This window comes from Actinoplanes sp. NPDC051388, from assembly GCF_055586225.1.
Window position 1 is genome coordinate 338,886 of sequence record NZ_JBVJIP010000008.1, and the last position, 57,671, is coordinate 396,556.

Annotated in this window: 46 protein-coding genes; 23 read left to right on the plus strand and 23 right to left on the minus strand. The window is 71.3% G+C overall.

Annotated features, from left to right (window positions below; all coding sequences use genetic code 11):
* Positions 1 to 119 precede the first annotated feature (119 nt).
* Positions 120 to 4,481 (plus strand): S8 family serine peptidase, encoded by a 4,362-nt coding sequence (locus tag ACZ6TI_RS22280; protein WP_465347012.1) that lies wholly within the window; start codon positions 120 to 122, stop codon positions 4,479 to 4,481.
* Positions 4,482 to 4,591: 110 nt separating this feature from the next.
* On the opposite strand, the gene ACZ6TI_RS22285 is transcribed toward ACZ6TI_RS22280, so the two are convergent.
* The 5 genes from ACZ6TI_RS22285 to ACZ6TI_RS22305 form a co-directional block, all read right to left on the minus strand.
* Positions 4,592 to 5,197: a winged helix-turn-helix domain-containing protein gene (locus ACZ6TI_RS22285; RefSeq protein ID WP_465347013.1), complete on the minus strand. Its 606-nt coding sequence runs from the start codon at positions 5,195 to 5,197 to the stop codon at positions 4,592 to 4,594.
* 459 nt (positions 5,198 to 5,656) lie between these two features.
* On the minus strand, positions 5,657 to 5,974 hold the full coding sequence (locus ACZ6TI_RS22290; protein WP_465347014.1) for a DUF6176 family protein: 318 nt from the start codon (positions 5,972 to 5,974) through the stop codon (positions 5,657 to 5,659).
* A gap of 16 nt (positions 5,975 to 5,990) precedes the next feature.
* Positions 5,991 to 8,360 (minus strand): glycogen/starch/alpha-glucan phosphorylase, encoded by a 2,370-nt coding sequence (locus tag ACZ6TI_RS22295; RefSeq protein WP_465347015.1) that lies wholly within the window; start codon positions 8,358 to 8,360, stop codon positions 5,991 to 5,993.
* Between the two features lie 49 nt (positions 8,361 to 8,409).
* A complete protein-coding gene (gene murQ / locus ACZ6TI_RS22300) occupies positions 8,410 to 9,312 on the minus strand; it encodes an N-acetylmuramic acid 6-phosphate etherase (protein WP_465347016.1) in 903 nt (300 codons plus the stop codon).
* Entirely contained in the window at positions 9,309 to 10,190 is an 882-nt protein-coding gene (locus tag ACZ6TI_RS22305) for a MurR/RpiR family transcriptional regulator (RefSeq protein ID WP_465347017.1), read from the minus strand. Before ACZ6TI_RS22305 ends, murQ begins: the two co-directional genes overlap by 4 nt.
* 29 nt (positions 10,191 to 10,219) lie before the next feature.
* Between ACZ6TI_RS22305 and ACZ6TI_RS22310 the strand changes: the two genes are divergently transcribed.
* Positions 10,220 to 11,188: an N-acetylglucosamine kinase gene (locus ACZ6TI_RS22310; protein WP_465347018.1), complete on the plus strand. Its 969-nt coding sequence runs from the start codon at positions 10,220 to 10,222 to the stop codon at positions 11,186 to 11,188.
* Here ACZ6TI_RS22310 and ACZ6TI_RS22315 read toward each other — a convergent pair.
* Positions 11,167 to 12,459 (minus strand): exo-beta-N-acetylmuramidase NamZ family protein, encoded by a 1,293-nt coding sequence (locus tag ACZ6TI_RS22315; RefSeq protein WP_465347019.1) that lies wholly within the window; start codon positions 12,457 to 12,459, stop codon positions 11,167 to 11,169. The genes ACZ6TI_RS22310 and ACZ6TI_RS22315 overlap by 22 nt on opposite strands.
* A 108-nt stretch (positions 12,460 to 12,567) precedes the next feature.
* Between ACZ6TI_RS22315 and ACZ6TI_RS22320 the strand changes: the two genes are divergently transcribed.
* The 6 genes from ACZ6TI_RS22320 (at position 12,568) to ACZ6TI_RS22345 (ending at position 18,869) form a co-directional block, all read left to right on the plus strand.
* Positions 12,568 to 14,331, plus strand: coding sequence for a serine hydrolase domain-containing protein (locus ACZ6TI_RS22320; protein ID WP_465347020.1), 1,764 nt, complete (start codon positions 12,568 to 12,570; stop codon positions 14,329 to 14,331).
* Between the two features lie 17 nt (positions 14,332 to 14,348).
* Complete coding sequence (ngcE, locus tag ACZ6TI_RS22325; protein ID WP_465347021.1) at positions 14,349 to 15,761, plus strand: N-acetylglucosamine/diacetylchitobiose ABC transporter substrate-binding protein; 1,413 nt, start codon at positions 14,349 to 14,351, stop codon at positions 15,759 to 15,761.
* The gene (locus tag ACZ6TI_RS22330) at positions 15,754 to 16,659 is read left to right on the plus strand and encodes a carbohydrate ABC transporter permease (RefSeq protein ID WP_465347022.1); all 906 of its coding nucleotides are present in this window, start codon (positions 15,754 to 15,756) and stop codon (positions 16,657 to 16,659) included. The genes ngcE and ACZ6TI_RS22330 overlap by 8 nt, the downstream gene beginning before the upstream one ends.
* Positions 16,660 to 17,556, plus strand: a complete 897-nt coding sequence (locus tag ACZ6TI_RS22335) for a carbohydrate ABC transporter permease (protein ID WP_465347023.1) — start codon at positions 16,660 to 16,662, stop codon at positions 17,554 to 17,556.
* Between the two features lie 63 nt (positions 17,557 to 17,619).
* Complete coding sequence (locus ACZ6TI_RS22340; RefSeq protein WP_465347024.1) at positions 17,620 to 17,745, plus strand: hypothetical protein; 126 nt, start codon at positions 17,620 to 17,622, stop codon at positions 17,743 to 17,745.
* Between the two features lie 53 nt (positions 17,746 to 17,798).
* Positions 17,799 to 18,869 carry a DUF2855 family protein gene (locus ACZ6TI_RS22345; protein WP_465347025.1) on the plus strand — a complete coding sequence of 357 codons (1,071 nt, stop codon included), beginning with the start codon at positions 17,799 to 17,801 and terminating at the stop codon, positions 18,867 to 18,869.
* Here the strand turns inward: ACZ6TI_RS22345 and ACZ6TI_RS22350 are convergent.
* Complete coding sequence (locus tag ACZ6TI_RS22350) at positions 18,866 to 20,023, minus strand: FAD-dependent oxidoreductase (protein WP_465347026.1); 1,158 nt, start codon at positions 20,021 to 20,023, stop codon at positions 18,866 to 18,868. The two genes, ACZ6TI_RS22345 and ACZ6TI_RS22350, sit on opposite strands and share 4 nt — an antisense overlap.
* A 65-nt stretch (positions 20,024 to 20,088) precedes the next feature.
* Here ACZ6TI_RS22350 and ACZ6TI_RS22355 point away from each other — a divergent pair, with 65 nt between their 5' ends.
* Positions 20,089 to 20,700 (plus strand): TetR/AcrR family transcriptional regulator, encoded by a 612-nt coding sequence (locus tag ACZ6TI_RS22355; RefSeq protein ID WP_465347027.1) that lies wholly within the window; start codon positions 20,089 to 20,091, stop codon positions 20,698 to 20,700.
* Positions 20,697 to 21,902, plus strand: a complete 1,206-nt coding sequence (locus ACZ6TI_RS22360; protein WP_465347028.1) for a glycoside hydrolase family 27 protein — start codon at positions 20,697 to 20,699, stop codon at positions 21,900 to 21,902. Before ACZ6TI_RS22355 ends, ACZ6TI_RS22360 begins: the two co-directional genes overlap by 4 nt.
* On the opposite strand, the gene ACZ6TI_RS22365 is transcribed toward ACZ6TI_RS22360, so the two are convergent.
* Positions 21,877 to 22,218 carry a transcriptional regulator gene (locus tag ACZ6TI_RS22365; protein WP_465347029.1) on the minus strand — a complete coding sequence of 114 codons (342 nt, stop codon included), beginning with the start codon at positions 22,216 to 22,218 and terminating at the stop codon, positions 21,877 to 21,879. The two genes, ACZ6TI_RS22360 and ACZ6TI_RS22365, sit on opposite strands and share 26 nt — an antisense overlap.
* On the minus strand, positions 22,215 to 22,901 hold the full coding sequence (locus tag ACZ6TI_RS22370; protein ID WP_465347030.1) for a hypothetical protein: 687 nt from the start codon (positions 22,899 to 22,901) through the stop codon (positions 22,215 to 22,217). The genes ACZ6TI_RS22365 and ACZ6TI_RS22370 overlap by 4 nt, the downstream gene beginning before the upstream one ends.
* A 68-nt stretch (positions 22,902 to 22,969) precedes the next feature.
* Here ACZ6TI_RS22370 and ACZ6TI_RS22375 point away from each other — a divergent pair, with 68 nt between their 5' ends.
* Positions 22,970 to 23,950: a phosphotransferase gene (locus tag ACZ6TI_RS22375; RefSeq protein WP_465347031.1), complete on the plus strand. Its 981-nt coding sequence runs from the start codon at positions 22,970 to 22,972 to the stop codon at positions 23,948 to 23,950.
* 98 nt (positions 23,951 to 24,048) lie between these two features.
* On the opposite strand, the gene ACZ6TI_RS22380 is transcribed toward ACZ6TI_RS22375, so the two are convergent.
* Positions 24,049 to 24,672: a DUF998 domain-containing protein gene (locus ACZ6TI_RS22380; RefSeq protein ID WP_465347032.1), complete on the minus strand. Its 624-nt coding sequence runs from the start codon at positions 24,670 to 24,672 to the stop codon at positions 24,049 to 24,051.
* A gap of 131 nt (positions 24,673 to 24,803) precedes the next feature.
* On the opposite strand from ACZ6TI_RS22380, the gene ACZ6TI_RS22385 reads away from it, so the two are divergent.
* From ACZ6TI_RS22385 to ACZ6TI_RS22405, 5 genes are all read left to right on the plus strand, one after another.
* Positions 24,804 to 25,127, plus strand: a complete 324-nt coding sequence (locus ACZ6TI_RS22385; protein WP_465347033.1) for a YciI family protein — start codon at positions 24,804 to 24,806, stop codon at positions 25,125 to 25,127.
* Between the two features lie 7 nt (positions 25,128 to 25,134).
* Positions 25,135 to 27,027 (plus strand): DUF6596 domain-containing protein, encoded by a 1,893-nt coding sequence (locus ACZ6TI_RS22390; RefSeq protein WP_465347034.1) that lies wholly within the window; start codon positions 25,135 to 25,137, stop codon positions 27,025 to 27,027.
* An 11-nt stretch (positions 27,028 to 27,038) separates the two neighbouring features.
* A complete protein-coding gene (locus tag ACZ6TI_RS22395; RefSeq protein WP_465347035.1) occupies positions 27,039 to 27,782 on the plus strand; it encodes a Type 1 glutamine amidotransferase-like domain-containing protein in 744 nt (247 codons plus the stop codon).
* Between the two features lie 47 nt (positions 27,783 to 27,829).
* Positions 27,830 to 29,212, plus strand: coding sequence for a M36 family metallopeptidase (locus tag ACZ6TI_RS22400; RefSeq protein ID WP_465347133.1), 1,383 nt, complete (start codon positions 27,830 to 27,832; stop codon positions 29,210 to 29,212).
* A 150-nt stretch (positions 29,213 to 29,362) separates the two neighbouring features.
* Positions 29,363 to 31,312, plus strand: coding sequence for a caspase family protein (locus ACZ6TI_RS22405; RefSeq protein ID WP_465347036.1), 1,950 nt, complete (start codon positions 29,363 to 29,365; stop codon positions 31,310 to 31,312).
* A gap of 1 nt (position 31,313) precedes the next feature.
* On the opposite strand, the gene ACZ6TI_RS22410 is transcribed toward ACZ6TI_RS22405, so the two are convergent.
* Positions 31,314 to 32,330: a LacI family DNA-binding transcriptional regulator gene (locus tag ACZ6TI_RS22410; RefSeq protein WP_465347037.1), complete on the minus strand. Its 1,017-nt coding sequence runs from the start codon at positions 32,328 to 32,330 to the stop codon at positions 31,314 to 31,316.
* A 204-nt stretch (positions 32,331 to 32,534) separates the two neighbouring features.
* On the opposite strand from ACZ6TI_RS22410, the gene ACZ6TI_RS22415 reads away from it, so the two are divergent.
* The 4 genes from ACZ6TI_RS22415 to ACZ6TI_RS22430 all read left to right on the plus strand — a co-directional run bounded on the left by ACZ6TI_RS22415 (position 32,535) and on the right by ACZ6TI_RS22430 (position 37,621).
* Complete coding sequence (locus tag ACZ6TI_RS22415) at positions 32,535 to 34,427, plus strand: glycoside hydrolase family 127 protein (protein ID WP_465347038.1); 1,893 nt, start codon at positions 32,535 to 32,537, stop codon at positions 34,425 to 34,427.
* Between the two features lie 38 nt (positions 34,428 to 34,465).
* Positions 34,466 to 35,746 carry an ABC transporter substrate-binding protein gene (locus tag ACZ6TI_RS22420; protein ID WP_465347039.1) on the plus strand — a complete coding sequence of 427 codons (1,281 nt, stop codon included), beginning with the start codon at positions 34,466 to 34,468 and terminating at the stop codon, positions 35,744 to 35,746.
* 70 nt (positions 35,747 to 35,816) lie between these two features.
* Positions 35,817 to 36,767, plus strand: coding sequence for a carbohydrate ABC transporter permease (locus ACZ6TI_RS22425; RefSeq protein ID WP_465347040.1), 951 nt, complete (start codon positions 35,817 to 35,819; stop codon positions 36,765 to 36,767).
* Positions 36,767 to 37,621: a carbohydrate ABC transporter permease gene (locus tag ACZ6TI_RS22430; RefSeq protein ID WP_465347041.1), complete on the plus strand. Its 855-nt coding sequence runs from the start codon at positions 36,767 to 36,769 to the stop codon at positions 37,619 to 37,621. The genes ACZ6TI_RS22425 and ACZ6TI_RS22430 overlap by 1 nt, the downstream gene beginning before the upstream one ends.
* On the opposite strand, the gene ACZ6TI_RS22435 is transcribed toward ACZ6TI_RS22430, so the two are convergent.
* From ACZ6TI_RS22435 to ACZ6TI_RS22455, 5 genes are all read right to left on the minus strand, one after another.
* Positions 37,585 to 38,412 carry an alpha/beta fold hydrolase gene (locus tag ACZ6TI_RS22435; RefSeq protein WP_465347042.1) on the minus strand — a complete coding sequence of 276 codons (828 nt, stop codon included), beginning with the start codon at positions 38,410 to 38,412 and terminating at the stop codon, positions 37,585 to 37,587. The two genes, ACZ6TI_RS22430 and ACZ6TI_RS22435, sit on opposite strands and share 37 nt — an antisense overlap.
* 72 nt (positions 38,413 to 38,484) lie before the next feature.
* A complete protein-coding gene (locus tag ACZ6TI_RS22440; protein ID WP_465347043.1) occupies positions 38,485 to 39,072 on the minus strand; it encodes a TetR/AcrR family transcriptional regulator in 588 nt (195 codons plus the stop codon).
* Positions 39,073 to 39,114: 42 nt separating this feature from the next.
* Positions 39,115 to 40,065, minus strand: a complete 951-nt coding sequence (locus ACZ6TI_RS22445) for a lamin tail domain-containing protein (RefSeq protein WP_465347044.1) — start codon at positions 40,063 to 40,065, stop codon at positions 39,115 to 39,117.
* Between the two features lie 31 nt (positions 40,066 to 40,096).
* A complete protein-coding gene (locus ACZ6TI_RS22450) occupies positions 40,097 to 40,708 on the minus strand; it encodes a response regulator (protein WP_465347134.1) in 612 nt (203 codons plus the stop codon).
* Between the two features lie 50 nt (positions 40,709 to 40,758).
* Positions 40,759 to 41,928, minus strand: coding sequence for a sensor histidine kinase (locus ACZ6TI_RS22455; protein WP_465347045.1), 1,170 nt, complete (start codon positions 41,926 to 41,928; stop codon positions 40,759 to 40,761).
* 136 nt (positions 41,929 to 42,064) lie between these two features.
* On the opposite strand from ACZ6TI_RS22455, the gene ACZ6TI_RS22460 reads away from it, so the two are divergent.
* Complete coding sequence (locus ACZ6TI_RS22460; protein WP_465347046.1) at positions 42,065 to 44,227, plus strand: MMPL family transporter; 2,163 nt, start codon at positions 42,065 to 42,067, stop codon at positions 44,225 to 44,227.
* Here ACZ6TI_RS22460 and ACZ6TI_RS22465 read toward each other — a convergent pair.
* The 7 genes from ACZ6TI_RS22465 to ACZ6TI_RS22495 form a co-directional block, all read right to left on the minus strand.
* Positions 44,209 to 46,689 (minus strand): hypothetical protein, encoded by a 2,481-nt coding sequence (locus tag ACZ6TI_RS22465; RefSeq protein WP_465347047.1) that lies wholly within the window; start codon positions 46,687 to 46,689, stop codon positions 44,209 to 44,211. The two genes, ACZ6TI_RS22460 and ACZ6TI_RS22465, sit on opposite strands and share 19 nt — an antisense overlap.
* A 97-nt stretch (positions 46,690 to 46,786) precedes the next feature.
* Positions 46,787 to 50,509, minus strand: coding sequence for an SAV_2336 N-terminal domain-related protein (locus ACZ6TI_RS22470; protein WP_465347048.1), 3,723 nt, complete (start codon positions 50,507 to 50,509; stop codon positions 46,787 to 46,789).
* Between the two features lie 4 nt (positions 50,510 to 50,513).
* Positions 50,514 to 51,500, minus strand: a complete 987-nt coding sequence (locus ACZ6TI_RS22475) for an AAA family ATPase (RefSeq protein WP_465347049.1) — start codon at positions 51,498 to 51,500, stop codon at positions 50,514 to 50,516.
* Complete coding sequence (locus ACZ6TI_RS22480; RefSeq protein ID WP_465347050.1) at positions 51,500 to 53,323, minus strand: VMAP-C domain-containing protein; 1,824 nt, start codon at positions 53,321 to 53,323, stop codon at positions 51,500 to 51,502. The genes ACZ6TI_RS22475 and ACZ6TI_RS22480 overlap by 1 nt, the downstream gene beginning before the upstream one ends.
* 15 nt (positions 53,324 to 53,338) lie before the next feature.
* A complete protein-coding gene (locus tag ACZ6TI_RS22485) occupies positions 53,339 to 53,704 on the minus strand; it encodes a CU044_2847 family protein (RefSeq protein WP_465347051.1) in 366 nt (121 codons plus the stop codon).
* Between the two features lie 39 nt (positions 53,705 to 53,743).
* Positions 53,744 to 54,595, minus strand: coding sequence for a S41 family peptidase (locus ACZ6TI_RS22490; protein ID WP_465347052.1), 852 nt, complete (start codon positions 54,593 to 54,595; stop codon positions 53,744 to 53,746).
* Positions 54,596 to 54,612: 17 nt separating this feature from the next.
* Positions 54,613 to 54,963 (minus strand): VOC family protein, encoded by a 351-nt coding sequence (locus tag ACZ6TI_RS22495; protein WP_465347053.1) that lies wholly within the window; start codon positions 54,961 to 54,963, stop codon positions 54,613 to 54,615.
* Positions 54,964 to 55,089: 126 nt separating this feature from the next.
* Between ACZ6TI_RS22495 and ACZ6TI_RS22500 the strand changes: the two genes are divergently transcribed.
* Positions 55,090 to 56,304 (plus strand): putative acyl-CoA thioester hydrolase, encoded by a 1,215-nt coding sequence (locus ACZ6TI_RS22500; protein ID WP_465347054.1) that lies wholly within the window; start codon positions 55,090 to 55,092, stop codon positions 56,302 to 56,304.
* 269 nt (positions 56,305 to 56,573) lie between these two features.
* Positions 56,574 to 57,557, plus strand: coding sequence for a pectate lyase family protein (locus tag ACZ6TI_RS22505; RefSeq protein ID WP_465347055.1), 984 nt, complete (start codon positions 56,574 to 56,576; stop codon positions 57,555 to 57,557).
* Positions 57,558 to 57,671: the final 114 nt, after the last annotated feature.

The window sequence follows — 57,671 nt, forward strand, 5'->3', positions numbered from 1 at the left end:
TACCGATACATCCCCAGCGGTCCGGCGCGTCTTCTGACCCTTCACCATGGCTCGTTCCATTCCTGGGTCGTCCTGAAGGAGACAGCATCAGCATGTCAAAACGTCCACAATGGAGACGTGTGGCCAGATCCCTGGTCAGCGCCGGCGCAGCCGCCGTCGTTGCCGCGGGTCTGATGGCCGCGGCCGGCACGCCGGCGCAGGCCACGCCCGCCAAGGCGACGGCCAAGGCCGACAAGATCCGGCCCGAGCTCGCCACCCAGCTGCAGGCGAAGAAGGAGGCCGACTTCTGGATCCGCTTCGCCGCCAAGGCCGACCTGGGCAAGGCAGCCGCCGGTAAGGACTGGGGCAAGCGGGGCACCGAGGTCGCGGCCGCTCTGAAGAAGACCGCCGCCGCCAGCCAGGCCGAGGTCCGCAAGCAGCTCGACGGCGCGGGCATCAAGTACCAGACCTTCTGGGCCACGAACGCGATCAAGGTCAGCGGAGGCTCGACCGCGCTCGTCCAGAACCTCGCCGCCCGCTCCGACGTCGAGGGCCTCTACCCCTCGATCCAGGTCAAGGTTCCCGAGGTCACCAAGGGCACCGACGAGAAGACCCCGAACGCCCTCGAGTGGGGCATCGCGAACATCAACGCCGACGACGTCTGGTCCCAGTACGGCGTCGAGGGCCAGGGCATCGTGATCGCGAACATCGACACCGGTGTTCAGTTCGACCACCCGGCCCTGGTGAACTCGTACCGTGGCAACAACGGCGACGGCACGTTCGACCACAACTACAACTGGTTCGACGCGGCCGGCAGCTGCTCCGCTGCGCCCTGTGACACCAACGGTCACGGCACGCACACCATGGGCACGATGGCCGGCGCCGACGGCGCGAACCAGATCGGTGTCGCTCCCGGCGTCAAGTGGATCGCGGCCAACGGCTGCTGCCCGTCCGACGCCGCGCTGATCACCTCGGGCGAGTGGATGCTCGAGCCGACCGACCTCGCGGGCCAGAACCCGGACGCGAGCAAGCGGCCGAACGTGATCAACAACTCGTGGGGCACGACCCTGCCGTCGAACGACCCCTTCATGGAGGACGTCACCAACGCGTGGACCGCGTCCGGCATCTTCGGCGCCTGGTCCAACGGCAACAGCGGCCCGAGCTGCCAGACGTCCGGTTCGCCGGGCTCGCTGGTCAGCAACTACTCGGCCGGCGCGTACGACATCAACAACAACATCGCCAGCTTCTCCGCCCGCGGTGTGGGCCAGAACGGCGAGATCAAGCCGAACATCTCGGCGCCGGGCGTGAACGTGCGCTCCAGCGTCCCGGGCAACGGCTACGCGAGCTTCAACGGCACCTCGATGGCCTCGCCGCACATGGCGGGCACCGTGGCGCTGCTGTGGTCGGCCGCTCCGGCGCTGGTCGGTGACGTCGCCGGCACGCGGGCGCTGCTCGACGGTTCGGCGGTCGACAAGGCCGACGCGCAGTGCGGTGGCAGCACCGCCGACAACAACGTGTACGGCGAGGGTCGCCTGGACGCGCTGGCGCTGCTGAACTCCGCCCCGATCGGTGACACCGGCACCCTGGCCGGCACCGTGAAGGACGAGGCCGGCGCTCCGATCGCGCGGGCCACGGTCACCATCACCGGCCCGGCCACCCGCACCCTGACCACCAACGCGAGCGGCGCCTTCTCGACGCTGCTTCCGGCGGGCGAGTACTCGGTCGCGGTGACGGCGTTCGGCTACGTCGGCAAGACTGTCACGGCGACGGTCACCACCGACGCCACCACCACGCTGAACGTCGTGCTGGCCGCCGCGCCGAGCGTGACGATCAGCGGCGCGGTCACCGACGGCTCCGGCCACGGCTGGCCGCTCTACACCAAGGTGAGCGTGCAGGGCGCGTCCGGCGTGTCCGACTACACCAACCCGGTCAACGGCCGCTACAGCTTCTCGCTGCCGGCTCAGGCCACGTACACGCTGGTCTACGAGACGCAGTACCCGGGCTACGAGACGGTCACCAAGGAGGTCACCGTCGGCACCGGCAACGTGGTGAGCAACGTGGCCGTCCCGGTGGACACCGACGCCTGCTCGCTGGCGCCGGGCTACGAGTACGGCTCGGACGGCCTGTTCGAGACCTTCGACACCGACGCCACTCCGGCCGGCTGGACCGTCGTGGACAACGCCGGTCAGGGCCAGAGCTGGGTCTTCAACGACCCGGGCGCCCGCGGCAACCTGACCGGTGGCAGCGGCAACTTCGCAATGCTCGACAGCGACTTCTACGGCCCCGGCAACACCCAGGACGGCTCGCTGGTCAGCCCGATCGTGGACCTGACCGACGTCGCCGCCCCGGTGGTGCGGTTCAACCAGGACTTCAACTCCCTGGGTGACGACTTCGCCGACGTCGAGCTGAGCATCGATGGCGGGGCCACCTGGTCCACCATCCTGTCGCAGCCCGAGGACGCGCGTGGCCCGAAGGTCACCGAGATCGCGATCCCGCAGGCCGCGGGTCAGAACGACGTGCAGGTCCGCTTCCACTTCTACGACGCCTCGTACGCCTGGTGGTGGGAGGTCGACAACGTCCTCGTGGGTAGCGAGGTCGCCTGCGCGCCGACCGACGGCGGTCTGGTGGTCGGCCACGTCAAGGACAAGAACACCGACGGCTACATCAACGGCGCGACCGTGACCAGCAACGACGCTCCGGGCGAGAAGGCCGTCACGACGGCGACCCCGGACGACACCGGGCTGGCCGACGGCTTCTACTGGCTGTTCTCGTCGAAGACCGGGGCGCACCCGTTCACGGCGACGGCGAGCAACTACGGAAGCCAGACCAAGACGGTCGACGTCGAGGCGGACTGGACCACCCAGGCCAACTTCGAGCTCGGCGCCGGTCGCCTCGTGGTGGAGCCCACCGCGATCAGCGGCACGGTGCAGATCCCGAACGGCAAGGTCACCAAGTCCTTCAACGTGACCAACACCGGCAGCTCGCCGGTGGAGGTCGAGTTCGGTGAGCGGGAGGGCGACTTCACGCTGCTGAAGGCGGATGGCAGCAAGGTCACCAAGGCGCAGATCCTGGCCTCGGCCGGTGCTCCGCTCCAGCGGATCGCGGTGCCCACCTCGTTTGCCAGCAAGGGCGCGAAGGGTGCTGCTGCGGCCAAGGGTGCGCACGCCGACCCGTGGACCGACATCGCCGCGTACCCGCAGGTCGTGATGGACAACCGGGTCGTCAACCTGGACGGCAAGGTCTACTCCATCGGTGGCGGTGACGGCAGCGCTTCGACCACGAAGAGCTTCGTCTTCGACCCGGTGGCGGGCAGCTGGGCGCCGATCGCCGACCTGCCGGGCGCTCGCAACGCCCTGACCGTGGGTGTTCTCGACGGCAAGATCATTGCCACCGGTGGCTGGGGCGAGTCCGGCCCGGCCGCGGACACCTGGGCCTACGACCCGGGCGCCAACAGCTGGGCGGCTCTGGCCGACAACCCCGCGCCGCGCTCCGCGGCCGGCACCGCGGTCCTCGACGGCAAGCTGTACGCCATCGGCGGCTGCACCACCTCCGGTTGCACCCCGATGTCGAACGACGTGGTCGCGTACGACCCCGGCGCCGACAGCTGGGCGACCGTGGCGGACTACCCGAAGTCGCTCGCGTTCCCCGCCTGTGGGGCCGTGGACGGCAAGATCTACTGCTCCGGTGGTAACGACGGTTCCGCGTCGCAGACGGCTGGTTACGTCTACGACCCGGCCGGTGACGCCTGGGCCGCCATCCCGAACTCCCCGGCGGACCACTGGGCATCGTCGAACGCCGTCGCCAACGGCAAGCTGATCGTGGTCGGCGGCGTCCAGAGTGGCGCGGTCACCAACGCGGGCTTCGCCTACGACCCGTCCGCCGAGACGTGGACGGCGCTGCCGAACTCCAACCAGCCGCGGTACCGCGGTGGGGCCGCGTGCGGCTTCTACAAGGTCGGCGGTTCGTCGGGTGGCTTCAACGCCACCGCCGAGAGCGAGGTGCTCCCCGGCTTCGAGGAGTGCGCCGTGGGCGGCGCGGACGTGAGCTGGATGTCGCTGGACAAGACCTCGGCGACGCTGGCTCCGGGTGCGAAGGTCACGGTCCGGGTCACCCTGACCGGCAACGTCGACCAGCCGGGTACGTACACCGGTGGCGTCACCATCAAGGAGAACACCCCGTACACGGTGCCTCCGGTGGACGTCACCATGATCGCCAACCCGCCGAAGACCTGGGGCAAGCTGACCGGCAAGGTGACCGGTGCCAGCTGCGCCGGCGTCACCGCGCCGATCAACGGCGCCACGGTGCAGGTCAACTCGTGGGCGGCGGCGCTGTCGCTGAGCACGAACGCGGCCGGCGAGTACGCGTACTGGATCGACAAGCGCAACAACCCGCTGACGCTGATCGTGGCCAAGGACGGCTGGCAACCCCAGACGCGCAAGGCCCGGATCACGGCCGGCGGCGAGACGGTGGAGGACTTCCAGCTCACCCCCACCCGCTGCTAGGCAATAGATAGGAAGTCCGGCCCGCCTGTCCCCGTCAGGCGGGCCGGATCCTTTACCGGCACAGCAGAACCGCGGAGCAGCAGATGCTGCTCCGCGGTTCTCGTCTCAGGTCAGCGGCTGGCCGCGAGCCGGAAGCCGACGCCGCGGACCGCCTGGATGGTGGCCGAGGCGCCGATGCCGTGCAGCTTGGCCCGCACCCGGCGGACCACCGAGTGCAGATCGGAGCCACGGCCCAGCAGTTCGTTGCCCCACACCTCGTGGTGCAGGCGCTGATAGGTCCAGACCCGGCCGGGCGCGCCGATCAGGCAGTTGATGAAGTCGTACTCCAGCGGCGTCAGCCCGATCTCGCGGTCGTGGCAGCGCAGCACGCGCCGGTCACAGTCGACGCTCAGCCCCGGCTCCACCGGCGGCAGCACCTCGACCGGCTGCGGATGCATGACCACGGTGCGCGGCTCGAAGTCCTTGTCCATCGGCCGCACCGCCTCGGTCACCATCACCCGGGCGTCCGCCGCGTGCGCGGCGACCGTGTGCGCCATCGCCCGGGCCGGCGCCTCCTCCGTGACCATCGGCGCCGCCGCCGCGCCGGACGCCAGCCGCGCGACCAACTCCCCGATCTCCACGTCGGGCTCGCCCACCCCGCCCAGAATCTGCCGAGCCTGCTCGACACTCGACACGATCAGAAACGCCTCGGTCTCGCCGAGCAACTGAGCCAGCATCTTACGATCATCGGCGGATGATGCTATTCCGACGGCCAGATACCCGATCGGACTCCCCGTCATGTCCCACCCTCTCCGGAATCCCCCGCATTTCTCCGGGATGACTTCAAGGTGACGTCAGCCAATTGACGCCAGACCCTAGTGCCGTTCTGTCACGGCATGGTTAAAGGTTGGGCGAGCGTGACGTCGTGCCGCCACACGACCGTGACCGCGGCTGGTCACCCAGACCGCAATCACCCCCACATCACAGCTCAAGCTGCCCAACTGGGAAAACTCATGGACCGTCATCACTGTCAGGGTAAGGCGACGCGACCCGGGAGGATGGTGGCACGGTTGCGCCAAGTCGCATCTATGCCACCCCGTTGACGTACGAACTGACGGGTATTCGTTTCGGTGACGTAAACAAAAACGAACGGGATTGCCCCGGACCACAGTAAACAGCCCAAATTGCGCGGTTCGTCAAACGGTCACGTCGAGCAGCAGGGTCGCGTCGTGCGGGCCGTCGACCACCTCGGACAGCGCCGCCTTGTGCTCCCGGTCGATCGGCAGCTCGGACGCCTCGAAGACCCGCCGGGCGCGCTCGTGGTCGGCGCTCTCGGTGGCATAGACGAGCAGCGGCCCGTCACCGGTGTGCACGAGGTAGGCCATCTCGTGCGTGATGCCCTCCTGCACCAGCGTCTCGCGCACCTCGTCGACGCGGCGGTTGAGCTCGGCCATCCACCCCTCGAGCCGGTCCACCCGGTCGGCCTTGATCCGCACCACCCTGATCTGCATCATCGCCACAGTCTGACAGTCAGGTGACCTTCCAGATGGTGGAGCGGTAGTCGTCGACGGTGCGGTCGGAGGAGAAGAAGCCGCAGCGGGCCGTGTTCAGAATGGACATTCGGGTCCAGTGCTCGGTGTCGTGCCAGGCCGCGTCGACCCGGTCCTGAGCGTCCACATAGGCACGATAGTCGGCCAGCGTCAGATATTCGTCGCGGCCCAGGATCGAGTCGACGATGTCGCCGAAGCCGAGGCTGCCGATCAGGTCGACGGCGGACCGCAGCTCGGGGTCGGCGTCATAGCAGGACCGCGGGCGGTAGTCGCCGCCGCGCAGCTCCAGCGCCTCGTGCGCGTCCAGCCCGAAGAGGAAGAAGTTCTCCGCACCGACCCGGTCGCGGATCTCGATGTTGGCGCCGTCCAGCGTGCCGATGGTGACCGCGCCGTTGAGCGCCAGCTTCATGTTCCCGGTGCCGGAGGCCTCCTTGCCGGCCATCGAGATCTGTTCGGACAGGTCGGCGGCCGGCAGGATGCGCTCGGCCAGCGTCACGTTGTAGTTCGGCGGGAAGGCCACCGTCAGGTGCGGTGACACGGCCGGGTCCGCGGCCACCAGGTCGGCGACGACGTTGATCAGCCGCATGATCGACTTGGCCGCGTGGTAGGACGGCGCCGCCTTGCCGCCGAACAGCACGGTGCGCGGCGGCGCCGAGCCACCGGCCCGCAACCGGTGATAGACGGTGAGCACGTGCAGCACCTTGAGCAGCTGCCGCTTGTACTCGTGGAACCGCTTGATCATCACGTCGGTCAGCGCGTCCGGGTCGCCGGCCGCAAGCCGCACCTTGGCCTGCCGCTTGACCGCCTGCCAGCGCTCCCGGAACGCGGCGTCGTCGACGAGCGGCTCCAGCCCGGACAGCAGGGTGAGGTCGCGCAGCCACTTGTCCCCGCCGAGCGCCTCGCTGATCAGCGCGGACAGCGGCCGGTTGGCGAGGCGCAGGAAACGCCGCGGGGTGACGCCGTTGGTGACGTTGTGGAACTTGTCCGGCCACAACTCGGCGAAGTCGTGCAGCACGGTCTCCACGAGCAGCTTCGAGTGCAGCTCGGCGACGCCGTTGACGGCGGCCGTGCCGACCACGGCCAGGTGGGCCATGCGTACCCGTCGATCGGGTTGCTCTTGAATGATCGACATGCGGCGGATCCGGTCGGCATCGTCCGGGTAACGCTCCGCCACCTCCTCCAGGAAGTGGTGGTTGATCAGGTAGATGATCTCCAGATGCCTCGGCAGGAGCCGGCCCAGCATCTCCACCGGCCAGGTCTCGAGCGCCTCGGGCAGCAGGGTGTGGCAGGTGTACGCGAACGTCTGCCGAGTGATCGACCAGGCGTGCTCCCAGCTCAGCCCGTTTCCGTCGACCAGCAGCCGCATCAGCTCGGGAATGGCCAGTACCGGGTGCGTGTCGTTGAGCTGGATCACCGTCTTGACCGGGAAGTCGTCCCAGTCCGCGTTGCGCAGCCGGAATCGCCGGATGATGTCCCGCAGCGAGCAGGACACCAGGAAGTACTGCTGCTTGAGGCGCAGCTCGCGGCCCGAGTCGGTGCTGTCGTCGGGATAGAGCACCTTGCTGATGTTCTCCGAGCGCACCGCGTTGTGCACTGCCTCGGCATATTCGCCGCGGGAGAACCGGCTGAGGTCGAAGGCCTCCCGGGTGGCCCGCGCGCGCCACAACCGGACGATGTTCACGGTCTCGGTGCCGTAACCCGGGACCAGCATGTGGCTCGGCTCGCCGAGGATGGTCTCCCCCGGCGTCCACAGGCCGTCCACCACCTCGCCGTAGAAGCCGACCTCCTGGCGGTCGTCCGGCGCCGGGAACTCCCACGGGTTGCCCTGGAAGGCCCAGTCGTCCGGCCGCTCCACCTGGGCGCCGTGCTCGAAGGTCTGCCGGAAGATGCCGAAGTCGTAGCGGATGCCGTAACCCGCGGCCGGGACGTCGAGCGTGGCCATCGAGTCGAGCAGGCAGGCCGCGAGCCGGCCGAGGCCGCCGTTGCCCAGGCCCGGCTCGACGTCGAGCGCTTCGATCTCGGCCGGCGACACGCCCAGCGTCTTGAGCGCGGCCGCGGCGACCTCGCCGGTGCCGGTGTAGAGCAGGTTCTGCTCCAACTGCGGGCCGAGCAGGTATTCCGCCGAGAAGTAATAGACCCAGCGCGGGTTCGCGGCATATTGCGCGGCCGCGGTCTTCACCCGGCGCGCGGCCAGGCGGTCCCGCACGGTCAGCGCGAGCGACTCGTAGACGTCCTGCGCGCTGGCCGACTCGAGCGTGGTGCCACGGCGGTAATAGAGGTTGCTGAGCAGATCCCGCTCGAACTCGCTGTCCCGCAGTTCGCGCAGTTCCGGCCGGTCCGGCATGTCCATGACGTTGATCCTGTCATCGTCACGCCGCGGACGCCGCCGGATCCGGCGGTCAGATGCCGGTCAGGGCGGCGTGCACGTGTCCGCCGGCCGCGCTCAGCGCCTGCCTGGCCTGGTCGGCGCCGACGCCGGTGAGCAGCGACACCACGGCCACCTTGGCGTCGCCGCCGGCCGCGGCCAGCGCCGCGCGGCAGCTGTCCAGATCCGCGCCGGTGGCCTCGACCAGGATCCGCAGCTGCCGGTCGCGCAGCTTGTCGTTGCTGGCCAGCATGTCGGTCATCAGGTTGGAGTAGGTGCGGCCGAGCCGGACCATGGTCGCCGTGGAGAAGGCGTTCAGCACCAGCTTCTGCGCGGTGCCCGCCTTCATCCGGGTGGAGCCGGTGACCACCTCCGGCCCGGTGTCCGGCGCCACGTGCACGTCGGCCAGGGCGGCCAGCGGGGACGCCGGGTTGCCGGAGATCAGCACCGTGCGGGCGTCGCGGGTGCGGGCCGCCTCGAGGGCGCCGCGGACGTACGGCGTACGCCCGCTCGCGGTCACCCCGACCACCAGATCGCCGGCGACGACCTCGGCGACCACCGCCATGCCGGCGCTCTCGTCGTCCTCGGCGGCCTCGGACGGGTTGGTCAGCGCCCGCGTACCGCCCGCGATGTGCGCGACCACCCGTCCCGGCGAGATGCCGTAGGTGGGGATCAGCTCGGCCGCGTCGAGCACCGCGATCCGGCCGGAGGTGCCCGCGCCGACATAGTGCACGCGATGCCCGGCGGAGAGTGCCGCCACCCCCAGCTCGACCGCCTCGGCCAGCTCCGGGAGCACCGCGGCGACCGCCTCCGGCACGGTCCGGTCCTCGGCGTTGATCAGCCGCAGCAGGTCGAGGGCGGGCATCCGGTCGATCGCCGCGCTGCCCGGGTTGCGCTCCTCGGTGCGCGCCAGCGGCGTGCCGTCCACGGCCCTCATCCGCGCCGCCGCGCACGCCCGACGTGCCGGCCGCTCACCGCCTCGCGGGTGGCGGCCAGCGCGGTGCTCGTCTCGGCATAGGTGCGCTGGGCGACGCCGACGAAGACGCAGTCGACGACGGTCAGCTGGGCGAGCCGGCTGGACGTCGCGCCGGACCGGAACGTGGTCTCCCGCGCCGCGGTGGTCAGCACGTGGTCGGCCGCGCGCGCGATCGGCGATTTCGGGAAGTTCGTCAGGGCGACCGTGCGCGCGCCGCGCCGCCCGGCCTCCGCGAACGCCTCGATCGTGTCCATCGTGGTGCCGGTGTGCGAGATGCCGAACGCGACGTCCCGCTCGTCCAGCAGCGCCGCGCTGGTCAGGGCCAGGTGCAGGTCGCTCCACGCATAGGCGATCCGGCCGATCCGGTGCAGCTTCTGCATGAAGTCGCCGGCCACGAACGCGCTCGCGCCGACCCCGTAGATGTCCACCCGGCGGGCCGCCACCACCAGGTCGACCACCCGCTCGAGCACGGCGATGTCGAGCTGCACCGCGGTCTCCTCGACCGCCCGGGCGTCGGCGAAGGCGATCTTCTTGACCACCTGCGCGAGGTCGTCGGTCTCGCTGATGTCGCCGCCGACCGGCTCCCCGGCCGCCCCGACCGCCTGCCCGGCCTCGGCGGCCAGGGTGAGCCGCAGCTCGGAGTAACCGCCGAACCCCATCCGCCGGGAGAACCGGATCACCGACGACTCGGACGACGCGGACCGCTCGGCGAGCTCGCTGATGGTCAGCCGGGACGCGGTGGCCGCCTCGTCGATGATCACCCGGGCGACCCGCTGCTCGGCCGGGGACAGCGACGGCAGCAGGCCGCGCGCCCGCACCGTGGTGGGCGAGGATGTCATGGAAGCGGGTTTCCTTCGGTGGGGCGGCTATGCGGAACGTGCTGGTGATCGGGGTCGACGCGGGCGCCACGTCCACGCGGTGCGTGGTGGCGACGCTCGACGGCGAGATCGTAGGCCGTGGCGTCGCCGGTGGCGCCAACAAGAACAGCAGCGGCGGCGAAATGTCCGATGCGCTGGCTCTCGCGATGGAGACGGCGATCGCTGACCGGTCCGCGGTGCGGCTCGGCGTGCTCGGCGCGGCCGGATCGTCGGGCGCCGGCCGGGCCGTCTTCCGAGCGGCCGCGACCGAGGCCTGGCAGCGCGTGGGCCTGACCGGCGAGCTGGTCACGGTGACCGATCTGGAGGTGGCTTTCGCGGCCGGCAGCACCCGGCCCGACGGCGTGCTGCTGCTCTCCGGCACCGGCGCGCTGGCCGCGCGCTTCGCCGGCGGCGCGCTCACGCGACGCGCCGACGGTTACGGCTGGTTGCTCGGCGACGAGGGATCGGCGGTCTGGATCGGGGTACGCGCGCTGCACGCGAGCCTGGCCGCCCTGGACGGCCGTGGCGCCCCGACGGTGCTGGTGGAAGCCGTCCGCGAGCGACTCGGCATTGCGCCGCTGCACGGCGAGGACCTCGCGCAGGCCCTGGTGGCGGCCGGCTTCAAGCTCGCACCGGCGGCCCTGGGCGGGCTCGCCCCCGTGGTCAGCGCCGCCGCCCCCGCCGATCGGGTGGCCGCGGAGATCTGCGCCGCGGCCGCCGCCCGCCTGCTGCGCACCTTCGACGCGGTCGAGCCGAAACCGGGCGACGCCGTGGTGCTGGCCGGCTCGGTGTTGCTCTCCCCCGGCCCGGTCGCCGCCGCGGTCCGCGCCGGCGTCGCCGCCCGGGTGCGCACCGAGCCGCGCGACGCGACCGACGGCGCGAGCGGCGCGGCCGCCCTGGCCATCGCCCGGCTGACCGGCCACCCCGTCGCGACCGCCGTGCACGACCGGCTGACCGGTCACGCCCCCACCCGCGAATAGAGCAGGTAGCGCCGCCGCCGGGCGTCGAACTCGGCCAGCTCGCCGCGCCACGCGCCGACCACCTCGTCGGTGGAGGCGCCCGCGTCGATCATCGTGCGCAGCCGGGTCGAGCCGGTCAGCAGGTCGATCCAGAACGGCCGCGCGCCGCCGTCGTTACGCCAGACGAAGGCCGGGAATCTCCGCGCCTCGACCAGCATCGCGACCGCCGTGCGGATCGGATCGAACACGCCCTGGTCGGTGACCTTGACCTCGATGCCCGCGCACTGCTGATTGGCGAACTTGTTGAAGGTCGGCACGAAGTACGCCTCGCGCACCTCGACGCCCGGCAGGTTCTGCGCGGCCACCGCGTCGCACCAGTGGTAGTCGAAGCCCGGCCCGCCGATCAGCTCGAACGGCCGGGTGGTGCCGCGCCCCTCGGACAGCGACGCGACGCCCTCGAACATGCCGGTGCCCGGATAGACCACAGCGGTGTCCGGAGTGGGCATGTTCGGGCTGGGCAGCACCCACGGCAGGTCGGTGTCGCCGGCCCGGAGCCGCCCGATCCAGCCCTGGCAGGCGATCACCTCGAGAGGCACCGGCCGGCCGGCCTCGGCGGGCAGCAACTCGCCGTTGTAATAGCGGGCCAGCTCGCCGACCGTCATGCCGTGCTGCTGCACGATCTCCTTCTTGCCGACCCCGGAGGTGAAACCCGGCGTCATCATCGGCCCGTAGGCCCGCCCGCCGATCGGGTTGGGCCGGTCCAGCACCACATAGCGCAGACCCAGCCGGGCGGCCGCGGCCATCGAGTCGTAGAGCGTCCAGATGTAGGTGTAGAAGCGGCACCCGGCGTCCTGGATGTCGAACACCACCGTGCGCACGCCGGCCGCGGTGAACATCTCGGCCCACTTGGCCTGACTCGCGACGTATGCGTCGTAGACGGTCAGCCCGGTGCGCGCGTCGATGCCGGTGCCCTCGCTGCCGCCGGCCTGCGCCGAGCCGCGGAACCCGTGCTCGGGGCCGAACACGCCGCCGATGGTGACGCCGTCCTCATGCATCCGGTCGACCAGGTGCCGGTACTCCCGGTCGACTCCGGTCGGGTTGGAGATGACGCCGATCCGCTCGCCGCGCACCGCCGCCCAGTCACTCGCCGCCAGCCGGTCCATGCCGGTGCGCACCGGGATCCGGGGCAGCAGCCCCGGTTTGGCCTCGGCCGGGGTCGATCCGGCGAGTCCGGCCGCCACGCCTGCCGCGCCGGCACTCAGGAGGCGGCGCCTTGCCAGTCGGTACCGCATGGCGCCGAACGTACCCGGGGTAACCGTTGCGTGGCAATAACCTTCGAACCTCTTGCAAGTCCTGAAGGAAAGCTTCATCCTACGGAATCGAGACATGGAGAGGTGTGGATGATGCGGAGATGGCTGGTGCCGGCGTGCTTGGCCGCCTGTCTCGTCGCGGCGACCCCCGCGGCGGCCGGCGCCGCGGTGCATGATCCAACCGTGACCCCGGCCGAGATCCGCTTCTCGCACGACGTGCTGCGCCCCGGCACCGCGCGGCAGGCGGGTCTGCTTCCGGAGAAGGTCGCCGCGTTGCGGCCGATCGCCGAGTCCTATCTGCGGCCCACCCCGGACCACCTCACCTGGCCGGCCTATCCGGGCGCGGTGGTGCTGGCCGCGCACGACGGCATCGTGGTGCAGCGCTTCGCGATCGGCGACGCCGTGCGCTATTCGGCCGTCGGACCCGCGCCCGGCCGAGTAGGTGTCGAACTCCCGCCGGAGCAACGGATCCCGGCCCGCGTCGACACCCTCTACGACCTCGCGTCGATCTCCAAGCTCTTCACCACCATCGTGCTGCTGCAGCAGGTGGAAGCCGGTCGAGTCGACCTTGACGCACCCGTCGCCAGGTACGTGCCGGAGTTCGCGGCCGGGGGCAAGGCCGCGATCACCGTGCGGCATCTGCTGACCCACGTCTCCGGGCTGCCCGCGTTCCTGCCGTTCTACAGCTCCTACCCGACCCCCGAGGCGCGGCTGGCGGCGGTGCTGACCACGCCGGTCGGCGCCGGCACCGCGCCCGGGCAGCAGTACGTCTACTCCGACATCGGGCTGATCTCGCTGGGCGTGCTGATCGAGCGGGTCACCGGCAAGGGCCTGGCCGACGCGGTGCGCGACGGGGTAACCGGGCCGCTGTCCATGCGGGACACCGGCTACAACCCGGGACCGGAGAAGAAGAACCGGATCGCCGCCACCGAATACCAGCCCTACGTCGGGCGGGGCATGGTCTGGGGCGAGGTGCACGACGAGAACTCGTGGAGCATGGGCGGCGCGGTCGGCCACGCGGGCGTCTTCTCCACCGCCGACGACCTGGCCATTCTGTGCCAGATGATGCTGAACGGCGGCACCTACCGCGGGCAGCACATCCTCTCCGCGGGCATGGTCCGGCAGGCGCTGGTCAACTACAACGCCGGCATCGAGCTGCAATACCCGGACAGTGACCGGGGGCTGGGCTTCGAGCTGGCCAAGCACACGTACATGGACGCGATGGCGTCGCCGGTGACGTTCGGGCACACCGGGTTCACCGGCACGTCGGTGGTGATCGACCCGCTCAGCCATTCGTTCCTGATCGTGCTGAGCAACCGGGTGCACCCGGACCGGAACTGGGGCACGAACACGGTCGCGCGGCGGGCGCTGGCCCGCACGTTCGCGGACGCGCACCCGGTGCGGCCGGTGTTCGGTGGCGCCGCGTGGCGCACCGATCGGCGGGACAACGCCACCGTGACGCTGACCGCGCCGCTGCGCCGTGCCGCCCGGGACCGGGCGATCGCGTCCTTCCTGTTCTGGTACGACACCGAGCCGCGCTTCGACACCGCGCTCATCGAGTCGTCCGCCGACGGCGGCGCCACGTGGACACCGTTCCCCGTGACGCTGCGGGCCGGCGGGCAAAGGTTCACCACCGACGGCAGCCTCACCGGCTACGGGGGCCGCCGGTGGTGGCAAGCGAGCGCGGGGGTGCCGGCCGGGACGACGCATCTGCGCTGGAGCTACCGCACCGACGCGGGCGGGCAGGGCCGCGGCGTCTACGTCGACCACGTGCTCGCGGTGGACGCCCGGGGCCCGCTGTTCGCCGGCGACAGCGGCCTCACCGCCGACGGCTGGACGCAATCGACCTCGTAATCAGACGGGAGCCACGGATGGCACACACAATCACCCGGCGCGGTCTGCTGCACGGCGCGGCCGCGGTCGGCGCCGCGAGTGCGCTCGGCGGCTGCGCGATGGGCGGCGGCGACGAGGACGAGGGCGCGGACAAGGGCGGGAAGGGTGAGGTCAGCGCGGCCAACCCGCTGGGCGTCAAGGACGACGCCGCGCTCGAAGTGGTGATCTTCAACGGCGGCTTCGGCGAGGAGTACGCCAAGGCGCACGAGACGATGTACCAGCAGCTGCACCCCAAGGCGCAGGTCAAGCACTCGGCGACGCAGCAGATTTCGGAGACCCTGCAGCCGCGGTTCGTGGCCGGTGACCCGCCGGACGTGGTGAACAACTCCGGCGGCAGCCAGATCGACTTCAACGGCCTGGTCTCGCAGGGCGCGCTGACCGATCTGGCCCCGATGCTGGACGCGCCGAGCCTGGACGACCCGGCCAAGAAGGTGCGCGACACCCTGCTGCCCGGGGTGCTCGACGTGGGCACCTACGACGGCAAGGTGCTGTCCCTCAACTACGCCTATTCCGCCTACGGGATCTGGTATTCGCAGAAGCTGTTCGAGGCGCGCGGCTGGCAGTATCCGAAGACCTGGGACGACATGATCGCCCTCTGCAAGCAGATCAAGGCGGCCGGCATCTCGCCGTGGACCTATCAGGGCAAGCACGCGCGTTACATGAGCTGGCCGATCCTCGCGGCGGCCGGCAAGCTCGGCGGCGTCGACGTGCTCAAGGCGATCGACAATCTCGAACCGAACGCGTGGAAGCACGACGCGGTCAAGGCCGCCGCGGACGCCTACTACCAATTGGCGTCGGACGGGTTCATCCAGCCCGGCGCCGAGGGCATGGACCACATCCAGTCGCAGACCGAGTGGAGCCGCGGAAAGGCCGCGTTCATCTCCTGCGGCTCGTGGCTGGAGAACGAGCAGAAAGCCGTCACGCCCCCGGATTTCCGGATGGCGGTCGCGCCCACGCCCAGCTTGACGACCGGCGACAAACTGCCGTTCGAGGCCTTCCGGGGTACGGGCAGCGAGCCGTTCGTGGTGCCGGCGAAGGCGAAGAACCAGCCGGGCGGCCTGGAATACCTGCGCGTGATGCTCTCCAAGAAGGGCGCCTCCGATTTCACCCGCAAGGTGAGCAGCCTGACCGTGGTGCAGGGCTCGAGCGACGGCATCGAGCTGCCGCCCGGACTCACCTCGGTCACCAAGATGCTCGAGGCGGGAGGCACGAACGCGTTCACCTGGCTCTACAACTCGTATTACCGCAAGCTCGAGCGCACCCTGGTGGACGCCGCCACCGCCGACCTGTTCACCAAGCGGATCAACGCCGCCGAGTGGGTGAACCGTTGCCAGCAGGCCGCCGACTCGATCGCCGCGGATTCCTCTATCAAGAAGTACAAGCGTGCGTGACAAGCGAATCTTCATTGCCACCTTCTTGATCCCGCCCCTGCTCCTCTACGGCATCTTCGTCATTTCGCCCTACGCCCAGGCGTTCCAGATCGCCGGGACGAACTGGGGTGGCCTGTCGCCGGACTTCGAGTTCGTCGGGCTGGACAACTTCCGGCGGCTGGTCGGCGACGGCACATTCTGGAACGCGTTGCGGCACAACGGTCTGCTGCTGTTGCTGCTGCCGGTGGCGACGATTCTGCTCGGACTGTTCTTCGCTTCGATGATCAGCGTCGGTGGCCGGGCCGACCGGGTCGGCGTGCACGGCGTCCGCGGCGCCGGCGTCTACCGCATCGTCTACTTCTTCCCGCAGGTGCTGTCGGTGGCGATCGTCGGCGTGCTCTGGAAGGAGATGTACGCCCCGAACAGCGGCCTGATCAACGGCGCGCTGCGCGCGATCGGGCTGGACGCCCTGGCCAAGCCGTGGCTGGGCGACCCGCGGTTCTCGTTCTGGTGCATCGCGATCGTGCTGCTGTGGAGCAACGTCGGCTTCTATGTGGTGCTGTTCAGCGCCGCGATGCAGTCCATTCCCCGGGACATCTACGAGGCCGCGCTGCTGGACGGCGCGAACCGGTTCGCCACCCTGTTCCGGATCACCGTGCCGCTGCTCTGGGACAGCATCCAGGTGGCCTGGGTCTATCTGGCGATCCTGGCCATCGACGGGTTCGCGGTGGTGCAGATCGTCACCGACGGCGGGCCCGGCTATTCCTCGGACGTGGTCGGGTTGCGGCTCTACAAGACCGCGTTCACCGACGCCCAGTTCGGCTACGCGTCGTCGATCGGGGTGGCGATGTTCTTCCTCACGCTGTCGGTGGCGGTGCTGTTCCTGCGGGTCACCCGGCGCGAACGGGTGGAGCTGTAGATGGCCACGATCACGGATGTTGCGCAGGATACAAGTGCGGAAAGTGAGCCGGCGGCGCCGCGTACCCGGAATGGGTTTTCGGTCTTGTCGCACGGCTTTTTGATCGGCTGGGCGGTGCTCACCACGCTGCCGCTGGCGTGGGCCGTGCTCAGCTCCTTCAAGAGCGATGCGGAGATCCTGACCGATCCGTGGGGCCTGCCGTCCGAGATCCGGTTCGAGAACTGGGCCCGGGCCTGGAACGAGGCGCACATCGGCCGCTATTTCCTGAACAGCGCGATCGTGGTGACCGGCGCGCTGGCGCTGACCATGCTGTTCGGCGCGATGGCGGCCTATGTCCTCGCGCGCTATCGGTTCCGCGGCCGTCGGCTGGTCTATTTCGCGTTCGTCGGCGGCATGATGTTCCCGGTCTTCCTGGCGCTGGTGCCCCTGTTCTTCGTGGTGCGCAATCTGGGCCTGCTGGGCACGCTGCCCGGCCTGATCCTGGTCTACGCGGCCTATTCGCTGCCGATCACCGTGTTCTTCCTGACCTCGTTCTTCCGCACCCTGCCGACGACCGTCGCCGAGGCCGCGATGGTCGACGGCTGCGGCCATTTCCGGCTGTTCTTCTCGGTGATGCTGCCGATGGCCCGGCCCGGCCTGATCAGCGTCGGCATCTTCAACTTCCTGTTCCAGTGGAACCAGTACGTGCTGCCGATCGTGCTGATGCAGGGCGAGGGCGCGGAGAAACGCTGGGTGCTGGCCCAGGGACTGACCGCGCTGGCGGTGAACGAGGGTTACGCGGGCGATTACAGCGGGCTGTTCGCCGGGATGACGATCGCGATGCTGCCGGTGCTGATCGGCTATCTGGCCTTCCATCGCCAGGTGCAGAGCGGGCTGGCGGCCGGCCAGCTGCGCTGACCGCACCCGTCCTGCTACGCGGCCGGACCCGGTTCTGCCGCCCCGGCCGCACAGACTTCTGGCATGACGGTGATCGCGAGTTGGCACGCCGGCGACCGGGGGCAGAGTCGCTACGACATCGCCCGTGAGCTGGTCACGGTGTGGGCGGTGCACCTGCGGCGCTCCTACCGGCTGATCCGTGGGGCATAAGCCGGTATTTTCGCCGATGCTCGGCACCGGCCCGACGTGGAATGCTCGGGTCCGTGGAGACTCCGTGGACGTTCGCCGTGGGCCGTGACGACTTCTCGCGCACCACCCTCGCTCCGACCGGCAAGCCGGCGCTGAGCGCGGGCGAGGCGCTGCTCCGGGTGGATCGGGTCGGGCTCACCGCGAACAACATCACCTATGCCGTACTCGGCGACGCCTACCGCTACTGGGAGTTCTTCCCACCGGCGGCGCGCGGGATGGACGTCGGGTGGGGAGTGCCGCCGGTCTGGGGCTTCGCCGACGTCGCGGAGTCCACGGTCCCCGGTGTCGAGCCCGGCCAGCGGGTGTACGGCTACCTGCCGCCGGCCACCCATCTCGTGGTGCGCCCGGGGCGGGTGAACGAGAAGGGCTTCCGGGACGAGAGCCCGCACCGCGCCGAGCTGCCGTCGCCCTACAACGCGTATCGGCTGACCACCGGCGACGCGGCCTACGAGGTGGCCCGGGAGGACCTGCTGATCCTCTTCCGGCCGCTGTTCTTCACCTCGTTCATGCTCGCCGACCAGCTCGCCGACCAGGCGTTCTACGGCGCCGACGTGGTCGTGCTGTCGTCCGCGTCGAGCAAGACGGCCTATGCGGCCGCGTTCGAGCTGCAGGGTAAGGGCCCGCGGGTGATCGGGCTGACCGCGGCTGGCAACACCGGGTTCACCCGCGGGCTGGGCTGTTACGACGAGGTGCTCAGCTATGACCAGGTCGGCCTGCTGGACGCCGGGGAACGGACCGCATATCTCGACCTGTCCGGGCGGGCCGAGGTGCGGGTGGCGCTCAAGGAGCACCTGGGCGAGAGCCTGGTGCAGGACCTGGCGGTCGGGCTGACCTCGCAGAACCCGAACTCGGGCCGGGCGTCCGCGGTGTTCTTCGCGCCGGACCAGATGCGCAAGCGGACGGTCGACTGGGGGCGGGACGGGCTGGACGCGAAGTTCAGCGAGGCGTGGCATCGGTTCGTGGTGGTGGCCGAGAAGTGGGTGGACGTGGCCGAGGGGCGGGGACCGGAGGCGCTGCGGGACGCCTGGCTCGAGGTGCTGGGCGGGCGGACGGCGCCGCGTACCGCGCATGTCATCGCTCTTTAATTGCCCATCGTGCGGGCCATGGCGCGACGCAGCGGCGGGGTGATCGCGGTGAGGCGCAGGACGGCACGGAAGGCGGCGCGGCCGGCCCACGACGAGTGACCCGCGCTGCGGGCGTTGCGCAGGGACATGCGGACGGCCTTGAAGCCGTAGTCGAGCATCTCGCGCTCGTACCCGGAGATCGGTCTGCCCTCGATCAGCGTGCGGCGCAGCAGATCGGCGTCGCGCAACGCGGTGTTGGCGCCGATGCCGGCCATCGGCGTCATGTTGTGGATCGCGTCGCCGAGCAGCGTCACGCGGGTGGTCGGCCAGGGCTTGACCGGGATGGCGCTGCGCACCCGGAAGGCGTTGACGGTGTCCGCGTCGCTGCCCTCGACGAGCTGCCGGAAGCCGGGTGACCAGCGGTCGATCCGCGCGGCGATCAGCTCCCGCAGCTCCTTGCCGTCGCGGTCGAACACGTCGGCGGGATAGGCGGCCGCCGCGTCGGCGTAGCCCCAGAGCGCGTAGCCACGGTCGCCCTCCCAGGTGGCGGTGAACAGCGAGCCGCGGCCGCGCGGGATGACGATGTTGGCGCGGGTGCCCAGTGGGTGCGGCAGGTCGGCGGGCTGAAAGTGCTTGCCGGCCACCGAGATCACCCCGGTGTCCCGGCGGCCGGCCGCGTGCGGGAGGAGCTGGGCGCGCACCCGGGAATTGGCGCCGTCGGCACCGATCAGCAGGTCGGCCGTCGCGGTCGAGCCGTCTTCGAAGAAGGCGGTGACCTGGTCGCCGGCCTGCTCGTAGCGGACGAAGTCCCGGCCGAAGTGGACCTGCTGGTCGAGCAGGACCTCGCGGAGCTTGATGCGGCTGACCGCATAGTGGCGGCCCTGCCCGTCCATCTCGTCGGCCCGCAACGCCAGCAGGTCCGCGCCCTGATCGGTGAGGAAGCCGAAGCCGCCGTCGCCGGTCGACACCGTGTCCAGGAAACGCTGCCACGCGGCCGGCGGCAGGCAGGCCCGCAGGGCGCGCGCCCCGGCCGGGTTGATGTGGATGCGGTAGCCCTGCAGCCAGTCGGTGCGCTGCTCGGTGCGCTCGTAGACGTCGGCGTCGAGGCCGCCGCGGCGGAGTCCGTGGGCGAGGGCGAGGCCGCCGATGCCGCCCCCGATGATGGCGATTCTCATGGACCCCACTGTCATGTGGACACATGATTTTGTCAACCATTTGTTTGATTGCTAGGTTGAGGACTGTGCCTGAGCAGCCCAGACCACGCCGCGCCCCGGCCGGCTCCGACCGCAAGCGCGACGCCGACCGCACCCGCGAGCGGATCCTCGACGCGGCCCTGGTCGAGTTCGGCGAGCACGGTTTCGCCGGCGCCCGGATCGGCGCGATCGCCCGCCGCGCCGGGGCCAACCAGCAGCTGATCTCCTATTACTTCGACGGCAAGGAGGGGCTGCTGCGGGCGCTGAACGAGCGCTGGCGGGCGATGAGCGTCGCGCTGGCGCCGGCCGACGCGCCGCTGGGCGAGGTGATCGCGGGGTTCAGCAACGTCGGCGCGGAACAGCGCAACTGGGTGCGGCTGCTGGTCTGGCAGGCGCTGGCCGGCGACCGCGCGGAGGGCGAGTCGGAGTACCGCAAGGCCATGGTGGACGCGCTGCGCGAGCGGCAGGACAAGGGCGAGATCGCGGCCGATCTGGACCCGGCCTATCTGCAGCTGATCCTCTTCGGCGCAGCACTGGCGCCGACCTTGCTGGCCGACTTCGCGGAGGACTTCACGGGGCTCTCCGCCGGATCCGCGGCCTTCCAGGAGACCTATCGCGAGCAACTCAAGCGGGTCGTCGCCTATTTGGGAGCGCCATGACCGAGACACCGCCGATGGGCTGGAACAGCTGGGACTGCTACGGCACCACGGTGACCGAGGAGGAGGTGCTGGCGAACGCCTCCTTCATGGCCGAGCACCTGCTGCCGCAAGGCTGGGACACGGTCGTCGTGGACATCCAGTGGTACGAGCCGACCGCGCGGGCCGGCGGCTACAACGACAACGCGCCGCTGCTGCTGGACTCCGTCGGGCGGCCGCTTCCGGTGCCGGCCCGCTTCCCGTCCGGCTTCACCGGGCTCGCCGCCCGGATCCACGAGCTCGGGCTGCGCTTCGGCGTGCACATCATGCGCGGCATCCCGCGCCTGGCGGTCGAGCGCGACCTGCCGATCCTCGGCACCTCGTGGACGGCGTCCGAGGTCGCCGACCGGTCGGCCGTCTGCGACTGGAACACCGACAACTACGGCCTCGACCACGATCATCCCGGCGCGCAGGCCTACTACGACTCGCTGCTGCGCCTGTTCGCCGAATGGGGAGTCGACTTCGTCAAGGCCGACGACATGCTCGGGCCCTATCACGAACGCGAGATCGCGGCGTTCTCCACCGCGCTGCGCGGCAGCGGGCGCGACATGGTGCTGAGCCTGTCCCCCGGCCGCAGCCTGCGCCTGTCCCGGGCCGCGCATCTGCGACAGCACGCGGACATGTGGCGGATCTCCGACGACCTGTGGGACCGGTGGTCCGACGTCCACGACCAGTTCGAAAGGACCGCGCGCTGGGCCGCCTTCGCCGGGCCCGGGTCCTGGCCGGACGCCGACATGCTGCCGCTGGGCCGGGTCGGCATCCGCGCGGAGCGCGGCGCCGACCGCCAGACCCTGCTGAGCTGGGACGAGCAGCGGACCATGATGACGCTCTGGTGCATGGCGAGATCACCCCTGATGTACGGCGGTGACCTGCCGACCAGCGATCCGCGCACCCTGGACCTGCTCACCAACGACGACGTGCTCGCCGTGCTGAAGCACAGCGCGGACAACCGCCAGGACCTGCGCGAGGGCGACCTGGTGATCTGGACCGCCGACGCCACCGACCGGCCGGGCGGCTACCAGGCCTGGTTCAACACCGGCGAGGCCCCGCTCGACGTCGACCTGCCGCCGGGGACCGACCTGTGGACCGGCGGCGCCCCGGCGGCGACGCTGCCGCCGCACGGCTGCGTGCTGCTGCACGTCAATCGGTCTGCACCCGCGCGATGAGCAGCTTCAGCCGCTCGACCTCCTCGACGAGCGCCTTCGTGCCGGCCGCGGTGAGCGTGACCCAGGTGCGGCCGCGCTTGCCCGCATAGCCCTTCTCCACCGCGATCAGGCCGGCCTCCTCGAGCACGCTGAGATGCTTGGAGAGGTTGCCGCCGGTCAGCTCCAGCTGGGTGCGCAGATAACCGAACTCGACTCGGCGCGCCTCGTGCGCGATGGTGAGGATGCCCAGCCGGACGCGCTGGTGCACGACCTCGTCCAGGCCGATGACCGGGTGCGCGGGCGAGGGCGCGGGCTGGTCCGGGGCCGCGGCGGTCATCGATGCCACCGGCGGGCCCGCGCGAAGGCGACCGCGCCGAGCAGCAGCACGACGCCGTTGATGAACTGCGGCGTCACCCAGGGCGACGTGAACTCCCCGGGCAGCCGGATGCCGAAGGTGATCGGCACCAGCACCACGGCCAGGTATCCCAGTGCGAAGAACAGCAGGGCAAGATGCCGCTCCAGCCAGGCCAGCACCAGCAGGGCCACCCCGATCGTGCCGGCCGGCCCGATCAGGCGGTCCAGCACCAGCGCCCAGGCCGGCAGGGTGAAGGCCGGGTGGTCGCCCAGATAGACCCGCACCACCAGATAGGCGGTGGCGGAGACGACGGTCAGCGCGACACCGGTGAGCAGGTAGGGCAGCACTCGGGCGCCGAGCCCGCGGGCCCGGGCGGCCCGCACGGCATGCAGCGCGATCGCGGTGTATGCCACCAGCAGCGCGATCGGCCAGTAGATCGCCGCGCCCAGTCGCTCGACCCCGCAGGACCCGCCCTCGGGGACACCGGCGCACTCGGCGCGGATGGAGAGCCAGTCGACCGGGACCGCCAGCAGCGTCACCGCGGCCAGGACCGCCAGCGCGACCCCGGTCACCCGCTGGTCGAGGCGCACCCGGTGAGCCAGGGCGCGGACGTCGGACAGCAGCCGCCGGGCATCCCCGCCGGCCGGCACCGAATCAGTTGTCATGCCAATAGGTTTCCACAGCAAACCTGTTTCCGCTAGTAGAATTGCGGTCCTGTGATGGGATACGCCGCATGGTCGAATCGCGGACGCCGGTGCTGGAGATGCTGTGGGAGGCGCAGGACCCGCGCCAGGTGCTCGACGGACGGTTCGGGTTCAGCGACGGGCCGGCGGCGGGCCGGTGGATCGCCGCCACGCTGGACGAGCAGTGGGGCGTTCGCATCGACTTCTGCGAGCGGATCGTGATGAGCGGCGGCAACGCGCTGGCGTGGGTCGGCACGCCGTCCGGCCGGCTGCTCGCGAAGTGGTCGACGGTGCCCGAGCGGTTCCCCCGGCTGGCGGCGACGGCGCGCCTCACGAGCTGGCTTCACGGCCGCGGGCTGCCGGTCTCGGCGCCGGTTCCGGCGCGGGACGGCCGTCTCCAGGTCGAGGTCGGCCGGGTCTCGATCGGCGTGCAGCGCGTGATCGCGGGCGACCTCCTGAACACCGCCGACGTCGCCCAGGTGCGGAAGGCCGGCGCCATGCTGGCCCGGCTGCAGGACGCGCTGGCCGCATACCCGAACGCCGATCGAATACCCGCGCGCGCCGGCCCGGTCAGGCCGTTGCGGACCTGGGTCACCGAGTGGCTCGACTCCCGCGCCGGTCATCTGCCGGCGGTGGCTCGCGACACGCTGCGCGGCCTCGTCGCCGGCGCGCCATCCGACCCGCTTCCCCGGCAGCTCGTCCACTTCGATTTCCGCTCCGCCAACGTCCTGTGTGATCGCGGTGAGATCGTCGCGATCATCGACTTCGAGGAGGCCCGGCACGAGTACCGGGTCTTCGAGCTGGCCCGCGCGGCGGTCCTGCTCGGCACCCGCTACCACAACTGGGGGCCGGTGCCGGCCGAGGTTCGCGCGGAATTCCTCGCCGGCTACGAGTCCGAGCGCCCGCTGACCCCGGCCGAGTCGAGCTGGCTGGAGATCCTGCTGCTCTGGCAGGACCTGGAGATGGTGCCGCCCGGTGACGACCCGACCGGCTGGGGACCGTCGGCACTGAGCCGGCTGACCCGGACCTGACGGAAGGCCGGCTCGCCCGGACCTGACGGGCGGCCGGCTGATCCGGACCTGACGGGCGGGAGTCGTGGCGGCCCGGCCGCACCGGGCCGCCGGTCGGCTCAGGCCGAGGGGGCAACGGTCCCGGCCGGAACACCGCGCGGTGCGAGCGAGACGAAGCACATCGCGGTGATGGCCCCGACGGCGAGCGTCACCGTGCCCAGGGCCCCGCCGGTCGCGGCCCACAGGTTGCCGGCCAGCAGCGCGGTGCCGGAGACCACGGCGGCGATCGCGAGACCGCGGCGACCGGACCTGGCGAACGACCGGGCGAGCAGATAGCACGCGGCGATCAGCGCGTTGAAGGTGAGCGTGCCGGCCACCATGTGCCCCACGCTGTGCCAGCTCATCGGCGCCGGGGTGGCGGTGATCGGGTCCATCACCAGCACGCCGGCCGCGATCATGCCGAGGCCGGCGACGCGGACCAGCCGGGACGCCCAGACGCTGTCCGGCCGCAGACTGCCCGCGCCGAGCACGATCAGCACGCCGGCCAGGACGAAGTTGGCGATCTGCAGCCAGCCGAGCGAGCCGGTGCTGAGCATGCTCAGCGGGTGCTGCCGGATGTCGAAGCCGTCGCGGGTGAAGGCCTGGGCGAGCGAGACGGTCGCCCAGAGCGGGCCGCTGACGGCCAGCAGGGTGGTCCGGCTCGGGGCGCCGACGGTACGGGTGGAGGTGGTGATCGCGGTCATCTCGGGCTCCTCAGGTGAGTGTTTGCCCAGACGTCGTTGCGCCGATGTGACAGGTAATGCTCGAATTACCTGTCACATCGGCCGTTCGACGCTGGGGCAGAGGAAACACCGACCGACCGAGGGAGATCGACATGCGTTACCTGATGATGCAGAGCGCCGGCGGCAGCGAGCCCACCGAGCAGCTGTTCGCCGACATGGCCGCGTTCGTGCAGGAGCTCAGCGCCTCCGGCGTGCTGCTCGCCACCGGCGGCCTGGACCCGGCCGGCTTCAAGATCACGTCGAGCGGTGCCGAGATCTCGGTGATCGACGGCCCGTTCACCGAGGCCAAGGAGGCGGTGGCCGGCTTCGCGCTGATCGAGGTGCAGTCCAAGGAGGAGGCGATCGAGCTCGGCCGCCGCTTCCGCAAGATCGTCGGCGACGGCGAGAGCACCGTGCAGCAGGTCTTCGGCCCGTGACCCGGCCATGACCGACGCTCGCGCCACCATCGGCGTGGTCTGGAGGCAGGAGTCCGCACGCATCGTCGGCGGGCTCCTGCGGCTGGTCCACGACGTCGGGCTGGCCGAGGAGATCGCGCAGGACGCGCTGGTGGCGGCGCTCGAGCAATGGCCGGCGCAGGGGGTGCCGGACAACCCCGGCGCCTGGCTGACCGCGATCGCGCGGCGCCGGGCGGTCGACCACATCCGCCGGTCGCAGCGGGCCGGGCGTACCCATCGTGATCTTGCGGTCTTGCAGGCGGACGACGAGCAGGTGGCGGAAAGCGGCGACGATGTCCTCCGGCTGATGTTCATCTCCTGCCATCCGGTGCTGCCGGCCGAGGCCCGGGTGGCGCTGACCCTGCGCGTGGTGGCCGGGCTGAGCACCGCCGAGATCGCCCGCGCGTTCCTGGTCGCCGAGCCGGAGATCACCCGCCGGATCGCCGCCGCCAAACGCGCGCTGGCCGCCGCGGAGGTGCCCTATGAGATGCCCGCCGGCGACGCGCTCGCGCCCCGGCTCGCGTCCGTGCTCGAGGTGGTCTACCTGGTCTTCAACGAGGGCTATTCGGCGACCTCGGGCGACGACCTGATGCGGCTCGACCTGTGCCTGGAGGCGCTGCGGCTGGGCCGGTTGCTGGCCGGGCTGGCGCCGGGCGAGGCCGAGGTGCACGGGCTGGTCGCGCTGATGGAGATCCAGCAGTCCCGGTCGGCGGCGCGCACCGGGCCGGCCGGCGAACCGGTGCTGCTGCACGAGCAGGACCGGGGCCGCTGGGACCGGCTGCTGATCAACCGCGGTTTCGCGGCGATGCTGCGGGCCCGCGCCTGCGGCGGCCCGCCCGGGCACTATCTGCTGCAGGCCGCGATCGCGGTCACGCACGCGCAGGCGGCGACCGCGGCGGACACCGACTGGCGGCAGATCGCGTCGCTCTACGAGGTGCTGGTGCGCCTGCTGCCGACGCCGATCGTGCGGCTCAACCGGGCGGTCGCGGTGGGTTTCGCGGACGGGCCGGCCGCCGGGCTCGCGCTGGTCGACGAGTTGCGGACGGATCCGCAGCTCAGCGACTACCACCTGCTGCCCGGCGTGCGTGGTGACCTGCTGCTGCGGCTGGGCCGGGTGCCCGAGGCGCGCGCCGAGCTGGAACGCGCCGCGTCGCTGACCGGCAACGCGGCCGAGCGCGACTTCCTGCGCCGGCGCGCGGCCGCTCCCCCGGCCGCCGGTCCGCTGCTGGGCCCGGCCGCCGACGAGTTCCTGGCCGGCCTTTCCGTTGCCACCGCGCGGTCCTACGGACAGACCCTTCATCGGGTACGCCGTGCGCTCGGCGAACGAGCGCCACTGTCCACCCTCACCGCCGCCGCGGTGGCCGACGCCTTCGCCCGGTCCTGGCCGTCGGTGTCCGCCCGCTCGTGGAACCGGCACCGGGCCGCGGTGCGGTCGTTCGCCTCCTGGGCCGGGCTGCCGGATCTGACCTCCGCGGTCCCGGTCCGCAGCGTCTCGCCCGCGCCGCGGCCGCCGGTCACCGCCGCCGCGCCCGACCGTCCCGGCGTGTCTCTGCGCGAACGCGTTCTCTGGCTGCTGCTGCACGAGTCCGGCGCCCCGATCGGCGCGGTGCTGGCCCTGAATGTGGAGGACCTGGATCTCGCCGATCGCCGGGCACGTTCGGGGGTGGGCTGGCGCTCGCGGACCGCTGCCCTGTTGCCGGAGTTGCTCGCCGGGCGCACCCGAGGACCGGTCTTTCTCTCCGACCGCCGCCCCGGGCCGTCGCGGACGCCGGGCGCGGCCGACCTCTGCCCGGAGACCGGCCGCCGGAGGCTGTCCTACGAGCGTGCCGAATACCTCTGCAAGCGGGCCACCGGGCACACTCTCGGCCGATTCCGGCGCTAGTGTCGGGCGGCATGAGAGCTCTGCTGACCTCGTCCGGTGTCACCAACCCCAGCATCGAGGGTGCACTGGCCGACCTCCTGGGCAAGCCGATCGCGGAGTCCACCGCCCTGCTCATCCCCACCGCGATCTACCCGTTTCCCGGCGGGCCCTACATGGCAGCGCGGGCGCTCAGCGGCACCGGCCACTCGCGGCTGTCCGGACTGGGCTGGAAGTCGCTGGGGATCCTGGAGCTGACGGCGCTGCCGCACATCGAGGAGGACGCCTGGGTGCCGACCGTCCGGGAGGCGGACGCGCTGCTGGCGTGGGGCGGCGACCCGCTGTTCCTGGCCGAGTGGCTGCGGCGCTCCGGCTTGGCCGACCTGCTGCCGACGCTGCGCTCCGAGGCGGTCTATGTCGGAGTGAGCGCCGGGAGCATCGCCGCCACCGGCACCTTCGTGGAGACCTACACCGAGCCGCCGCGCGGCAAGGACGGACCGCTGAAGTCGGAGCACGTCGTCTTCGCCACGCCCGAGGGTGACGTCGACCGGATCCTGGTCACCGGGCAGGGCGCCGGATTGGTCGACTTCGCGGTGATCCCGCATCTGGAGAACCCGGGCCATCCGGACGCGTCGCTGCCGAACGCGAAGAAGTGGGCGGCGCACATCCCGGTGCCGACCTATGCGATCGACGACGAGACCGCGATCAAGATGGTGGACGGCGTCGTCGAGGTCGTCTCCGAGGGGCGATGGAAATTGTTCCAGCCCCGACCCGCATAGAGTCATTTGCATTCGTTGCCGGAGGGTCTAGCGTGCCCGGGGTGAAGATGACATCTCGGGTCATGGTCCCCCTGGTCGTGGCCGGCATGGTCGCGGCGACCGCGATACCGGCCGACGCCGCGCCGTCCGTCCCCGACGACCTGCGCCAGCTCCAGGTCCGGCAGTCGCTGCTCGGCACGCACACCTGGTACCAGCAGATGCACCAGGGCATCCCGGTGGTCGGCGGCTACTACGCCACGCACACCGCGGGCGGCAAGGAGACCGTCACCGACCGGCGCCAGCCGGTGACCGGGCTGGCCGACACCTCCGCCGACATCAGCGGCGACCGCGCGAAGTCCGCGGTGGAGGGCCGCCTCGACGAGCGGCCGGCCAGCGCCGAACTCGTCGTGGTGCCCGGCTCCCCCGCCAAGCTCGCCTGGATGACGCTCACCCGCACCCCCGGCGGCACCACGAAGACGCTGCTGGACGCGGGCTCCGGCGCGGTCCTCGACGAGGAGAAGACGATCAAGGAGGTCGACGGGCGCGGTCGCGTCTTCGACCCCAACCCCGTGGTGAGCCTGCAGGACGAGTCGCTGACCGACCTGGAGGACGCGGACGACCCGGTCTTCGGGCCGGCCTATCGCGACGTCAAGCTGGTCAAACTCGACCGGGGCAAGACCACGCTGCAGGGCGCCTATGCCAACAACATCAGCGAGGACCCGGTCACCGCGGCGGATCGGGTCTACGACTTCAACCGGTCTGAGCCCGGCTTCGAGCAGGTGATGTCGTACTACAACATCACCCAGGCACAGGCGTACATCCACCGGCTCGGCTTCGCGGACGTGAACAACGAGCCGCAGGACTTCATCACCACCGGGTTCACCGACGACAACTCGTTCTACGACGACTCGGTGGACTCGATCACCTTCGGCACCGGCGGCGTGGACGACGCCGAGGACCAGGAGGTGATCTGGCACGAATACGGGCACGCGATCCAGGCCGACCAGGTGCCGGACTACGGGCTGTCCGAGGAGGCCGGCGCGATCGGCGAGGGCTTCGGCGACTACTGGGCGGTGACCATGTCGCAGGCGACCAGCCAGGACACCACGGTCACGCCGGCTGCCTGCGTGATGGACTGGGACGCCACCTCGTACACGTCGGAGGAACCGCACTGCCTGCGGCGCACCGACGGCGAGAAGGTCTATCCCGACGACCTCGACGGTGAGGTGCACGACGACGGCGAGATCTGGTCGCGGGCGCTGTGGGACATCAACGGCGCGCTCGGCCGGCGGGCCGCCAACCGGGTGATCCTGGAGGCGCAGTTCTTCTTCCCGCCGGACGTCGACATGCCGGAGGCCGCCCGGCTCACGGTCGTCGCCGCGCGGGCCCTCTATGGCGCCCGCGCCGCGACCAAGACGGAAGGCGCCTTCCAGGCGCGAGGCATTCTCTGATCGATCCACACCGAGGTCGGTGCCCCCGGGTGGGGGCACCGACCTTTTGTGAACGGTTTTCGCTTTTCTCATGACAATTACCACTGTGGTCGATGTCTGCCGGGTCTCCAGACTGGAGCTTCCACAGAGGTCCACCATTGAAGGAGCGGCATGACCGACCGCCGGCTCGCCCTGGTGGTCGCGGTCGACCGGTACGACGATCCGGCCCTGCACGAGCTGGCCGGCCCGACCGCCGACGCCGACGCGCTGGCCGAGGTGCTCGGCGATCCCGGCCTGGGCGGCTTCGAGGTCGACGTGCTGCGCAACGCGCCCTCGGGCGAGATCGGCCGGCGCGTGGAGTCGCTGCTCGCCCGGCGCGACCGGTCCGACCTGGTGCTGCTGCACTTCTCCTGCCACGGCATCAAGGACGAGACCGGCGAGCTGCACCTGGCCGCGACGGATACCCGGCCCGACCTGCTCGGCTCCACGGCGGTGGACGCCGCCTGGGTCAACCGCCTGATCCAGCGCAGCCGAGCCCAGCGCGTGGTGTTGTTGCTGGACTGTTGCTATGGCGGCGCCTTCGAACGCGGCATGATCCGGTCCGGCGGCGACATCGACGTCGGCGACCAGTTCGGACAGCGCCACCTGGGCGAGGGCCGCGGCCGGGTGGTGATCACCGCGTCCACCGCGATGGAGTTCGCCTTCGAGGGAGCCCGGCTGGCCGGGGGTTCGGCGGCTCCCTCGGTCTTCACCGGCGCCCTGGTCGAGGGCATCCGCAGCGGCGACGCCGACCGCGACCAGGACGGTCAGGTGTCGCTGGACGAGCTCTACGACTTCGTCTATGACCGGGTGCGCGACGTGACCCCGAACCAGACCCCCAGCCGCTGGGCCTTCGGAGTGCAGGGCGACATCTATGTGGCCCGCAACCCGCACCTCCGGGTCCCGCCGGCGGCGCTCCCGCCGGAACTGCTCGACCTGGCGAAGCATCCGGTCGCGGCAGCCCGGGTCACCGCGGTGCGCGAGCTGGCCCCGATCGCCGAGGGTGCAGACCTGAAGAAGGCCGCCGCGGCCTTCAGCGCTCTGCGCGAGATGACCGACGACGACAGCCGCATGGTGGGTCTGGCCGCGACCGAAGCGCTGGCCGAGGCGGAGGTCCGCCTGTCCGCGTCCGAAGTCGACCTCGGCGAGACGACGATCGAGGCGCCGGCGGTCGTCCGCGAGGTCGAGGTGCTGGGCGGTCCGCTGGCCCTGGCGTCGACGGTGCAGGCGGGTGCGACGGTGCGGGCGCGGCTCACCGGATCGACGCTGAACCTGAGCTGGGATCCGCGCGCGGCAGGCGACCTCGACGACACCGTCACGTTGACCGGCCCGGCCGGCACCGCACAGCTTCGGGTGATCGGCCGCGCGATCATTCCCCCGGCACCGGCCGAACCGAAGCCTCCGCCCGCACAGCCGGCCGCGGCACCGGCACCGCCGGAGCCGCGACCTGTCGCCGCGCCGCCGGCGCCCACGCTCGGCTCCACGACCAGCGACGACTTCCATCGACTCCGCACGGCCGGGTTGTGGGTCGTTGCCGCGATCACGGCGATCGCCTTGATCGCCTGGGTGGTGAACCGCGACACCGACACATCCGCCGAGCCGGACAACGACCTCGCGAGCACCGCCCCGACGACGACACCACCGACACCGCAGGGCCCGCGGAACTACGCGGCTCTGCTGTCGATGATTCCGACTTCGATCCGGGCCACCTGCACGGAAGAGAAGCTCGCGAAGCACAGGACGGCGGTCGCGAACTGCGACGGAGGCTATTTCCAGCTGTGGGTCACCAAAAAGGAGATGGATGCCTACCTGTTGGCGCTCACGGCCGGCGAAGGCGACTGCTACGAGGCGCCGCCGAATGACGGCCGGCGGACAACGCTGCCGGATGGGCGGGCGGGTTACCTGACCTGTGGTCAGTTCACGCCGAGCACAAAAGGATCCAAGCCTGTCTACTTCGTGGAGTGGAGCCTCGACTACCTCCTCCTGACCGGCGGGGCGGTCTCCGAACAGGGCGCGAAGGCCGAAGCCTATGTGGAGGTCTACAACAGGGCGCTGGACCTGCTGGCCCAGTGCCCCGCGTAAGTCAGGATTCCCGCACGACCAGGTGGCTGGGGACCACGTGGGTGCCGGGCGCGGAGTGGCCGTCGATCGCCGCCAGCAGCAGGTCGCCGGCCCGCCGGCCGATCTCCTCGAGGCCCAGGTCGACAGTCGTCAGCGGGGGCCGGGCGGCCTCCGCGATCACTCCCCAGTTGTCCACGCCGACCACGCCGACCTGCGTCGGCAGTGCGACGCCGAGCTCGCGCAGCCCGTCGAGCACGCCGCGGGCGAGCACGTCGTTGCCGCAGAACACACCGTCGCAGCCGGGATCGGTGCGCAACACCTGGGCCACCGCGAACCGCCCCCACGCCTCCGTCCAGCTGCCGAACAGCGGCTCGCCGACCAGTTCCAGGCCCTGCTCGGCGAGCGCCTCGACGGCGCCGGTCGCGCGCTCGCGGGCGGACGCGTGCGAGGGCGGGCCGGTGATGTGCGCGATGCGCCGGCGGCCGGTGCGGACCAGATGCTCGATGGCGAGGCGGGCGGCGCCGTTCTCGTCGCTGACCACGCTGCAGTCGTGCGGGTCGCTGCTCGGGCCGAACGCATAGACCACCGGGACCGGCAGGTGCTCGCTCAGCGGCTGCCGGGCATCGGTGCGCCGGCCGGCCACGATGATGCCGTCGACCTGGCGTTCCAGCAGTTTGCGCAGGTGATGACGCTCGCGGATGGGGTCGTCGCGGCTGTCGCAGAGGAAGGCGATCATCTCGCCGACGCCGAGGGAGTCCTCGACGCCGCGCATGACCGGGATGCTGAACCGGCCGTAGCTGTCGGTGGTGATGATGCCGACCGTGAAGGTGCGGCCGGTGATCAGGCTGCGCGCGATCGTGCTGGGCGCGAAGCCGAGCTCGTCGGCGGCGGCGCGGACCCGGGCGCGGGTCTCCTCGCGCAGGGTGCCGCGGCCGTTCAGCGCCTTGGAAGCGGTGCCCAGCGAGACGCCGGCCAGCGCGGCGACATCCGCGATGCCGATCCGGCGGGTGGCGGCCCGGGGGCCGGCTTCCTGTGTCATCGGGTCCGTTCCTGGGTCTGGCGTCAGCGACTCGTGAAGAGTATTCCGGAAAACCTTTTCCTCGCTCCCACCGGGGCGAGAACGGGCGTTCTCAACTGGGAAACGTCGTCAGCGTAACGCCCCTTGACCGAGGCTACCGGCCCTCCTAGCTTGATTTTTGAACAAGCGGTTTCCTAACTGTTTCCGTGCTCGGAGAGGCCCCAGGTGAACCTTCAAACCAAAGACGTTTCCGGCCCGGTGGTGCTGCGCCGGCCGGCCCGGCTCGCCCCGCTGCCGCTCAGCTCGGCCCGGCTGGCCCCGGAGTCGTTCCTCGGCGCCTGGCAGGAACGCAACACGGCGACCATCCAGCACTGCCTGGAGAACGTGGAGAGCACCGGCGCCGTGCGGAACTTCCGCCGGCTGGCCGACGCCGGTCCGGACGGCCCGGCGGGCACCTTCGCCGGGCCCTGGTTCATGGACTCCGACCTGCACAAGACGCTGGAGGCGATCGGCTGGGAGAAGGGCCGCAGCGGCTCCGAGAAGTGGGACGACGTGCTCGCCGAGATCGCCGGCCTGTTCGAGAAGGTGCAGGAACCGGACGGCTACCTGGACACCTTCGTGCAGGGCTCGCCGGGCGAGGAGCGCTTCACCCACCCGGAATGGAGTCACGAGCTCTACTGCGCCGGCCACCTGATCCAGGCCGCCGTCGCCCTGCACCGCGGCGGCGCCGACGAGCGTTTCCTGGCCGTCGCGCGGCGGGTGGCGGATCTGATCGTGCGGAACTTCGGCGACGACGGCCGGGCGATGGTCGACGGGCACCCCGAGGTCGAGACCGCGCTGATCGAGCTCTACCGGGTCACCGGCGAGCCTTCCTATCTGCGCGCGGCGGAACTGCAGATCGAGCGGCGCGGGCACCGCTCACTGCCGCCGGGCCGTTTCGACTCGTCCTATTACCAGGACCATCTTCCGGTACGCGAGGCCACGGAAGCGATCGGCCACTCGGTGCGCCAGCTCTACCTCGCGGCCGGCGTCACCGATCTGCATCTGGAGAACGGTGACGAGTCGCTGCTGCACGCGATGGAACAGTTGTGGGACAGCGCGTTCGGCAGCAAGGTCTATCTGACCGGCGGGCACGGCTCCCGGCACCGCGACGAGGCGTACGGCGACCCGTTCGAGCTCCCGCCGGACCGGGCCTACGCGGAGACCTGCGCGTCCATCGCGGCGCTGCAGTGGGCCTGGCGCATGCTGCTAGCCACCGGGCAGGCGCGCTACGCCGAGGAGATGGAACGCACGCTGCTCAACGCGATCGCCGCCGCCACGGACAGCTCGGGCAAGGCGTTCTTCTACTCCAACCCGCTGCAGCTGCGCACCGGTCACGACGGCAGCAACGAGGACGCACCCAGCGAGCGCCTGCCCTGGTACGCCTGCGCCTGCTGCCCGCCGAACCTGGCCCGGCTGCTCGCCTCGGTGCACGGTTACGCCGCCACCTCGGACGCGTCGGGACTCCAGTTGCAGCTGCTGACCGCGGGCACGTTCGCCGGCCCGTCGCTGACCGCCGAGGTGGAGACCGGTTACCCGTGGGACGGCGACGTCGTGGTGACCGTGCGCGGCGAGGGTGAGCTTGCCGTGCGCGTACCGGTCTGGGCGGCGGGCGCCTCGGCGACCGTGACCGGCGGACGGATCCGGACCGAACCCGAGCCCGGCGGATATCTTCGAGTGTCCTGTTCGGACGGTGCCGCGGTGCGGCTCAGCCTGCCGATGACCCCGCGCCTGGTCCGCGCCGACGAGCGGGTGGACGCGGTCCGCGGCTGTGTCGCGGTGCTGCGCGGGCCGCTGGTCTACTGCGTCGAACAGGCCGACCTGCCCGCCGACGTCCTGGTCGAGCAGGTGCGGCTGGATCCGGCCGCGCCGATCGCCGAGGAACACGTGCCGGGCGACGTCGCCCCGGTCCGGCTGAAGCTGTCCGCGGTCGCGCGCCCGCACCAGCCGGCGCTCTACGCGCCCTACGCTCCGGCCGCTCCGGCCGGCGACATTCCGATCACCGTCACCGCGATTCCCTACCACTGGTGGGCGAACCGGGGACCGAACGCCATGCGCGTCTGGCTCCCACTCGTCTGATTCCTCGTCCCTCAAACGGCAGAAAGAGATTCCTCATCATGGTCAGAACAGGCAGGGTCGTCGCGATCGCGGCCGCGACCACCGCCCTCGCGCTCGTCGTCACGGGCTGCGGAGGCGGCGGCGAGACGTCGAAGGCGACCGACAAACCGACCGGCAACGCCACGCTGTGGGTCCGGGACAGCCAGAAGGGTTTCATCAACCTCCTCACCGACGCCTACAACAAGTCGCACGACGGCAAGGTGCAGGTGACCGTCGTGCCGTCCGCCAACTTCGTGCAGAAGTTCGGCACCGCGGCCGCCTCCGGCTCCGGCCCGGACATCGCCTCGATCGACCTGGTCTACCTGCCCTATTTCGCGTCGACCGGCGTGCTGGACGACATCTCCCCGGTGCTCGACTCACTGTCCTGGAAGGACAGTCTGAGCCCGGCGCACAAGAAGCTGGCGGTCTACGAGGGCAAGACCTACGCCCTGCCGTTCACCGCCGAGGCCTCGGTCACCTTCTACAACAAGGACCTGTTCAAGAAAGCCGGCCTCGACCCGGAGAAGCCGCCGACGAATTATGCCGAGATGCTGGCCGCCGCGCAGGCGATCCGCAAGCTCGGCAAGGACTACTACGGCTTCACGATGGCCGGCCAGTGCGGCGGCTGCAACGTCTTCGAGACCGCGCCGCACGTCTGGGCCAGCGGCGGGAAGATCCTCTCCGACGACGGCAAGACGGCGATGCTGGACAGCCAGGAGGTGACCGACGCGCTGACCTTCTACCGCCAGATGTGGACCGAGGGGCTGATGCCGCCGTCGGCCAAGACCGACAACGGCTCGATCCAGGGCACGTCGTTCCAGAGCGGCAAGGTCGGCATGACCAACCTGGGCGCGTTCTTCGTGCAGTCGCTGGTCGCCGACAAGAAGATCGACTTCGGCGTCACGCCGATCGTCGGCAAGGACGGTGGCACGGCCTCGTTCGCCGGCGGCGACGAGATCGCGGTCACCAAAGGCGCCAAGAACAAGGCCGTCGCGTACGACTTCGTCAAGTGGGCGACCGACGAGGAGGCGCAGACCATCCTCGCGAAGAACTCGATCGTGCCCGTCCGCACCGACCTGATCGACAAGATCTACGCGCCGCTCGACCCCCGTTACAAGATCCTCGGCGACTCGATGGGCACCGGCCAGACGCCCTACAGCGTGGTGGAGAACGGGATCATCAACGACAACAACGGCCCCTGGGCGATCCTGGTCAACCAGGCGGTCTTCGGCACCGGCGACGTGAAGGCGGCGCAGGCCACCGCCCAGACGGCCGCGCAGCAGATCATCGACAAGGGCTGAGCGACGGTCCCGCCGCGGCCCTCTCGCGGGTCGCGGCGGGCTCTTCGCCCGGGTAGAGGAGAGCCCCGCAATGACCGAGACCACCAGCCCTCCGGCGGTGCGACGGGCGGCCGACGGCACGTCGGACCAGCCGCGCGGGCCGTGGCTGACCTATCGGCGTCGCCGTCAACTGGTCGGCATGGCGCTCGTCGCGCCCGCGCTGGCCGTCGTCACGGTGTTCTTCATCGTGCCGCTGGTGATGACGTTCTGGATGTCGCTGCACGACTGGCCGCTGCTCGGCGACCACGAGTTCATCGGCCTGGAGAACTACCGGCAGGCGATGAAGGACACCGAGTGGCTGAACGCGATCGGCTTCACCCTGAAGTACACGGCGCTGATCACCCCGCTGCTGCTGATCCCGGCGCTGGCGCTGGCCTTCCTGGTCAACCGGGCCGGCAAGGCGGCCCGGGTGTTCCAGTCGATCTTCTTCCTGCCGGTGGTGATCGGCTTCGCCGCGGCCGCATACCTCTTCGTCTATCTCGCCCAGCCGAGCCTGGGCCCGCTCGCCGATCTGGCGGTCAAGGTCGGCATCGGCGACCGGGACACCAACTGGTTCGCCACCGCGACCAGCGCGCTGCTGCTGGTCAGCGGGATGGTGGTCTGGAAGATCACCGGCATGCAGATGATCCTGCTGATGTCCGGACTGCAGTCCATTCCGGAGGAGCTGACCGAGGCGGCCCGGATCGACGGCGCCGGGCGGTGGAAGACCTTCACCCGGATCACGCTGCCGCTGCTGCGCCCGACGCTGGCGCTGGTGCTGGTCTTCTCGGTGGCCGGCTCGCTGCTGGCCTTCGACCAGTTCTACATCATGACCGCGGGCGGGCCGTCGAACAGCACGATCACCGCGGTCTATCAGATCTATCGCACGTCCTTCATCAACTTCGACCTCGGCTACGGCGCCGCCCTCTCGGCGATGCTGATGGTCGCCCTCGCCGCGGTCAGCGCCCTGCAGATGCTCCTGCTGCGGAAGACGGACTACTGATGAACACCCTTGCCGAAGTGCGCCGATCACTGCCCCGCGCCGCCTGGTGGGCGGCCTGCGTCTGCGTCTCGATCATCGTGCTCTATCCGCTCTACATCATGATGTCGCAGTCGCTGAAGTCGTCCGCCGAGGCGACCGAGAACCCACCGACGATGTATCCGCACGGCCTCTCCACCGACAACTACCGGGCGCTGGAGAACACCGGGCAGTTCGGCATCTGGCAGCACATCGGCAACAGCGTGCTGGTGTCGACCGGCGCCACCGTGCTCACCGTAGTGCTCGCCGCACTGGCCGGCTACGGCTTCGCCAAGCTCCGGTTCCGCGGCAGCGGCCTGCTGTTCTTCGTGATCCTGGCGACCTTCATGATCCCGTTCCAGGCGATCATCACGCCGCTGTTCTCGATCCTGCAGACGCTGGGGCTGAACAACACGCTGTTCGGGCTGACGCTGGTCTACACCACGTTCCAGCTGCCGTTCGGCATCTTCCTGATGCGCAACAGCTTCGCCGCGCTGCCGGCCAGCATCGAGGAGGCCGCGCTGATCGACGGCTGCGGCTTCCTCAAGGCGATGTACCGGGTGCTGCTGCCGGTGGCCGTGCCGGGCCTGATCAGCACCGCGCTGTTCACGTTCTTCGCCTGCTGGAACGAGTTCTTCGCCGCGCTGATCCTGATCACCGACGAGGCCAAGTTCACCCTGCCGGTGACGCTGACCGTGCTGGCCTCCAACCAGCTCGGCTCGCTGAACTGGGGCATCATGCAGGCCGGCGTCGCGATCACCGCGATCCCGTGCATCGTGCTTTACCTGTTGCTGCAGCGCTACTACGTGGCCGGCCTGGTCGCGGGTGCGGTGAAGTAGCTGACGAAGTCGACGACGTCGGCCACCACCTCCGGGTCGCGCAGCAGGCGGCGGTGGCCGAGCCCCTTGGTGATCTGCAGCTTCGCCCCCGGCCAGGCGTTCGCGATGGCCTCGCCGTCGGTGACCGGCGTCGACCTGTCGTCGCGGTCGTGCACGATCAAGGTCGGCGGCACGTCGATCGTCCGGCCGATCTCGAGCAGGTCGAAGGCGGCCATCGGGGCGCCGACGCGCCGCTCGATCCGGTCGATCAGGCGGCGGTAGGTGCGGTCGCGCAGGCCCAGGCTCCCGGCGAAGGCCCGCACGTAGGGCACCGGACCGGCCGTCGGGGCCAGCAGCGCCACCCGGCCGACCGGCAGGCCCTCGCGGAGGGCGACCGCGGTGGCGGCGGTGCCCAGCGAATGCGCGATCACCGCGTGGGCCGGGCCGTAGGCGGTGGCGACCGCGGTCAGAGATGCGGCGAGTTCCGGGATGGACGACGATCGCGGGCCGAACGCGCCCGGACCGGACAGCCCGTGGCTCAGCGCGTCGAACGTGACCACCCGGTGGCCGGCGGCGACCAGGGGCTCGACGAACGCGGCGAGCTGTGCGCCGTTCCCGCCCCAGCCGTGCACCAGATAGACCAGCGGGCCGGTCCCCCACACCTGGGCGGCGATCGGCCGGCCGCCGAGATCGACGCGCACCTCCTCGCCGCCCGGCAGCGGGTCTCCGATCGGGACGCGCGGCAGGGTGAACCAGAGGCGCTCGGCCAGCCGGGCGGCGAGCGGGGGCGCGATCCGGTCGAGGACTGTCATCGCCCATTGAAAAGTACGAACGGTCGTGCTTTTTTTTGCGCGCACGTCGGCGACGGCCATGACGGGTTCCTCTCAGTCGGTGATCCGCGCGGCGGCGAGCAGCGCCTCGAAGGCGTGCCGGGCGCGACTCTCGGCCCGCTCGTCGCCGAGCAGCCGCTGGGTGTGGTGCCGAGCCAGAATGACGCCATAGAGATCCTGGGCGAACTGCTCGGGATCGGCGTCGTCGCGGAACTGCCCCTCGGAGACGCCGGTGCGGAAGATCGTCGCGATCATGTCGAACATGTCGCGCTCGCCCTGCACGAGCACGTCGTGCACGGCGCCGGGCCGGTCGTCGAACTCGGTGGAGGCGGCGATGAACGGGCACCCGCCGGGCATCGTGCCCCAGCCGAGCCACGCGTCGAACAGCGCCCGCAGCCGCGGCTCGCCGCGCGGGGCACGCAGGGCCGGCCGGGCGACGACGGCCTCGAAGTGCGCGCGGGCGTGCTGCAGCACCTGCATCTGCAGCGCTTCCTTGGACCGGAAGTGGCCGAAGACCCCGCTCTTGGAGAGATCGGCCTGCTCGGCCAGCAGCCCGATGGTCAGGCCGCTGAGCCCGAGCCGCCGGGCCACCTCGACGGCCTGGTCGAGCACCGCGACCTTCGTGTCCTCACCCTTGCTCACCCGCCAACAAAAGCACGACCGTGCGAAAAGCACAACCGTGCTTCAGAGCACGTCCGGGTACAGCTCCCAGGCGCGCAGGTCGCCGCGCGGGTCGAAGAGGTAGCCACCGTCGCCGATCGCCTGCACGTCGGAGGTGGGATTGGCGAAGACCGGTCCGGGCTGTCCCCAGTACTTGTGCGTCGCCGTCGCCGAGCCCTTGCCGACGTGCACGTAGATCGAACCGCGACCGGCCACCGTGGCGCCGGCCGGGAACGTGTAGCGCCGCAGCCCGGAGTCGCGGACCCACCAGCCGGCCAGCGAGACCGCCACCGAGCCCGCGTTGTCCACCCGCATCCACTCGCCGTTGACGTTCACGTCGTCCGAGCCCGCGGCGTCGTAGTTCACGTGCATGCTGAGCTTCGCGCCCTGCATCGGGCCGACGCCGCACGTGTCGGTGTCGTACATCCGCCGGCCTTCCTGGGCGGCGCGCTGGGCGGCCAGGCGATAGGCCGGGTTCCACGCGTACTCGCCGGGGATGGGCAGCCACAACGCGTACCCGTTGCGGATCAGGTCCAGGCCGATGTCGTGCCACTTCCCGTCGAGCTTCACCGCGACCGAGCGCAGCGGGCGGCCGCGGCTGGTGCTGGACGCGTGCATCGCGGTCAGCCGGACGATCCCGCCGCCGGCCTTGACGAGCTGCTCGACCCGGGCGGTCGCGGCCAGCGCGTGGCACTCGCCGCGGCGCTTGGCCACGGTCGGGTGATAGACCGACTGCTCCATCGCCTGCACGCCGATCAGCCGGATCGACAGCGGCTCGGCGGTGCCGTCGCCATAGACGTCGATCAGCGGGGTGTCCCCGTCCGGCACCCAGGCGACCTTGCCGTTCCAGACCTGGCAGGAGGGGCTGTCCGCGCCCGAGCGGCAGGCGGCGGTGGTGGCCGCCGACGCGGGTGCGGCGGCAGCCGCGACCAGCGCCGCGGCGGCGCCGAGCACGGCGATGGCGCGTTTCAGCATGAGTGCTCTATCGGCCGCGCGATGCCGAGCTTTAGAGAGGCTGGAACCCGTCGTCCACCAGGCCGGCCCGGTGCGCCACGACCGCGGCCTGCACCCGGTTGCGCAGGCCCAGCTTCTCGGTGATGGCCGCGACGTGCGACTTGACCGTGGTCACGCCGACGTGCAGCGACGCGCCGATCTCGGCGTTGGACCAGCCGGCCCCGACCAGCCGCAGCACGTCGACCTCGCGCGGGGTCAGCACGTCCACCTCGGTCGGGCCGGCCTCGTCCTCGTCCTGGTGCGCGCGGACCGCCCGGGCCAGGACCCGGGCCAGGACCGCGGGCGCCAGCAGCGACTCGCCGCGGGCGGCCCGCCGGACCGCCTCGACCATCTCGTCCGGCTCGCCGTCCTTGAGCAGATAGCCCGACGCGCCGGCCCGCAGCGCGCCGTACACCTCGGCGTCGTCGTCGAACGTGGTCAGCATCAGCACCCGGGTGGCCGGCTGCGCGCCGAGGATCCGTCGGGTGGCCTCGATGCCGTTCATCCGGGGCATCCGCAGGTCCATCAGGATCACGTCGGGGCGCAGCCGCTCGGCCAGCCGGACCGCGTCCTGCCCGTCCGCCGCCTCGCCGACCACGTCCTCCCCGGCCGTGCGCAACAACATGGTGACCCCGGCCCGGACCAGCGCCTGATCGTCCACCACCAGCACCCGGATCACGACCGCACCGCCGCCGGAAGCGTCACGCACAGCCGCCAGCCACCGGCCGGCGTCGGCCCGGCATCCACCGTGCCGCCGTGGATCTCGACCCGCCGGCGCATGCCCTCGAGGCCGTGGCCGGAGGCGGGCAGCACCGGCCGCGGACCACCGGGCGCCGAGTTGGCCACGTCGATCCGCAACCCACTCCCCTCGACCGCGACCGTGGTGTCCACGTGGGTGCCGGGGCCGGCGTGCTTCAGCGCGTTGGTCAGCGCCTCCTGCACCACCCGGGCGGCGGTGACCCGCAGCGACAGCGGGGTGCCGGCCGCCCGCTCGTCCAGGTGCGTCGCGATCTCCAGTCCGGCCGTGCGGCTCAGCTCGACCGCGTCCGCGATCATCTTCTCCGGGTCCACCAGTGGGCCGTCGTCGTCGGGGTCGCGCAGGATCAGCAGCATCCCGCGCAGGTCCAGCAACGCCTGCCGGGCGCCGACGTGGATCGAGCGCAGACCGGCCACCGCCGCCCGCAGGCGCTGTTCGTCGTCCGGGCCGTGGGTGGCGGCGTACTGCGCGGAGCCGGCCTGCAGCGCGATCGCCGAGACGTGGTGGGCGACCAGGTCGTGCAGGTCGCCGGCGATCCGGGCGCGTTCCGCCTCGCGCGCGGCGTCCCCCTCGGCGCGGCGGCGCTCCTCGGCCTCCCGGGCGCGTTCCCCGGCGACCACGGCGGCCTGCCGCAACCCGGCGAGGTAGCGGCCGAAGGCGACCGGTGCGGCCACCGCGAGCGCCAGCGCGACCACGAACACCAGGCCGTTCGCGCCGATCATCAGCGCGGTGCCGTCGCGGGCCACGCTGAACAGCACCGCGCCGAGGACGGCCGCCCAGCACGCCCCGGTCACCGCCCAGCCGTGCCGGAGCGCGACCACACCCAGCGCGAACGCGGCGGCCAGCGGGGCGACGTGGCTCGCGACGTCGAGCAGCAGTTCACCGGCCAGCACCAGGGCCACCTCGACGGTCACCACCAGCACCGGCAGACGCCGGAGCAACACCAGCATGACGGCCGACGTCTGCACCAGCGCCCACTGCAGCGCGGGCGTGCCCGAGGGCGGGCCCAGCACGATGCTCGCCGCGCCGAAGCCCGCGACGAGCGCGACCACCGCCGCGTCGAGCAACCACCGGGGCCTCGGGGACATGCCGTCACGATACGGCCGGCGCCGGCCCGCGCTCCTCCTTCTTCTGGCCGCCGCCGGGTCCTTCGGCATGAGGTGCGCGACCCCGGCGGCGAACCAGGCTTCGACTCGGCATTCACACTCGTGGAGAGAGACGGACATGACCAGGACCGAGGACGGGCCGCTCGCCCGGATCGCCCGGCACGCTTATCGTCGGCGCGGCACCGTGCTGTTGCTCTGGCTGGCCGCACTGTTGGTCGCGGCCGGGATGTCGCAGCTGTTCGCCGGCGACTTCACCGCCGACTACTCGGCGCCGGGAGCGGAGTCGACCCGGGCCCAGCAACTGTTGCGGGACCGCTTCCCGGCCCAGTCCGGGGCGGCCGTCACGGTCGTGGTGCGCTCGGACGCCGGGGCGGAGAGCGTCCGCGGCGACGTGACGCGGTTGATCGGCGAGTTGCGGGCCGTCCCGCACGTGGCCGGGGCCGACGACCCCTATGCCACGCCCGGCGCCATCGCCGCGGACGGCCGCACGCTGATCGCGAATCTGCGGCTCGACGTGGCGACCGCCGCCGAGATGCCGGTCGAGGACACCACCCGGCTGATCGACATCGCCGAGGCGGCGGACTCCGAACGGATGCGGGTGGACCTGGGCGGGCAGGCCGTCTCACTGGCCCAGGGCGGGCCGATCGGCTCGGAGGGCGTCGGGCTGGGCGCGGCCGCGCTGATCCTGCTGCTGACCTTCGGCTCGGTGGTCGCCGCCGGGTTGCCGCTGGTGGTGGCGATCGCCGGGCTCACGGTCAGCAGCATGCTGACCGGCCTGGTGATCCGCTTCGTGGACGCGCCGGAATGGTCGACCTCGCTGGCCGCCATGCTGGGCATCGGGATCGGCATCGACTACGTGCTGCTGATGGTGACCCGGTTCCGCGAGTGGCGGCTGGCCGGGCTTGAGCCGGAGGACGCCACCGCGGCGACGCTGGACACCGCCGGGCGTTCGATCGTGGTCGCCGGCATCACCGTGATCGTCAGCCTGCTCGGGCTGTTCGCGATGGGTCTGTCCTACATGCGCGGCGCGGCCCTGATCGCCGTCGTCGGCGTGCTGGTGCTGCTGGCCGCCGCCGTCACGCTGTTCCCCGCGCTGCTCGGCTATCTGGGTGCGCGGATCGACCGGTGGCGGCTGCCGATCCGGCGCCGGGCCGCGTCCGTCGTGGACGCCGGCGGGCACGTCCGGCCGAGTGCCGCATGGCTGCGCTGGAGCGGTCTCGTCGCGCGGAACCGGGTGCTCGCCGCGCTGGTCGGGACGGCCGCGCTGCTGGCGCTGGCGGCGCCGTTCCTGGGCGTGCGGTTCGGCTATCCGGACGCGGGCAACGATCGCGAGGGCAGCACCGCGCGGCGAGCCTACGAAGCGGTGGCGGACGGCTTCGGGGTGGGCGCGAACGGGCCGCTGCGGCTCGTCGTCCAGCTGCCCGCGGACGGCGGCGAGGCGGTGCTCGACCGGGTCGGCGCCACCGCCGCGGCGATGGACGGCGTGGCCTCGGTCGCGCCACCGCGGGTCAACCCGGCAGGCGACACGGCGGTGCTCACGGTCGTGCCGGAGACCGGGCCGCAGGACGAGGAGACCCAGGACCTGGTGCGCCGGCTGCGGGCCGCGACGGCCGCGGACGATGTGTACGTGGGCGGCGCCACCGCCACCTCGATCGACAGCACCGAGGACCTGGCCGGGCGGATCCCGTACCTGATCGCCGGGGTGGTGCTGCTGTCGATGCTGCTGCTGGTGATCGGTTTCCGCAGCGTCGCCGTGGCGCTCAAGGCGGCGGTGATGAACCTGCTGTCGGTGGCGGCCTCCTATGGCGTGGTGGCGCTGGTGCTGCAGGGCGGCTGGGCCGGGCGCCTGGTCGGCATCGACACCCCGACCCCGCTGCCGCCGTTCGTCACCGTGCTGATGTTCGCCGTCCTCTTCGGACTGTCGATGGACTACGAGGTCTTCCTGCTCAGCCGGATCCGCGAGTCCTGGCTGCGCACGGGTGACAACGGCCGCGCGGTGACCGACGGCCTGGCCGGCACCGGCCGGGTGATCACCGCCGCGGCGGCCATCATGATCGCCGTCTTCGTGGCCTTCGTGCTCAGCCCCGACGTGATCCTCAAGCTGATCGGCGTCGGCATGGCCGCGGCCATCCTGCTCGACGCGACCGTCGTGCGGCTGCTGCTGGTGCCCGCCGTGATGCACCTGCTCGGCCGCTTCACCTGGTGGCTGCCGCGCCCGCTGGACCGGCTCCCCCAGCTGCACATCGAGGGTCGCCCGGACCTTTACGTGACGTCGAGGTGATCGGCCCCGCTGGCGACCGGGGCCGTGGTCGCGTCACCCGGGTAGTTGTAGCGGTAGGAGCCGTCGGCGGTGGCAGTCGTGGTGGTCCGCACGATGCCGCTGCCGTCGGTCTTCACCGACTTCACCGTCGACCACGTCGAGGTGCCGCTCTTGTTGTATTGCAACGGAATCCACACCGACGCGTAACCCTGGTAGGTCCACGTGTCCCAGTCGGCCCGCTTCAACGTGCCGTTGACCCCGAACGAACTGCCCCTCCGCACCGGCTCGGGCGTCGCGTCCGTGTTCAGCGTCGTGTAGCGCTTGAACGTCATCGAGCCCTGCGCGTGCCGGTCGGTGAAGCCCACGCCGTCCTTCGCCGTCGCCCACACCGCCGCCTTCCACGAGCCGGCCAGCGCGTTGCTGCCCATCGTCCAGCGGGTGTCCCAGTTGTACATGGACGCGGTGCAGTTCGCCGTGGTGGCGCTCGCCGCGACGCACTCGGTGCGGCCGAGGAACAGGCCGTCCGGGGTGTTGTAGTCGCCGTGGTAGAGATAGAGCCCGGCGCCCGCGATGCCGGACGGGTCGGACGCGGTGAAGGTCGCGAAGAACTCGCCCGAGCCGGACGTGCCGATCACGATGCCCTTGCCGTCGTTGAGCCGCAGGTTCGAGATCGAGGTGGCGCCGATCGTCTCGTCCTTCGCGGTGGCCGGCCCGGCGAACGCCCGGCGGATGGTGCGGCGCAGCGAGCCGCCGCGGTCGTTGCTCGCGGTCACCCGGAGCGCGACGAAGGCCGCGGTGGCGGGCACCTCGAGCGTCACCCGGCTGCCGCCCTCGACCTCGGTGCGCGGCAGCTCGGCCCAGGTCTGACCCTCGTTGACCGACCACTCCACCTTGTCCACGGTGTTCTCCGCGGCGACCGTGCGGGTGGACGGCTCGACGGTCAGCTGCACCGGGGTGGCCGACGCCCGGTTGCGCTGGTCCAGCCCGGCGGCGTCGAAGCCGAGATCCATCAGCGGCAGCACGCCGTTGACCGGACCCGACGTGAACGTCCACTCGCTGCGGGTGCGCGTGGACAGCTGCGACCAGGCGACCTTGCGCACCGACGTCTGGTCCAGCTGATAGGTCTGCTCGACGGCCGGCACCTCCGCCTGCAGGCCGGCGGCGTTCGCCGTCTGCAGCACCTGCCCGCCGCTGCTCAACGTGGTCTTGACGGCGCTCTGGTAGTCCCAGCCACGGTTGCCGGCCGCGTCGCCCAGCACCATGTTCTCGTTGATCCACAGAGTGTTGCGCTCGCGATGCGAGTCGGCGCCACCGCCCCACCTGGTCGGCACCAGCGGCCCCTCGCCCACGGTCTCCGCCGGGTTGGCGCCGGTCGTGAGGGTGTGGTCGGCCAGATTCAGGTATTGGTCGCTGCCGTAGGTCGCGAGGCGCAGCAGCGGCACGCCCGGCGTCACGTATTCGGTGACGATGGCCGGCAACCGCATCGAACTCTGCAGGTAGACCCCGGTCCACTCGCCGGTGTTCGGCACCGTCATGTATGCGCCCTCGGTGTTGACCCCCTGCGCCCGGATCGTGGTGGTCTTCTTCGCCAGCGACGACGTGGCGACCGTGGCGATCGGCGAGGCGGGCACCGGGTGCGCCCAGGAGCGCATCAGGTCGTAGCGGTAGGGGCTCGGCTTGTTCGCCGACGTGCCGGCCTTGGTCAGCAGCTCGTGCACGCGCAGCGTGGTGCCGGGCGTCGAGGCGGTGGTCACGAACGTGCGCGCCTGCGGGCCGCCGGCGAACCCGACCATGTCGCCGCCGGGCACCGACATCCAGACCGCGCTCTGGTCTCGCCGCGCGGTCGCGTCGTCCACCCTGATCGCGGTCTCCTTGGCGCCCTTCTCGTCCAGCACCACGGTCTGTGTCTTGTCGGTGACCGTGAAGGACCTGGTCAGCAGGTAGCTGTTCTGCTGGTAGATGCCGTAGATCGCGGCCGCGTAGTAGTTGCCCGGCGGCAGGCTCACCTTGGTGCTCAGCGAGTTCTGCGGGCTGGGCACCTCCATCGAGGTCCAGGTGTCGCGGTTCCACAGGTTGAAGAGGCTGTTCCAGGCGGACCAGTTCTCCGACGCGATGGTCAGAGTCGTCGCATAGGTGGTGTCGGCCGCGGCGGCCACCCGGGCGGCGCGGGCCGGCGCTCCGGTCTTGGCGGTGGCGGGCGCCTGCTTGCTGCCGCTGAGCTGCTGCACGCGCAGCTCGCCGCCGGCCGAGACGAAGCCATAGGGCATGTCGGGGTTTTCGGAGGCCGGCTTGAACGCGAAGCCGGAGCGGCCCTTCACCTTGCCCGGGATCATCGCGATCCGGTCCGGGCGCGATGCCGCCGCCGCGAGCTTCGGCTCCTCCTCGGCCTGCGAGATGGCCGGAACGACCAGCAGCGCACCGCCGACCAGCACGATCGCACCGATGCCGAAAATGCGCAGCCTCGATCGAGACCACCGAGCCATGAGGGTTCCTCCCGCGACACGACCGCGCCACACGCGATCGAGGGAGCACACTGTACGACTTCCGCAGAGTCCCGCGCGACCCCGCTCGATCAAGGGCTCATCGCGGCAGATCCCGGTCGCGCAACCAGTCGCGCAGGGTGGTGCGAGCCCGGTGGGCCTCGCGTTGCACGACCGTCTCCCGGGTGCGGAGCTGACGGGCGACGGCGGCGGGTGGGACACCCTCGATGAGCAGCTCCATCACCCTGCGCTGACCGCGGGGCAGCCGGTCGATCAAGTCTCGGAACAGTTCGTCCTCGCCCGGCACGGCGACGTCCTCGCCCGGCACGGCGACGTCCTCGCCCGGCACGGAGTCGTCGTTGTCGCCGGTCCGGATCCAGGCTTTGACGGGTCGCCATCCGTTGTCGAGGAGGACTGGCCGGAAACCGCGGGATGGATCTTCGCTGCCTCTCTGGGCGTAGAGCGGGTCGGAGAGAATCAGGCAGACCCCGGTCTCCGCGTCGAGGCCGGGCGCGTCGAGCAGCAGACGCAACGTCGCGATCATCATGGCCGCTGGATTCTGCTGTGCGGTCGGCACAAAGGCCGCGTGCGCAGCGACTCGGAGGCTAAGCCAGTGGTCGAACTGGAAAGTCAGGCCGGTAACGTCGGCCATGGTGCTGCCGAAGGGCATTTCGACGATGGTGGCGAGGCCGTCCTGCAGCGTCTCGCCCGGGATGTTCGAATCTCGGCGGATCGAGTCGATCAGCGCATACAGCTCGACCTGGGCGGCCCGCCGGTCCTGTTCGGACGCCTGCTCGTGCCCGCCGAGCTGGAAGGCGACCGCGACCCGGAGCGTCAGGTCGATGTCATCGCGCCACTCGGGCCTGGTGGGCACACGGGCCCAGACCGGCATGTCCGCACCGTCGACCCGGACGCTGAGCGGGGAGAAGCCGGACGGTTCGCCGATGTCGCGATAGACGTCCTTCGTGACGACCAGGCCGACGGGGAAGACGCCGATCGCCGCCTGCACGTTGCGGGCCTCGGTCACGTTGGCGGCGAGGTCTGGAGCGAGTTCCGCCAACTCGTCGCGGAGGACGGTCACCTGCAGCCGCATCGGATTCGCGCCCGCGGCCAGCCCCAGCTCGAGGCTGTGCACGAACGGGAGCAGGTAGTAACGCAGTGACAGCGTGTCGGGCACGGTGAGGAGGACGCCGTCGTCGATCGGGGCAAGGGTCGCGGCGTCCAGAAGGGCCCGAAACTCACGGAGCTCCCCCATGCCGGTGAGGATTGCGAGGAGTTGCTCAATGGTCTCGACCTGGATCGCGTCGCGCAGGCGGGAGTGGTTCCGGATTCGGATCACGAGCGACGTGCCGGTGCTCGGCTCGGGAGCGTCGAGCACGTGGATCTCGCAGTGCCGGATCGGGTGGACCGGCGGAACCCCGGTCGGCAGCACGAAACCGGTGCGGCTGGACACGATAACCCGCAGGTTCGGGTGCCAGTCTGGAAGCACCGTGCCCAAGGCGTCGCCGACCTCGTCGATGCCGTCGATCACCAGGATCAGGCGGCGGCCGCGGGCCTCGGCCGCCGCGAGGCTGCCGCGCAGGTCGAACCGCGGCGAAGTCAGGTCGACGGGGCCGCCGGCGAAGAACCAGGACACCACGTCGGCGTCGGCCGGCGCGCACATCACGAAGGCGCCCAGCAGCGGCGTCTTGCCCGACCCCGGCCCGCCCTGCAGCCACAGATAGGACGAGTCCCCGGCCACGAAGTCCGTCAGCTTCGCCAGCTCTGCTCGCCGCGCGGCGAGCAGATCCGCATCGATCCCGCTCGGGCCGCTCTCCGGCAGCAGGGCGGCCGGCAGCACCTCGATCCCGGAGATCGGCGCGATGTGCACCCACGCCTCATCGACCTCGCTGCGGTGGAAGTGTCTTCCGGGCGTCACCCGGTCGCTGACCTGGCGCATCACCTCGTCGGTGACGATCAGGCCGGACTGCCGGCCGCGGTCGCCGACGGCGGAGGCGAGCGCCGCGGAGTCCAGCATCGCCTGGAGCCGGTGGATCGCCGCCGGGAACGGCTCGTCCGCGTCATACCGGAGGTGGGTCAGCATCGCCATCCGGACGCCGGTGAAGTCGTCGTCGGACAGACCCATCTGCGCCCACACCGCCGGGCCCACGTAGTTGAAGACCGTGTCGATGATCTCGCCCGGGTCGACTGTGGAGGACACCGTCACGCCCGTGTCACTGGTCAGCCCGAGGAGGTCCGCGGAGTGGCCGGCCGCCCGGAAGGCGGTCTTCAGCGCGTCCAGCAGCGCCTCCGGCGACGGTTGGCGCCGCCCGGGCCGGACGGTGTTGAGGCCGATCAGCGTGTATCGCACGGCCGGCGCGGACGCCCGCGCCGGTGCGGTCAGGCCGAGTCGGGCCGCGATCGACGGCGGGACCCAGGTGAACGGATCCGCCGCCACCCGGCCGTCACCCCCGGCGATCGCGGGAAAGGTCCGGCTCGCGAGCCCCGCGTTCTCGGCGATCCAGCCGGACACCGCGGCCAGCACGGATGCGATCTCCGAGCGCCGCAACTCCCCCGCCAGCCGTTCGGCGATGCCGTCGCGGAACTCGTAGGTCTCGTCGCCGGTGCGGGCGACCAGCCCGCTCAGCACCACCTCGGCCAGTGTCGAGACCGGCGACGACGGCACCGCGACGTGCTGCACCAGGCGCATCACCGGCAGGCTCAGCGGCACCAGAGACAGGCACACCGCCAGCCGGAAAGCCCCAGGAGAAGCCGTAGCCCGGAAGTCGTCCAGCGAGGCGGCGCCGTTTCCCGCCGCCGGCCCTTCGGCCGCGGCAGGGATCCCGGGCACGACAGCGAGGGGCACCAGCGATGACGGGTACGCGACCAGCCCGGCCCAGGCGGCGATCGCGGTCGGTTCGATGCCGAGCACCGGCAACGCCGTCCCGCCCCCGGCGCGGCGCCGGTAGACCGCGCGCAGCCGGCTGTTCGGCGTACCCGGCGTCGTCGAGCTCAGCCGGGCGGCCCGGGCCGGCAGACCGGTGCGGGACCACATCTCCTCCGGCAGCGGTTGCAGCACCGCGACCGGGCCGGTCTCGCCCCACTCGGCCAGCGTCGCGGTCGCCGCGCCGTCGTGCCATCCGGCGGCGGCGCCGTCGGTGAGCACCAGGAAGAGTCGCCGGCCGGCGCCGTCGATCAGCTCCCGCGGGCTGCGCGGCAGACCACCGGCGCCGAGCTCCACGGTGCAGCCGCCCGGATCCGGGTTGAGCCGGCAGAGTCGCACGTCGCGGAAGGCGCCGGTCTGCACGAGCGCCGCCCGGAGCTCGTCGCCCAGCTGCCGCCACAGGTCCATGGACGCCGACGTGTCGACCGCGACCAGCACGTCGAACCAGCGTTCGCGGGCCGGCCGCAGCACCGGCGACCACAGTCCGGAGCCGGCGATGTAGGCGACCGTGGCCGGCACGTCGAGCTCGGTGGGCCGCCGGGACGGCACCCGCCGGCGCAACGGGCGCACGGCCCGCTGCAGCTCGCGCCGGTTGGCCAGCCCGGGCGGGCCGGGCACGCGCAACGGGGCGCCCTCGATCGGGGTGGCCGCGGCCGAGGATGACGGCGTCGAGAGCGGCACGTCTTCCGCGGGCCGGGCCGGCGGTGGCGGTGCGACGTCGGCCGGCCCGGGGACGTCCGCCGGGTCCTCCACCGGCGGCTCCTCGGGAGGAGTGCCGGACGGCGTGCGGAGTGCCGGCGGCGCGAGGTGCTGCGCCAGCCACAACGCCTCGGCGACCTCCAGCGGGGTCGGCGTGAGGCCGGCCCGGCGCAGGACGTCGAGGACGCCGGCCAGCGACACGCGCTCAGCCCGTGACGCTCAGGTGACGGATGATCAGATCGGCCAGCTCGCGGCGGTCGGCGGCGTTCGTGGTGTCCCGGTGCATGGTCACGAAGATGGCGTTGAGCAGCTGGTCGGTGGCCAGGTCCCCGCTCTTCCGGCGGTCCAGGAAGCGGGCCACGATGTCACCGCCGGCGGTCACGGCCGCTTCGCCCAGGTGCGCGCGGACGATCGCCTCGAGCTGGTCGGCGTCCGGTTCGGCGATCTCCAGGCGGACGCAACGGCGCAGGAAGGCGGGCGGGAAGTCGCGCTCGCCGTTGCTCGTCATGACCACGATCGGGAACGCTTTCGCGCGTACCTGGCCTCTCTCGATCCTGACCTTGATCTCAGCTCGGTCGACGCTGACGTCGACGTCCTCGACGCGCTCCGAGATGCGCAACAGCTCGGGGATCGGGAACTCGCCCTCCTCGAAGACGGTGAGCAGGTCGTTGGGCAGGTCGACGTCGCTCTTGTCGATCTCGTCGATCAGCAGCACCCGGGGGCGCTCGGCCGGCAGCAGGGCGGTGCCCAGCGGGCCCAGCTGGAGGTAGCGGCCGATGCCGCCGGTCGGCCGGTCCTCGGGCGGCAGGTTGGCGTCCTGCAGGCGGGCGATGGCGTCGTAGCGGTAGAGGCCGTCCTGGAACGTGGTGCGGCTGGTGATGCCCCAGCGCAGCACCGGACCCAGTCCGAGCTCATCGGCGATCGCATAGGCCAGAGTGGACTTGCCGGTGCCCGGGCGCCCGGTGATCAGCAGCGGGCGGCGCAACAGGATCGCCACGTTGACGAGTTCGACCTCGTGCGGATCGGACTGGTAGGTGCGGGCGCGTTCCAGATCGTTCGGGTGGCGCTCGGCCCAGTCCGGGTCGTAGGTGGGACCGCCGGCCGGCTCGCCGTGGAAGACCCTCCAGGGCGGGGCGGGCGGCATCGCCCAGTCGTGCCGGGTACCGTCGCCGCGGAAGATGGGTTCGATCATCACGACTCCTGGGATCGGTACGGCGGTTCGTGCAACGTCGCGCCACCGGTCACCCGGCCGGGGTCGTCCCAGACCAGGACCGTCCCGCGGCAGGCCCGGTCGGCGTCGCCCGCCCTGGTCGAGGCGGCCCGTACGCGCAGTTGCCGCACGCGCTCGGGCAGGTCGGCGACCGGCGGAGCACACAGCACGGCGTCGATCGCCCCGCGGAAGCTCCCGCCCGAGCAGTCGTCGTCCGCGGCGCCCGCATCGTGCTCGGCGCAGGTGTCCCGCCGCCAGATCACAGCGGGCACACCCGCCGCCAGCGCGGCCCGGACCAGCTCGGTGATCTCCCCGTTCGAGGTCGGGCGCCGGGTCAGCGCCAGCACGCCGACGTCCGGGCTCAGCTCCAGGTCGGACCAGAGCTCGTCCGGGTCGGTGTCGTCCGAACAGGACATCCAGCGGATCTGCCCGGCCGGGCCGCGCAGCCGCTGCCAGCGCTGCCGCCACTGGTGCCGGCCGGCCCGGTCCTGCTGCCGGTCGTAGTCGCGCAGCACGACGCGGTGCTGGCGGCCGAGCGTGGTGTGCCGGTACACCGGCTTGAGCTCGTCGAACGGCTCGTCGAACAGCTCGACCGGCACCACGAACTCGACCAGCGCGTTGCCCTCCAGCAGTTCGAGCGCGCCGCGGAGGTTTTCGTTGGCCAGCTCGCGCGCCGCGGCCAGCTCCAGCGTCGGCTCGGGCTCCTTGTGCAGCACCCGGCGCTTGTGGCGGTCGTCCTCGATCGACACGGTCAGCCGGTAACGGTCCACCCGCGCCGCGCCCGGCACGATCTCGACGGTGATCACTCCGGCCGGCGCGGGCGTGACCGCGGCCCGGCGCAGGGCGTCCAGCTGGTGCCGGCGGCCGGTGCGCCCGGCCAGCGCGGTGGACCAGTCGTAGAGCCCGCGCCGGTCCGGGGCCGGATCCGCGCCGGTCAGCGAGTGGGTCAGCCGGAACACCGGCTCGATCCACGAGTCGCCGACGCCGTGTTCGTCCAGCAGGCGGTAGAAGGCGTCCCGCGGTTCCGCCGCATCGGATGCCGGGACGTCGGCGAGGTGGCCGAGGATCTCCACCTCCTCGGCGGGCTCGATCGGCAGCCCGGCGAAGAGCGGCGGCGCGGGCAGGTCCTGGCGGATCCGGGTCCAGCGCGGGTCGCCGGCGTGGAAGCGGTCGTGCTCGCGCAGCAGCGTCCGGCGGCGCGCCGGGCTCAACGCGGCCAGCCCCCACAACGGCACCACGTAGCCGCCGCGGTCCGCGCCCTCGCCGATCGTCGTGGTGACCACCGCGCAGATCGCGCCGGTGGCCACGTCGAGCACCGGGCCGCCGGACATCCCGGCCACGAACTCATTGCCCTTGACCTGCCAGTACTCGCCCGCGCCGAAGTCGTGGCCGCCGCTGAGCCGGCCGTTGACCGGGTGCCCGCGCAGGCCCTGGCCGAGCTTCGCGGAGTGGCCGAAGACGATCACCTGGGCGTCGTAGGCCGGTTTGCGTTCGGAGAGCCAGGCGCACGGATGCGACGGCGGGTCCGCGACGGTGACGACGGCGAGATCGGGGAACGGCCACAGCGACTCGTCGCCGGGATTGGGCACGTGGTCGGTGACCACGCCGGGCAGGACCTTGCCCTCCCACTCCACCTCGATCGCCGAGCCGGGGCCCGCGCGTACGACGTGCGCGCAGGTCAGCACGGTGCCGGGCGCGATCCAGACACCGCTGCCGCCGCTGCTGGGCGCGCCCGCGACGTCGAGGCCGAGCCGCACCAGGCAGCTCCGGGCCAGGTCGACGAGGCGGTGTCGCGGATCAGTCAAGGCGGCGGCCCCTCACTACTCCGCGGCCGGCGGCGTCACGGCCCCCGGACCGGCCGACATGCCGATCGCCGCCGGGCCGTCGCCGCGCCAGGTCAACGAGATCGTGACGGTGGCCTTGGCGCCCACCTCGGCGAGCAGGCTGGTGACCTTGCCGGTCTTGATCGCGAGCTCGAGCCCGAAGGCGATCTGCACCTCCGACGGCGTCAGATCGTCGAGCGCCGCGCGCAGGCTCTCCGAGACACCGTGGACGGTCCGGCGGAGGTCCTCCAGGTCGAGCCGCTTCAGGGTCGACGAGTCCACGTTGGCGAGATCGTCCACCGGCACCCGCGCCCAGATCGTCTCGCCGGTCGGCAGCTCCACCTCGATGACCTTGCTGGACATCGCACCTCACTCCAACGTGATCACCCCGTGACCCAAGGATCACGTTACCGTCCGGGCCGCCTCCAGGGCATCGCCCGACGGGCATACGACATCGGGGACGACCCCGGCCTGTTCCCAGTTCGTGCCGGTGACGGCGTCCACCACGGTCGCCTCCGGGACCAGCGCGAACACCGGCGGGACCAGCCGGACCGGCAGCACGTGGTCGGCCGCGCCGCGGGTGCGTGCGCCCACCACGGGCACGCCCCGCGCCTGCAGGTGATAGGCCAGCGCCTCGCCGGACGAATAGGTGCGCTCACCGACCAGCACGACGGCGTCCCTGGCCGCCTCCGGGGAGTCGGCCGTCCACCACTGCCGGCGCCGGTCGCGATAGACCACGTCGGACAGGTGCCGGGCCGCGCCGCCGAGCGTCCACCCCACGGTGGCCGCCACGGTCGCCGGGTCGCCGCCGCCGTTCGCCCGCAGGTCGAGCACGATCCTCGACGCGCCGGCGACCAGCCCGAAGGCGTGGTCCAGAAAGGGTTTCGCCTCGGCATACGCCTCCAGCGAGTCGACCGTGAGCACCGCGACCCCGCCCGGCAGCCGGCGCACCGACGAGACACCACCGGCGGCCGCGCGGATCGCACCCGGATCCGGCGGCGGCCAGCTCGGCGCGGGCCCGCTCAGATCGTCGGCGGGCTCGGTCGAATCGGCGTCGAAATGCAGCTCCAGGTGCCGCGAGTGCTCCTGCGCCAGCGCCTCGATCGCCGCGCAGGTGCTCGCGCCGATCGCCTCGGTCCGCCCCCCGAACTCACGCTCGAGCCCGCCGGTCAGCCGATCGCGGCGCTCCCCCTCAGGCATCAGCCGGCGCAGCCAGTCGCTCAGCCGCCCGGCCACCACATCGACAGAAGTCATCGGCCCCAACCACCCTTTCAGCCCTGCACGAAGCCGAGCTCGTTGCCGTCCGGATCACGGATCGTGAACTTGCGCGTGCCATAGGGGGTGTCGAACAGCTCTTCGATCACGTCCGCGTCCGGTCCGAGCCGGTCCCACCAGGCGTCCACGTCGTCGACCTCGAAGTTGAACCGGGCGCCTGCCGCCGGCACCGGGTCGTAGCGCCCGATCGCGAACTGCGCCGAGCCCAGCGTGAAGTGCGCATAGGTCGGCGCGGCGGGCGGCCAGAAGCCCTCCGCCGGCACGCCGAACAGGTTCTCGTACCAGTCGATCGACGCCGCCAGATCACGCACGTTGACCCGCACGTGGGTCAGCCGGGGTGCATCCATCCCAGCACGGTAATCCGGTGGCGCCGGCGGCCGGCGCCGAGGGCCGGAACGCGGCCTGGCGATCGACGTATCTCGATCGTAGGATGCGTGAACCTGCTGAGGTAAGCGCATTCCTGAGGAGTGGCGATGAACGTTGCACGATGGATGACGGTGGCCGCGGCGGCCGCGCTGACCATGGTGGGCGCGGCTCCGGCGCGGGCCGCCGGCGATCCCGCGCCGGGCACGGTGACCCGGCCGGTCCTCTCCCGGGCGGAGGCGGCCGGCTTCACCCCGGACCACTATCTGGGCTGGTCCGGGCCCTATGCGGCGCCGGTCGCCGACCCGTGGCGGCCGGCCCAGATCCGCACCGGGCGGCCGGACTTCGTGGTCGGGCGCGGCGGCTTCGCGACCGTGCAGCTGGCGGTCAATGCGGCGTTCCGCGCGGGCGGCACGGCGCGGCGCTCGATCGCGATCCTGCCGGGCACCCACACCGGCACCGTGTTCATCCCGGCCGGGTCGCCGCCGCTCACCGTCTTCGGCATCGGGGACGCCCGGCTGGAGTTCTCGATCGACGCCGTCGTCACCCCGGCGGCCTGGGCCGCCCAGGTCAACCCCGACGGACGGTACGCCGAGGGCGATCCCGCCTGGCCGATGTTCCAGTCGTGCGCGACCCGGACCAGCGCCAACGCCGGACTCTGCGCGACCGTCGTCTGGGCGCAGAGCACGGACCTGCAGCTCAAGAACCTGACCATCACGAACACCCTGCTGGACACCGTGGACAGCGGCACGCATCAGGCGCTCGCGCTGCGCACCGACGCGGACCGCACCCAGCTCGAGGGGATGCGGCTGATCAGCCGGCAGGACACGTTCCTGGCGAACGCCGGCGACGTGGCGAGCATCGCCCGGGTGTCGGTGCGGGACAGCTATATCGAGGGGGACACCGACTTCGTGTTCGGCCGGGCGAGCGCGGTGTTCGACCGTACCCGTTTTCACCTGGTCTCCAGCCGCAAGCCGTCCGGCGGCGTGATCTTCGCGCCCAACACCGCGCCGGACTTCCCCTTCGGGTTCCTGGTCACCCGGTCGCTGATCACCGCCGACGACGCCTATCGCGCCGCACCGACCGGCTTCCTCGGCCGGGCCTGGGACCAGGGCGCCGGCGCCACCGGCTATCTGCCCGGGATCACCCCGAACGGCCAACTGGTGATCCGCGACAGCCTGATCGGCCCGGGCTTCCGGTCCGACGCGCCGTGGGCGCCGGCCGCCACGACCGCGCGGCCGTTCACCGCGCGCATCGACCCGGGACGCGACCTGAACGACGTCCACGCCAACCGGCTGTGGGAGCACGCGAATCGCGCGCGGTGACCTTCTCCGGTCGCTGTAGACCTGATTCACCGAAGACTCACCGCGCGGCGGCCACTGCGGATCATCGGGCTGTCCACTAGGTCCGGGGCTATGCAAATAATCTGCAAACGTCAATGTCTTCCTAATATTGTCCGGTTGTGATTTTCTGTCGTGGGAGCGTTCCCACAACAGATCTGATCAGTCCTCGATCATCCCTGAGATCCGCTGTGGAACGCGCAAATGCGGGCGCCCCGAAATGCACGTCCGCAACCACAAAGGAGCAGTGCGTAATGCCTGGCCGTATTCAACGGATCGCGAAGTACGCCGCCGCCGCAGCCGTCCCCGTCCTCCTCGCCACCGGTGCCACCGCGCTCTCGCACAGCAGCGCCGCCGCCGCGCCGCCGCAGACCCTCGGCGTGCTCGACCAGGTCGGCTGGTCGACGCAGAACGGTGGCACCACCGGCGCCGGCAGCGCCAACACCACCACCGTGAGCACCGCCGCCGCGCTGACCACGGCGGTCGGCCAGACCGCCGCGCGGGTCATCCGGATCTCCGGCACCATCTCCTGCTCGGGCATGATCCGGGTGCGGTCGAACAAGACCATCATCGGCAACGCCGGCGCCACTCTCGCGGGTTGCGGGCTGAACATCAACGGTGACCGGAACGTCATCATCCGCAACGTCAACTTCCGCAACTGGAACGATGACGCGATCAACGTGCAGGAGTCGGCGACCAACATCTGGATCGACCACAATTCATTCAGCAACGGTTATGACGGTGCGGTCGACATCAAGCGCGGATCCGACTTCGTCACGGTGTCGTGGAACCGGGTGTTCAGCCACGACAAGTCGATGCTGCTGGGCCACAGTGACGACAATGGCAGCCAGGACCGCGGCCATTTGCGGGTGACCTACCACCACAACTGGTTCGACGCGTCGACGCAGCGGCACCCGCGGGTCCGGTTCGGCAACCCGGTGCACGTCTACAACAACTACTACGTCCGCAACAGCGGCTACGGCGTGGCGTCCACCGAGGGCGCGGGCGTGCTGGTCGAGGCCAACTCGTTCGAGAACGTGTCGGACCCGTTCCACCTGGGTGAGGGCGACTCCGGCCCGGGCACCCTGGTGGCCCGCAACAACCTGCTGGTGGGTTCGGGCTCGGGGCAGACCGGCGGCAGCGTCGCGTCGATCCCCTACTCCTACACCCCGGACTCGGCGTCCAGCGTCAAGTCCATCGTGACCGCGAACGCGGGCGCCGGCCGGATCTCTCTCTGATCCGTCCGCGGCGACAAGGGGTGGTGCGGTCCGTCCGCGCCACCCCGCTGCGCGTTTGCAGACGGGGGCGGCGTGCCGCACGGCTCCGCGCGGAACCCCTCTAGCCAGGAAGGA

Coding starts and splice junctions, on each gene's coding strand:
- ACZ6TI_RS22380 (WP_465347032.1), bottom strand. CDS start 24,672: ATGACCGCGATCACCACCTCCACCCGTACCGTCGGCGCCCCGAGCCGG.
- ACZ6TI_RS22450 (WP_465347134.1), bottom strand. CDS start 40,708: ATGTTGTTGCGCACGGCCGGGGAGGACGTGGTCGGCGAGGCGGCGGAC.
- ACZ6TI_RS22500 (WP_465347054.1), top strand. CDS start 55,090: ATGAACGTTGCACGATGGATGACGGTGGCCGCGGCGGCCGCGCTGACC.
- ACZ6TI_RS22485 (WP_465347051.1), bottom strand. CDS start 53,704: ATGTCCAGCAAGGTCATCGAGGTGGAGCTGCCGACCGGCGAGACGATC.
- ACZ6TI_RS22370 (WP_465347030.1), bottom strand. CDS start 22,901: ATGACAACTGATTCGGTGCCGGCCGGCGGGGATGCCCGGCGGCTGCTG.
- ACZ6TI_RS22340 (WP_465347024.1), top strand. CDS start 17,620: ATGACGGTGATCGCGAGTTGGCACGCCGGCGACCGGGGGCAGAGTCGC.
- ACZ6TI_RS22390 (WP_465347034.1), top strand. CDS start 25,135: ATGACCGACGCTCGCGCCACCATCGGCGTGGTCTGGAGGCAGGAGTCC.
- ACZ6TI_RS22490 (WP_465347052.1), bottom strand. CDS start 54,595: ATGACTTCTGTCGATGTGGTGGCCGGGCGGCTGAGCGACTGGCTGCGC.
- ACZ6TI_RS22435 (WP_465347042.1), bottom strand. CDS start 38,412: ATGACAGTCCTCGACCGGATCGCGCCCCCGCTCGCCGCCCGGCTGGCC.
- ACZ6TI_RS22305 (WP_465347017.1), bottom strand. CDS start 10,190: ATGACATCCTCGCCCACCACGGTGCGGGCGCGCGGCCTGCTGCCGTCG.
- ACZ6TI_RS22315 (WP_465347019.1), bottom strand. CDS start 12,459: ATGCGGTACCGACTGGCAAGGCGCCGCCTCCTGAGTGCCGGCGCGGCA.
- ACZ6TI_RS22335 (WP_465347023.1), top strand. CDS start 16,660: ATGGCCACGATCACGGATGTTGCGCAGGATACAAGTGCGGAAAGTGAG.
- ACZ6TI_RS22505 (WP_465347055.1), top strand. CDS start 56,574: ATGCCTGGCCGTATTCAACGGATCGCGAAGTACGCCGCCGCCGCAGCC.
- ACZ6TI_RS22360 (WP_465347028.1), top strand. CDS start 20,697: ATGACCGAGACACCGCCGATGGGCTGGAACAGCTGGGACTGCTACGGC.
- murQ (WP_465347016.1), bottom strand. CDS start 9,312: ATGAGGGCCGTGGACGGCACGCCGCTGGCGCGCACCGAGGAGCGCAAC.
- ACZ6TI_RS22425 (WP_465347040.1), top strand. CDS start 35,817: ATGACCGAGACCACCAGCCCTCCGGCGGTGCGACGGGCGGCCGACGGC.
- ACZ6TI_RS22350 (WP_465347026.1), bottom strand. CDS start 20,023: ATGAGAATCGCCATCATCGGGGGCGGCATCGGCGGCCTCGCCCTCGCC.
- ACZ6TI_RS22495 (WP_465347053.1), bottom strand. CDS start 54,963: ATGGATGCACCCCGGCTGACCCACGTGCGGGTCAACGTGCGTGATCTG.
- ACZ6TI_RS22410 (WP_465347037.1), bottom strand. CDS start 32,330: ATGACACAGGAAGCCGGCCCCCGGGCCGCCACCCGCCGGATCGGCATC.
- ACZ6TI_RS22320 (WP_465347020.1), top strand. CDS start 12,568: ATGATGCGGAGATGGCTGGTGCCGGCGTGCTTGGCCGCCTGTCTCGTC.
- ACZ6TI_RS22400 (WP_465347133.1), top strand. CDS start 27,830: ATGACATCTCGGGTCATGGTCCCCCTGGTCGTGGCCGGCATGGTCGCG.
- ACZ6TI_RS22310 (WP_465347018.1), top strand. CDS start 10,220: ATGCGGAACGTGCTGGTGATCGGGGTCGACGCGGGCGCCACGTCCACG.
- ACZ6TI_RS22460 (WP_465347046.1), top strand. CDS start 42,065: ATGACCAGGACCGAGGACGGGCCGCTCGCCCGGATCGCCCGGCACGCT.
- ngcE (WP_465347021.1), top strand. CDS start 14,349: ATGGCACACACAATCACCCGGCGCGGTCTGCTGCACGGCGCGGCCGCG.
- ACZ6TI_RS22445 (WP_465347044.1), bottom strand. CDS start 40,065: ATGCTGAAACGCGCCATCGCCGTGCTCGGCGCCGCCGCGGCGCTGGTC.
- ACZ6TI_RS22295 (WP_465347015.1), bottom strand. CDS start 8,360: ATGGACATGCCGGACCGGCCGGAACTGCGCGAACTGCGGGACAGCGAG.
- ACZ6TI_RS22420 (WP_465347039.1), top strand. CDS start 34,466: ATGGTCAGAACAGGCAGGGTCGTCGCGATCGCGGCCGCGACCACCGCC.
- ACZ6TI_RS22430 (WP_465347041.1), top strand. CDS start 36,767: ATGAACACCCTTGCCGAAGTGCGCCGATCACTGCCCCGCGCCGCCTGG.
- ACZ6TI_RS22455 (WP_465347045.1), bottom strand. CDS start 41,928: ATGTCCCCGAGGCCCCGGTGGTTGCTCGACGCGGCGGTGGTCGCGCTC.
- ACZ6TI_RS22290 (WP_465347014.1), bottom strand. CDS start 5,974: ATGATGCAGATCAGGGTGGTGCGGATCAAGGCCGACCGGGTGGACCGG.
- ACZ6TI_RS22405 (WP_465347036.1), top strand. CDS start 29,363: ATGACCGACCGCCGGCTCGCCCTGGTGGTCGCGGTCGACCGGTACGAC.
- ACZ6TI_RS22475 (WP_465347049.1), bottom strand. CDS start 51,500: ATGATCGAACCCATCTTCCGCGGCGACGGTACCCGGCACGACTGGGCG.
- ACZ6TI_RS22375 (WP_465347031.1), top strand. CDS start 22,970: ATGGTCGAATCGCGGACGCCGGTGCTGGAGATGCTGTGGGAGGCGCAG.
- ACZ6TI_RS22285 (WP_465347013.1), bottom strand. CDS start 5,197: ATGCTGGCTCAGTTGCTCGGCGAGACCGAGGCGTTTCTGATCGTGTCG.
- ACZ6TI_RS22395 (WP_465347035.1), top strand. CDS start 27,039: ATGAGAGCTCTGCTGACCTCGTCCGGTGTCACCAACCCCAGCATCGAG.
- ACZ6TI_RS22365 (WP_465347029.1), bottom strand. CDS start 22,218: ATGACCGCCGCGGCCCCGGACCAGCCCGCGCCCTCGCCCGCGCACCCG.
- ACZ6TI_RS22385 (WP_465347033.1), top strand. CDS start 24,804: ATGCGTTACCTGATGATGCAGAGCGCCGGCGGCAGCGAGCCCACCGAG.
- ACZ6TI_RS22465 (WP_465347047.1), bottom strand. CDS start 46,689: ATGGCTCGGTGGTCTCGATCGAGGCTGCGCATTTTCGGCATCGGTGCG.